This window comes from Flagellimonas flava, assembly GCF_900129665.1.
Lineage (GTDB): Bacteria > Bacteroidota > Bacteroidia > Flavobacteriales > Flavobacteriaceae > Flagellimonas > Flagellimonas flava.
This window is the reverse complement of sequence record NZ_FQWL01000002.1, coordinates 576,148-633,818: the sequence shown is the minus strand read 5'-3', so window position 1 is coordinate 633,818 and position 57,671 is coordinate 576,148. Positions and strand designations below refer to the sequence as shown.

At 42.4% G+C, this 57,671-nt stretch carries 58 protein-coding genes and 1 tRNA gene (2 of these 59 only partly in view); 22 read left to right on the top strand and 37 right to left on the bottom strand.

What is annotated here, in order from left to right; genetic code table 11:
- Both BUC10_RS08740 and BUC10_RS08735 read left to right on the top strand, forming a co-directional pair.
- A protein-coding gene (locus BUC10_RS08740; protein WP_073178459.1) for an amidohydrolase family protein crosses the window boundary here: on the top strand, positions 1-179 show its 3' portion. The gene continues 1,315 nt to the left of window position 1, outside the view; only the last 179 of its 1,494 coding nucleotides appear in the window; its start codon lies beyond the left edge, outside the window; its stop codon occupies positions 177-179.
- 284 nt (positions 180-463) lie between these two features.
- Positions 464-964, top strand: coding sequence for a nuclear transport factor 2 family protein (locus BUC10_RS08735; protein ID WP_073178457.1), 501 nt, complete (start codon positions 464-466; stop codon positions 962-964).
- 34 nt (positions 965-998) lie between these two features.
- On the opposite strand, the gene BUC10_RS08730 is transcribed toward BUC10_RS08735, so the two are convergent.
- The 3 genes from BUC10_RS08730 to BUC10_RS08720 all read right to left on the bottom strand — a co-directional run bounded on the left by BUC10_RS08730 (position 999) and on the right by BUC10_RS08720 (position 4,155).
- Positions 999-1,565: a DinB family protein gene (locus BUC10_RS08730; RefSeq protein ID WP_073178455.1), complete on the bottom strand. Its 567-nt coding sequence runs from the start codon at positions 1,563-1,565 to the stop codon at positions 999-1,001.
- Between the two features lie 151 nt (positions 1,566-1,716).
- On the bottom strand, positions 1,717-3,246 hold the full coding sequence (locus tag BUC10_RS08725) for an alpha/beta hydrolase (protein WP_073178452.1): 1,530 nt from the start codon (positions 3,244-3,246) through the stop codon (positions 1,717-1,719).
- A gap of 306 nt (positions 3,247-3,552) precedes the next feature.
- Entirely contained in the window at positions 3,553-4,155 is a 603-nt protein-coding gene (locus BUC10_RS08720) for a carboxymuconolactone decarboxylase family protein (RefSeq protein ID WP_073178450.1), read from the bottom strand.
- Positions 4,156-4,210: 55 nt separating this feature from the next.
- Between BUC10_RS08720 and BUC10_RS08715 the strand changes: the two genes are divergently transcribed.
- The 4 genes from BUC10_RS08715 (at position 4,211) to BUC10_RS08700 (ending at position 8,099) form a co-directional block, all read left to right on the top strand.
- On the top strand, positions 4,211-4,633 hold the full coding sequence (locus tag BUC10_RS08715) for an OsmC family protein (RefSeq protein WP_073178448.1): 423 nt from the start codon (positions 4,211-4,213) through the stop codon (positions 4,631-4,633).
- A gap of 142 nt (positions 4,634-4,775) precedes the next feature.
- The gene (locus BUC10_RS08710) at positions 4,776-5,066 is read left to right on the top strand and encodes a GIY-YIG nuclease family protein (RefSeq protein ID WP_073178912.1); all 291 of its coding nucleotides are present in this window, start codon (positions 4,776-4,778) and stop codon (positions 5,064-5,066) included.
- Positions 5,067-5,147: 81 nt separating this feature from the next.
- The gene (gene recJ / locus BUC10_RS08705) at positions 5,148-6,836 is read left to right on the top strand and encodes a single-stranded-DNA-specific exonuclease RecJ (RefSeq protein ID WP_073178447.1); all 1,689 of its coding nucleotides are present in this window, start codon (positions 5,148-5,150) and stop codon (positions 6,834-6,836) included.
- Between the two features lie 6 nt (positions 6,837-6,842).
- Complete coding sequence (locus tag BUC10_RS08700; protein WP_073178445.1) at positions 6,843-8,099, top strand: MFS transporter; 1,257 nt, start codon at positions 6,843-6,845, stop codon at positions 8,097-8,099.
- Positions 8,100-8,114: 15 nt separating this feature from the next.
- On the opposite strand, the gene BUC10_RS08695 is transcribed toward BUC10_RS08700, so the two are convergent.
- The 7 genes from BUC10_RS08695 to BUC10_RS08665 form a co-directional block, all read right to left on the bottom strand.
- Positions 8,115-8,462 (bottom strand): cupin domain-containing protein, encoded by a 348-nt coding sequence (locus BUC10_RS08695; RefSeq protein WP_073178442.1) that lies wholly within the window; start codon positions 8,460-8,462, stop codon positions 8,115-8,117.
- A complete protein-coding gene (locus BUC10_RS08690; RefSeq protein ID WP_073178440.1) occupies positions 8,459-9,226 on the bottom strand; it encodes a UDP-2,3-diacylglucosamine diphosphatase in 768 nt (255 codons plus the stop codon). The genes BUC10_RS08695 and BUC10_RS08690 overlap by 4 nt, the downstream gene beginning before the upstream one ends.
- A gap of 33 nt (positions 9,227-9,259) precedes the next feature.
- The gene (locus BUC10_RS08685) at positions 9,260-9,709 is read right to left on the bottom strand and encodes a 6-pyruvoyl trahydropterin synthase family protein (RefSeq protein ID WP_073178438.1); all 450 of its coding nucleotides are present in this window, start codon (positions 9,707-9,709) and stop codon (positions 9,260-9,262) included.
- A gap of 52 nt (positions 9,710-9,761) precedes the next feature.
- Positions 9,762-10,190: a DUF3592 domain-containing protein gene (locus tag BUC10_RS08680; protein WP_073178436.1), complete on the bottom strand. Its 429-nt coding sequence runs from the start codon at positions 10,188-10,190 to the stop codon at positions 9,762-9,764.
- 123 nt (positions 10,191-10,313) lie between these two features.
- Positions 10,314-11,081, bottom strand: coding sequence for an enoyl-CoA hydratase/isomerase family protein (locus BUC10_RS08675; RefSeq protein WP_073178434.1), 768 nt, complete (start codon positions 11,079-11,081; stop codon positions 10,314-10,316).
- A gap of 27 nt (positions 11,082-11,108) precedes the next feature.
- Positions 11,109-12,443 carry an MATE family efflux transporter gene (locus BUC10_RS08670; protein ID WP_073178432.1) on the bottom strand — a complete coding sequence of 445 codons (1,335 nt, stop codon included), beginning with the start codon at positions 12,441-12,443 and terminating at the stop codon, positions 11,109-11,111.
- Between the two features lie 12 nt (positions 12,444-12,455).
- On the bottom strand, positions 12,456-12,956 hold the full coding sequence (locus BUC10_RS08665) for a GNAT family N-acetyltransferase (protein ID WP_073178430.1): 501 nt from the start codon (positions 12,954-12,956) through the stop codon (positions 12,456-12,458).
- 54 nt (positions 12,957-13,010) lie between these two features.
- Between BUC10_RS08665 and BUC10_RS08660 the strand changes: the two genes are divergently transcribed.
- The 4 genes from BUC10_RS08660 to BUC10_RS08645 all read left to right on the top strand — a co-directional run bounded on the left by BUC10_RS08660 (position 13,011) and on the right by BUC10_RS08645 (position 15,540).
- The gene (locus BUC10_RS08660) at positions 13,011-13,808 is read left to right on the top strand and encodes a universal stress protein (RefSeq protein WP_073178428.1); all 798 of its coding nucleotides are present in this window, start codon (positions 13,011-13,013) and stop codon (positions 13,806-13,808) included.
- A 55-nt stretch (positions 13,809-13,863) separates the two neighbouring features.
- Positions 13,864-13,937, top strand: a tRNA-Ala gene (locus BUC10_RS08655).
- 141 nt (positions 13,938-14,078) lie between these two features.
- Positions 14,079-14,762 carry an SDR family NAD(P)-dependent oxidoreductase gene (locus tag BUC10_RS08650; RefSeq protein WP_073178426.1) on the top strand — a complete coding sequence of 228 codons (684 nt, stop codon included), beginning with the start codon at positions 14,079-14,081 and terminating at the stop codon, positions 14,760-14,762.
- A gap of 67 nt (positions 14,763-14,829) precedes the next feature.
- Complete coding sequence (locus tag BUC10_RS08645; RefSeq protein ID WP_073178424.1) at positions 14,830-15,540, top strand: SDR family oxidoreductase; 711 nt, start codon at positions 14,830-14,832, stop codon at positions 15,538-15,540.
- Here BUC10_RS08645 and BUC10_RS08640 read toward each other — a convergent pair whose 3' ends face one another.
- The 4 genes from BUC10_RS08640 to BUC10_RS08625 form a co-directional block, all read right to left on the bottom strand.
- Complete coding sequence (locus tag BUC10_RS08640) at positions 15,541-18,264, bottom strand: PD-(D/E)XK nuclease family protein (protein ID WP_073178421.1); 2,724 nt, start codon at positions 18,262-18,264, stop codon at positions 15,541-15,543.
- A 64-nt stretch (positions 18,265-18,328) separates the two neighbouring features.
- Entirely contained in the window at positions 18,329-19,687 is a 1,359-nt protein-coding gene (locus BUC10_RS08635; RefSeq protein ID WP_073178418.1) for an OmpA family protein, read from the bottom strand.
- A gap of 104 nt (positions 19,688-19,791) precedes the next feature.
- Entirely contained in the window at positions 19,792-20,994 is a 1,203-nt protein-coding gene (gene kbl, locus BUC10_RS08630; protein ID WP_073178416.1) for a glycine C-acetyltransferase, read from the bottom strand.
- A gap of 10 nt (positions 20,995-21,004) precedes the next feature.
- Positions 21,005-24,124, bottom strand: coding sequence for a UvrD-helicase domain-containing protein (locus BUC10_RS08625; RefSeq protein WP_073178413.1), 3,120 nt, complete (start codon positions 24,122-24,124; stop codon positions 21,005-21,007).
- Positions 24,125-24,243: 119 nt separating this feature from the next.
- Here BUC10_RS08625 and BUC10_RS08620 point away from each other — a divergent pair, with 119 nt between their 5' ends.
- Entirely contained in the window at positions 24,244-24,852 is a 609-nt protein-coding gene (locus BUC10_RS08620) for a superoxide dismutase (RefSeq protein WP_073178411.1), read from the top strand.
- A 236-nt stretch (positions 24,853-25,088) separates the two neighbouring features.
- Entirely contained in the window at positions 25,089-25,430 is a 342-nt protein-coding gene (locus tag BUC10_RS08615) for an IPT/TIG domain-containing protein (RefSeq protein WP_073178409.1), read from the top strand.
- 660 nt (positions 25,431-26,090) lie between these two features.
- Here the strand turns inward: BUC10_RS08615 and BUC10_RS08605 are convergent.
- The 4 genes from BUC10_RS08605 to purN form a co-directional block, all read right to left on the bottom strand.
- Positions 26,091-27,989 (bottom strand): amidophosphoribosyltransferase, encoded by a 1,899-nt coding sequence (locus BUC10_RS08605; RefSeq protein ID WP_073178404.1) that lies wholly within the window; start codon positions 27,987-27,989, stop codon positions 26,091-26,093.
- Between the two features lie 46 nt (positions 27,990-28,035).
- Entirely contained in the window at positions 28,036-28,962 is a 927-nt protein-coding gene (locus BUC10_RS08600) for a PfkB family carbohydrate kinase (protein WP_073178402.1), read from the bottom strand.
- A gap of 96 nt (positions 28,963-29,058) precedes the next feature.
- Positions 29,059-29,694: a ribonuclease H1 domain-containing protein gene (locus tag BUC10_RS08595; protein ID WP_073178400.1), complete on the bottom strand. Its 636-nt coding sequence runs from the start codon at positions 29,692-29,694 to the stop codon at positions 29,059-29,061.
- Positions 29,687-30,259, bottom strand: coding sequence for a phosphoribosylglycinamide formyltransferase (gene purN / locus BUC10_RS08590; RefSeq protein WP_073178397.1), 573 nt, complete (start codon positions 30,257-30,259; stop codon positions 29,687-29,689). Before purN ends, BUC10_RS08595 begins: the two co-directional genes overlap by 8 nt.
- Positions 30,260-30,409: 150 nt before the next feature.
- On the opposite strand from purN, the gene BUC10_RS08585 reads away from it, so the two are divergent.
- The 5 genes from BUC10_RS08585 to pyk all read left to right on the top strand — a co-directional run bounded on the left by BUC10_RS08585 (position 30,410) and on the right by pyk (position 34,766).
- Positions 30,410-30,643, top strand: a complete 234-nt coding sequence (locus tag BUC10_RS08585; protein ID WP_010519573.1) for an acyl carrier protein — start codon at positions 30,410-30,412, stop codon at positions 30,641-30,643.
- Positions 30,644-30,744: 101 nt separating this feature from the next.
- Positions 30,745-31,995: a beta-ketoacyl-ACP synthase II gene (fabF, locus tag BUC10_RS08580; protein ID WP_073178395.1), complete on the top strand. Its 1,251-nt coding sequence runs from the start codon at positions 30,745-30,747 to the stop codon at positions 31,993-31,995.
- 12 nt (positions 31,996-32,007) lie between these two features.
- Positions 32,008-32,745: a ribonuclease III gene (gene rnc / locus BUC10_RS08575; protein WP_073178392.1), complete on the top strand. Its 738-nt coding sequence runs from the start codon at positions 32,008-32,010 to the stop codon at positions 32,743-32,745.
- Between the two features lie 111 nt (positions 32,746-32,856).
- Positions 32,857-33,321, top strand: coding sequence for an IPExxxVDY family protein (locus BUC10_RS08570; protein ID WP_073178390.1), 465 nt, complete (start codon positions 32,857-32,859; stop codon positions 33,319-33,321).
- A 2-nt stretch (positions 33,322-33,323) separates the two neighbouring features.
- Positions 33,324-34,766 carry a pyruvate kinase gene (gene pyk / locus BUC10_RS08565; protein WP_073178388.1) on the top strand — a complete coding sequence of 481 codons (1,443 nt, stop codon included), beginning with the start codon at positions 33,324-33,326 and terminating at the stop codon, positions 34,764-34,766.
- Positions 34,767-34,775: 9 nt separating this feature from the next.
- Here pyk and BUC10_RS08560 read toward each other — a convergent pair whose 3' ends face one another.
- A complete protein-coding gene (locus BUC10_RS08560) occupies positions 34,776-35,321 on the bottom strand; it encodes a PAS domain-containing protein (protein ID WP_165614875.1) in 546 nt (181 codons plus the stop codon).
- 149 nt (positions 35,322-35,470) lie between these two features.
- Here BUC10_RS08560 and BUC10_RS08555 point away from each other — a divergent pair, with 149 nt between their 5' ends.
- The 3 genes from BUC10_RS08555 (at position 35,471) to BUC10_RS08545 (ending at position 37,566) form a co-directional block, all read left to right on the top strand.
- Positions 35,471-36,319: a helix-turn-helix domain-containing protein gene (locus tag BUC10_RS08555; protein ID WP_073178386.1), complete on the top strand. Its 849-nt coding sequence runs from the start codon at positions 35,471-35,473 to the stop codon at positions 36,317-36,319.
- A gap of 281 nt (positions 36,320-36,600) precedes the next feature.
- Positions 36,601-37,149, top strand: coding sequence for a carboxymuconolactone decarboxylase family protein (locus BUC10_RS08550; protein ID WP_073178384.1), 549 nt, complete (start codon positions 36,601-36,603; stop codon positions 37,147-37,149).
- A 24-nt stretch (positions 37,150-37,173) separates the two neighbouring features.
- Positions 37,174-37,566: a plastocyanin/azurin family copper-binding protein gene (locus BUC10_RS08545; RefSeq protein WP_073178382.1), complete on the top strand. Its 393-nt coding sequence runs from the start codon at positions 37,174-37,176 to the stop codon at positions 37,564-37,566.
- Between the two features lie 48 nt (positions 37,567-37,614).
- Here the strand turns inward: BUC10_RS08545 and BUC10_RS08540 are convergent, their stop codons facing one another.
- A complete protein-coding gene (locus BUC10_RS08540; protein WP_073178379.1) occupies positions 37,615-38,193 on the bottom strand; it encodes a TetR/AcrR family transcriptional regulator in 579 nt (192 codons plus the stop codon).
- A 37-nt stretch (positions 38,194-38,230) separates the two neighbouring features.
- Positions 38,231-39,331, bottom strand: a complete 1,101-nt coding sequence (dinB, locus tag BUC10_RS08535; protein WP_073178377.1) for a DNA polymerase IV — start codon at positions 39,329-39,331, stop codon at positions 38,231-38,233.
- A gap of 27 nt (positions 39,332-39,358) precedes the next feature.
- Here dinB and BUC10_RS08530 point away from each other — a divergent pair, with 27 nt between their 5' ends.
- Together BUC10_RS08530 and BUC10_RS08525 are read left to right on the top strand one after the other, a co-directional pair.
- A complete protein-coding gene (locus BUC10_RS08530) occupies positions 39,359-39,832 on the top strand; it encodes a CYTH domain-containing protein (RefSeq protein ID WP_073178374.1) in 474 nt (157 codons plus the stop codon).
- Positions 39,833-39,909: 77 nt separating this feature from the next.
- Complete coding sequence (locus BUC10_RS08525) at positions 39,910-40,500, top strand: lysoplasmalogenase (RefSeq protein WP_084732594.1); 591 nt, start codon at positions 39,910-39,912, stop codon at positions 40,498-40,500.
- 3 nt (positions 40,501-40,503) lie between these two features.
- On the opposite strand, the gene BUC10_RS08520 is transcribed toward BUC10_RS08525, so the two are convergent.
- The 16 genes from BUC10_RS08520 to BUC10_RS08445 form a co-directional block, all read right to left on the bottom strand.
- Positions 40,504-41,799: a Zn-dependent hydrolase gene (locus tag BUC10_RS08520; protein ID WP_073178372.1), complete on the bottom strand. Its 1,296-nt coding sequence runs from the start codon at positions 41,797-41,799 to the stop codon at positions 40,504-40,506.
- Between the two features lie 99 nt (positions 41,800-41,898).
- The gene (locus BUC10_RS08515; protein ID WP_222843718.1) at positions 41,899-42,375 is read right to left on the bottom strand and encodes a GyrI-like domain-containing protein; all 477 of its coding nucleotides are present in this window, start codon (positions 42,373-42,375) and stop codon (positions 41,899-41,901) included.
- Entirely contained in the window at positions 42,375-43,394 is a 1,020-nt protein-coding gene (gene pheS, locus BUC10_RS08510; RefSeq protein WP_073178370.1) for a phenylalanine--tRNA ligase subunit alpha, read from the bottom strand. The genes BUC10_RS08515 and pheS overlap by 1 nt, the downstream gene beginning before the upstream one ends.
- On the bottom strand, positions 43,387-44,079 hold the full coding sequence (locus tag BUC10_RS08505; RefSeq protein ID WP_073178368.1) for a hypothetical protein: 693 nt from the start codon (positions 44,077-44,079) through the stop codon (positions 43,387-43,389). Before BUC10_RS08505 ends, pheS begins: the two co-directional genes overlap by 8 nt.
- A gap of 17 nt (positions 44,080-44,096) precedes the next feature.
- Positions 44,097-45,956 carry a SulP family inorganic anion transporter gene (locus tag BUC10_RS08500; protein ID WP_073178366.1) on the bottom strand — a complete coding sequence of 620 codons (1,860 nt, stop codon included), beginning with the start codon at positions 45,954-45,956 and terminating at the stop codon, positions 44,097-44,099.
- A gap of 111 nt (positions 45,957-46,067) precedes the next feature.
- Positions 46,068-46,694, bottom strand: coding sequence for a carbonic anhydrase family protein (locus BUC10_RS08495; RefSeq protein WP_073178364.1), 627 nt, complete (start codon positions 46,692-46,694; stop codon positions 46,068-46,070).
- Between the two features lie 11 nt (positions 46,695-46,705).
- Positions 46,706-48,286, bottom strand: coding sequence for a SulP family inorganic anion transporter (locus tag BUC10_RS08490; protein ID WP_073178362.1), 1,581 nt, complete (start codon positions 48,284-48,286; stop codon positions 46,706-46,708).
- 75 nt (positions 48,287-48,361) lie between these two features.
- Entirely contained in the window at positions 48,362-48,670 is a 309-nt protein-coding gene (locus BUC10_RS08485; protein ID WP_073178360.1) for a hypothetical protein, read from the bottom strand.
- Positions 48,671-48,724: 54 nt separating this feature from the next.
- On the bottom strand, positions 48,725-49,489 hold the full coding sequence (locus BUC10_RS08480) for an SH3 domain-containing protein (RefSeq protein ID WP_073178358.1): 765 nt from the start codon (positions 49,487-49,489) through the stop codon (positions 48,725-48,727).
- Entirely contained in the window at positions 49,486-51,267 is a 1,782-nt protein-coding gene (locus BUC10_RS08475; protein ID WP_084732593.1) for a BatD family protein, read from the bottom strand. The genes BUC10_RS08480 and BUC10_RS08475 overlap by 4 nt, the downstream gene beginning before the upstream one ends.
- Complete coding sequence (locus tag BUC10_RS08470; RefSeq protein WP_313785801.1) at positions 51,267-52,160, bottom strand: tetratricopeptide repeat protein; 894 nt, start codon at positions 52,158-52,160, stop codon at positions 51,267-51,269. The genes BUC10_RS08475 and BUC10_RS08470 overlap by 1 nt, the downstream gene beginning before the upstream one ends.
- Entirely contained in the window at positions 52,141-53,187 is a 1,047-nt protein-coding gene (locus tag BUC10_RS08465; RefSeq protein ID WP_073178354.1) for a VWA domain-containing protein, read from the bottom strand. The genes BUC10_RS08470 and BUC10_RS08465 overlap by 20 nt, the downstream gene beginning before the upstream one ends.
- 3 nt (positions 53,188-53,190) lie before the next feature.
- On the bottom strand, positions 53,191-54,189 hold the full coding sequence (locus BUC10_RS08460; protein WP_073178352.1) for a vWA domain-containing protein: 999 nt from the start codon (positions 54,187-54,189) through the stop codon (positions 53,191-53,193).
- A complete protein-coding gene (locus BUC10_RS08455) occupies positions 54,190-55,851 on the bottom strand; it encodes a BatD family protein (RefSeq protein WP_073178349.1) in 1,662 nt (553 codons plus the stop codon).
- Positions 55,851-56,717: a DUF58 domain-containing protein gene (locus BUC10_RS08450; protein ID WP_073178347.1), complete on the bottom strand. Its 867-nt coding sequence runs from the start codon at positions 56,715-56,717 to the stop codon at positions 55,851-55,853. The genes BUC10_RS08455 and BUC10_RS08450 overlap by 1 nt, the downstream gene beginning before the upstream one ends.
- An 82-nt stretch (positions 56,718-56,799) precedes the next feature.
- Positions 56,800-57,671, bottom strand: partial view of an AAA family ATPase gene (locus BUC10_RS08445; RefSeq protein ID WP_073178344.1) — the 3' portion only. The gene runs 130 nt beyond the window's last position; only the last 872 of its 1,002 coding nucleotides appear in the window; the start codon falls outside the window, past its right edge — the gene reads right to left on this strand; it ends in the stop codon at positions 56,800-56,802.

Sequence of the window (57,671 nt, the reverse complement as noted above, 5' to 3'; positions counted from 1 at the left end):
ACAATGCCAAGGCTTTTCATTTAGATGCTTCTATTGGTTCATTGGCTATCGGAAAAAAAGCAAACATCATTATGATGACTAAAAATCCTTTGAGGGATATTGAAGCATATGATGCCATAGAGAAAGTTATTATTGGAGGTAAGATCATAAAAAGAGAAAATTTACAGGTCAACGAATAACAGACCACAACAATGGCAATATATAACCCGCCCTTCCGATAGGCGGGTTTTCTGTTCTGTTCCCATCCGGAAAATCCGCAATATTCTCCTTTGGTTTGTGAATGTTTACTAAATTGGTTACCAAACCACCCAACTACCAATAGCCGAGACTGATAAGTGTACCTGAAAAATGCACCAGCTTTTTTAGGGGATTGCCCCAATACCTCATTAATCTGTGATAGATGCCGTTCCAAATGACTGAGTAAAACCCTAAACATTACGGTAAACAGAAAACAAAACAATTCATGAAACAGCTACTTTTATTAATTATTGCTTCATTTCTAGTTTCGTGTCAGGATTCGCAAAACACTATTAATGAAATGGAATATAAAAGACTGATGAAAAACGTGGCAGAAGGATGGTCTACACGAAATACGGAAATGGCGTTGAATAGTTTTGATGAAGACGCAATTTATATGGAACCACCAAACAATCAATATTTCCGGGGCCATGAGCAACTAAAAGCTTATTTTGATGAGCTTACAGATGTCCATAAAATGGAGTTCCATAATTTGTGGTTCAATTCCGAAACACAATCGGGCACCGGTGAGTTTACATTTAGCTATGGAAAAGATACGGCTACGGTTGGAGTGGTTGTGGTAGAGCTGGAAAATGGAAAAATTAAATTCTGGAGAGAGTACTTGCAGATGGGGCCGACCAATTTCAAGGCCTTTTTAAGCATAAAAAACAAAGCATGGAAATGGCATATTGGGAATTACCCGGAACCGAAGGATTCAATGCAGTGAATTGTAAAAGGCACCATCTTTTTCAATAGAGCTCTTACTTTAAAATCCCATCAACCTGTACCATATGCCGTTCCATATGGCAGAGCAAAAACTCAAAACATTCGGGTAAATAAAAGTTGACGATTGGGCCAATGGCCGAGATGACCTTTGCTTGGGTCACATCCTTGCTTCTACTTTTTAAAATGGCCTCTTTAAGATGGGCATGGCGGATATAAAAGGTTTCAAAAACAGCGTCTATTTTTTCTTGGGTCAATGGTTGGTCCAACAAAGGTTCAAAACGCTTTAGGGTCTTCATTTTCCATTTTCGCTTTCCGTTTTTGGGTCGTTGTCCGGCAATGACCACTTTTTGCCACCACCTAGCCTTGAACTCCGAACTGCCCGAAGTAACATCTGGCAGCTTAGTAAAGGCTTCATCTAGTCGGGGCATGTAGATGCCGTAGGCTATGTTCAGATGCTGGATTACCTCTACCACGTTCCAGGATTTGGCATTGGGAGTGGTGGTCAGTTGGGCCATATCCAATTCTTCCAACGATTGTACCTTGTTCATAATTTGGTTTAAGCGTTGAATCTGATTTTCGGAAGTGATGCGTAAGCTTGCCATAACTGTTCGTTTTTTGATGGAAACAAAGTTCAGGCAACTTGGTTACTTAAAACTTGATGCAGGTCAAGAAATAGCGCTTTCAGAAATCCGAGATTAGACTTCTGAAATTAGTACTTACTGCTGTCCTGCTTTCCTTTTTCCCAATTTACCGCTAACCCTTGAGCTGTTTTAATCGCTGGATTGCATTTTGGTTTTGGGCATTCAATTCCAAGGATTTTTCAAAATTTTCAATCGCTTTTTCTGTATTCCCGAGAAACAGATATGCCTCGGCCAAACTATCAAAGAGGTTCGCTGAATTTGGGTAAAGTTCAGTCGCCAACAAAAGGACAGGTATTCCCTGTTCAGTGGTTTCAGGATTTATGACCAATTGTAATCCTAGTGTGTTTAGATTGCTTTCCGGAAGTTGAAAAGAAGGATTTTTTTTCTTGACCGAAAGATATAGTTCCATTAGGTTTTTATAATGCTGCTTTGATGCCAGATCATTAAAATCCTGGAAGGAAAATTCATCCCTTGTTGGTTGCTTGGAGGTATAGGAAATTAGACCCTCTTTGATTCCGTTGTCCGAAGGTTGGTTTTCAATAAATGCCAAAGCAGTATCATCATCCTTTAAAAAGGCGTTTAAAAAGTTTAACACATAAACTGAAACCCACTTATATGACACCATGATTTCAGCATCACTTTTGTCCTGCCTTTTATCCCTATCCTGGAAAAGAACCCCCAGCGTGCTAAAATAGGAATGGGTCAGGTTATGAAATCTCAATCGGTACGCCCTACTTTTGGTGATGCTGTCGTACAATTCAAATTTAGTATTGAGCTCAGGGTCAATGTTATCTTCTTTCAGCACTTCGTTAGGAATGATTTTTTGTGCCATATGGATGTAAGGAACACCCACCTTATGGGCAGCGAAAAATGGAGACTTTTTAAGCAGTGCATAATTATACCTTTCTGTGCCGTCTAGACTAGCAACTGCTCTGATGTTCTTGTTTCTTGTTTGGGCAAGAATATTTGCAGGGCCGCCAAGGCTAAATCCCATTACTGCAGTTTTATCGCTATCCGCATTGGGAAATTTGCCAACCTGCTTTATCAAAAATTCCACATCCCTAGCCTGCGTTTCCATTTCCATAGCTCCGTTGTTGGTAAACCAACGATTTTCGGTCCCTCGGCTGGGGCTGGATATTACAATGTAGCCATGGCTTGCCAAATATTCGCAAACAGCAAAGTTTTCTATGGAAGATGCCATTAGGCTTGGGGAATAGACCACTGCGGGGAATTGGCCCTGGGCAAATTCTAGCTTTGGGTAAGCTGTTGTTTCTTCTTTAAGATGTTTCTGGTTTGCCGGAGAATTGGCATAATAGAACCAATTTAGTATGTGCTCATCAGGAAGGTGCTCCCATTCTTCTTCCTCCTTTAAAATTCTTAGATAGTCCAGAACTTTGAGTGGTATGACTTCGTCATCATTTTGATTGGAAGGATACCATAAGCTAATGGGGATTGGTCTTGTTATTTTGGCATTGCTATAATCATAGATTCTACTATAGGTTCTGGTACTGTCGGAAATGGTATAATGGAGAAACCCTACTTTGAATTTTCCATTGGCAAGGTCTATTTGTTCCAAGGAGGTCTGACCAAATAAAAAATCTGCTTGAAGCAGTATTAGAAGAATGATGACTCGAAATACCATGTTGGAAACTTTGTTTCCAAAAAGACATTGATTTATGTGGATTGTTACAGTCCTTACCAATTTTCAGTAGTTACCTAGTAATAAATGTCGATGCAAATCAAGAAATGATGCAGAGTACCCCTATTCCATCCTAACCCAAAACGTCAGTTCGAGTGATTTTGAGGAACGAAAAATCGTATCGAGAACTGATATTGTGCTGAAATTCTTGTTTTCGGTACATCTCGAAACAAGTTCGGTACGCTCAAACTGCCGAATCTCGTCCAAATACCCTAATATCTAAAAGCGAAGCGGTCTTGTATCTAGAATCTAATATCTAGACCCGTCATGTTTCCCCTTCTCCCATCCGGTCTTGGCCAAATATTGCTCGGCACTGTCCACAGCACCATCCTCAATGGAGGTCCCCATGGAATCGTTCCAGCGGTTGAGGTAGCCAAAGAGCGAAATCACCCCCAGCATCTCCACAATTTCACCTTCGTTCCAATGCTCGTACAAGCGCGCTTTAATGTCGGCATCAATGGGATTGGGCACCTGCGAAGCAGCTAAGGAAAAATCCAGGGCAGCCCGTTCCGCTTCCGAAAAAGCCGGGTGGGTTCGGTATTCCCAAATATTGTCCAGTTGTTCCTGTTCCGCACCGTAGCGTTCCGCAGCCCGGATAGCGTGGGCTTGGCAATAGCGGCACCCCGTAGCATTGCTGCTCACCCAGGCAATCATACGTTTTAGGGCCGAAGTTACGCGCCCGTCATTGGCCATAACGGCCTTGTTGAGGTTGATGAACGCCTTGGATATGGCAGGCCTATGCTGCATGGTCAACACGGAATTGGGGCAAAACCCAAGCGTCTCATTAAAGAATTCTGCCAGTTGTTTGGTCTCTGGATCATGGTTGGGGTCAAGGGGCTGTACTAGGGCCATAGGTGTAGTTTTAAATCGTATTTTTGAAAGCTACAAGAAACAAAAATTTAATAGCATGACAAATCATATCACAACCAAATGGCTCGGTGGAATGGCCTTTGAAAGCAATAACCCATCTGGACTAGATCTTAAAATCGACGCGGGACCGGACAGCGGGGGCGAAGGGGCCGGATTGCGACCAAAGGCGCTCATGCTATCTGCCTTGGCCGGATGCTCCGGACTGGACGTGGCCTCATTGATCAAAAAGATGAAGTTGGAGGTGGATGATTTTCAGATTGAGACCATTGCCAACCTCACGGACGAACATCCCAAGTACTATGACAAGGTAATGATCGAGTACCATTTCCATGGTTCCAATTTACATGAAGCGAAGCTTCAAAAGACTATTGACCTATCCGTTGAAAAATACTGCGGGGTGATGGAGATGTTCAGACAGTTTGCCGAATTGGAGATCAAGACGGTTTTTCATCATAAATAAATTCAAGTTCAATAGCAAGGCTCAAGTTCAAGTGCAGGAATTTTCTTAGTTTTAATCACATTTTCAACCTCGAGACTAAATTATGTCACTTCGAGTGTCCCGAACAGGGTTCGGGATGTATCGAGAAGTCAACGAGGTAAAAATGAAAATATTTTACGTGTATATTCTAAAATGCGCCGACCAGACATATTATACCGGCGTCACATCCAATCTCACAAACAGAATCAAACAACATACAGAAGGGAAGTATCAAAATAGTTATACCTTTTTCCGAAGACCTATAATTCTGGTTTATTTTTCTGAATTTACCTGTATCAAAACCGCAATCGAAAAAGAAAAACAAATCAAGAAATGGTCAAAAGCGAAGAAAGAAGCATTGATTCAAGAAAATTATCACCTTCTGCCCAACCTAGCTAAAAAGAAATTTCAATAACTTGTTCTCGATACTTTTCAATCTGGCCTTCTTCCTCAGCCCAGCTCGAAAAACTCGAACTGACACCAATACAATTTTAGTATGCGCTGGACCTTAAAACCTACACCTGCCTCTGAAGACATACGACACCTTGTAAACGAGCTGAAGGTGGAACCTTTGATTGCCCAGCTTTTGGTGCAAAGAGGTATTACCACCTATGACGAGGCCAAAAAGTTTTTCCGCCCAGAATTATCCCATCTGTACGACCCCTTTCTAATGAAGGATATGGATAAGGCGGTGGAACGAATTGAGTTGGCGATACACAACAAGGAAAACATTTTGGTGTATGGGGATTACGATGTGGATGGGACTACTTCGGTGGCCTTGATGGCTTCATATCTCTTGGAAACCTACCCTAATGTTGCTACTTATATCCCGGACCGCTACACTGAAGGATATGGGGTTTCCCTAAAAGGAATCGATTATGCTGAGGACAACGATATCAGCTTGATTATTGCTTTGGATTGTGGGGTGAAAGCGCTGGATCAAATCCAATACGCCAAAGAAAAAGGAATCGATTTTATTGTTTGCGACCACCATAGGCCGGGCACCCAATTACCGAATGCAATTGCAGTGCTGGACCCAAAACGTGATGATTGTTCCTATCCCTATAAAGAATTGTGCGGTTGTGGAGTGGGCTTCAAACTGGTCCAAGCCTTGGCCTCCAAAAAAGGAGTAGAGGTGGAGGAACTGGTTCCCTATTTGGATTTGGTGGCCACCGCCATTGGTGCCGACATTGTTCCGATTAATGGAGAAAACAGGGTCTTGGCCTATTATGGATTGCAAGTGATCAACTCAAATCCGAGGATTGGCTTTAAGGCCATCATCGACCAGATCAAAAAGAAAACCCTCACCATCACCGATGTGGTTTTTATCATCGCGCCACGAATTAATGCCGCTGGTCGAATAAAGCACGGACAACATGCGGTTAATTTGTTGATGGAAGGTGATTTGGATACCGCCCAAACCTTTGCTTCGGAAATAGAGGTCTACAACACAGATAGAAGGAGTTTAGATCAAGAAATCACGGAAGAGGCCTTGGAGCAAATCAAAAACAACAAGGAGGAAGAAGGTTTTACCTCGGTAGTGTACAATGAAAATTGGCATAAAGGGGTCATAGGTATTGTGGCATCCCGACTCACTGAAACCTACTATCGCCCCACCTTGGTGTTTACCAAAAGTGGAGAGAAGTTGGCGGCTTCTGCCCGATCTGTTAAGGGGTTTGATATTTATGATGCTTTGGAACGCTGTTCGGAACATATTGAGCAGTTTGGGGGGCATAAATATGCAGCGGGCCTGACCTTGCTCGAAACACAATATTCAGACTTCAAAAAGAAATTTGAAGCGGTGGTTGGGGCTAGTATCGACACAAAATTGTTAACCCCGGAGGTGAACATAGATGCCCAAATCGGGTTGGACCAAATCAACCAAAAATTAATGCGCATCCTGAAACAGTTTGCACCTTTTGGCCCCGGTAATATGACACCTATTTTTATGGCCGAAAAACTTCAGGACACCGGATATGGAAAGGGCGTTGGAGAGGGGGAAAAGCACCTAAAACTATCGGCAGTGCAGAAAGGGATTGGACCCATTGGTGCCATTGGGTTTAATTTGGGCGATAAAATAGGCCTCATCAAAAACAAAAATAGTTTCGATGCCGTATTTTCGTTGGATGAAAATGAATGGAACGGAACGGTCAACCTTCAGTTGCGGTTACGGGACATTCGCTAGACATTTATGGATCCCTACGCAGCCTTACGTTTCAAAGAATTCAATATTTTTTTAGTGGTCCGCTTTGCCATGGTCTTTGCCTGGTCCATGCAATTCATTGTTATTGAATGGCAGGTATATTCCATGACCAAGGATCCTTGGAATTTGGCCCTGATCGGCCTCATGGAAATCGTTCCAGCGGTACTGATTGCACTTTTTGCAGGGCATATTGTGGACCAAACTGAAAAGCGCAATTTGCTGATTAAATGCATTTTGGGATTTTCCGTAATCAGTCTGGGGCTGTTTTTTATAAGCGACCCGGACCTAATCGCAAAAGTGAGTCAGCAGACCATTTTATATTCCATTTACTTTTTGGTGTTTTTGGGTGGACTGGTGAGGGCGTTTATTGGTCCTACGGTCTTTTCGTTAATTGCGCTTATTGTTCCGAAAAAGATTTATCCCAACGCTGCTACCTGGAGCAGTTCCACTTGGCAGGTGGCTTCTGTTTTAGGTCCCGCCTTGGCCGGATTCAGTATCAGTTGGATTGGGGTGCATTGGTCCATGTGCAGCATCTTTGGCTTTTCTCTGCTAGCGTTGATTTTCTTGCTGCAGATTTCAAGAAAACCCATTCTTAATCCTAAGATTGGGGAACCGGTACTGCAAAGCTTGAAGGACGGACTAAAATTTGTGTTCAATAGTCAGGCTATTTTTGGTGCCTTGACCTTGGATATGATCGCTGTACTTTTTGGGGGAGCTGTTGCGCTATTGCCCATTTATGCCCAGGATATTTTGCATGTGGGTGCGGAAGGTTTTGGGATTTTGAGGGCGGCACCTGCCGTTGGAGCTTCCATTACCATGTTGGGCTCTACCCGCTTTCCACTTCATAAAAATGCGGGTAAAAAGTTACTGTGGGCCGTCTTTGCCTTCGGGGTTTGTATTATTGTTTTTGGTATCTCCAAATTGTTCTGGCTTTCCGTTATTGCCCTCTTTATAAGTGGAGCTGTGGATGGGGTTTCCATGATTATTCGCCAGACCATTTTGCAATTGAAAACCCCAGACAACATGCGCGGGCGTGTGGCATCGGTGAATTCCATTTTCGTTGGGTCTTCCAACGAGCTGGGAGCATTTGAAAGCGGGGTGGCCGCCAAATTGTTGGGAACGGTAACCGCCGTGGTCTTTGGAGGCTGTATGACCTTGTTAACCGTTGGAGCAACCGCGATTATCTCTCCAAGTTTTAGACGATTGGATTTATCCAAAGAGGTGGAAGAGCACGGAAAAGACTAAGTTATTTATCTCAATTTATTTGGATTCAATCTCAATTCGGTCTCCGTTGGTAGTAGGTTGTGAAATGACCAGAAACTCTAAATTCTCTTGTTGATCATTTCGGATTTGGTGCTTTGTTTTGGGCGGAATATGGATTCCTTGACCTGCTGGGACTTGCACCGTTTCATGTTCAAGCGCAAAGGTGGCAATGCCTTTTAAGATTCTGAAAAACTGCTGTGCATGTTCATGGAAGTGCTTTTTTTCAGACGTATTCGGCGGCATCAATTCCTCAATAACACTTAGCTGTTCTGACTTTACCAAGTGCCATCCACTGCATTGTTGCCCCCAGTGATAGTGTTCGCTGTTTTCCTTGGACCGTATCATACCTCATATTTTTCCAAAGTCAATTGCTCACCATCAAAAACAGCATAGGTGAAGTAGGAAATCCAGTCTCCTAGGTTGGTATAGGTGGATTTTTCATTCAACTTGATTTCCATGGGCAAATGGCGATGCCCAAAAATAAAATGGTCAAAGTGTTGGGACTCCAATTTACGTTTGGCGTAAAGCACCAACCATTCCCTATCCTCACCCAAAAATTTGGCATCTGCATCTCCGGAAATGATTTTATTGTTCACGGAAAGGTGTTGCCCCAGCCGAACGCCCAGATCGGGATGTAGCCATTTAAAGAACCATTTGGCCACAGGATTGGTAAAGACCTTTTTCATTCGTTTAAAGCCTTTGTCATACGGTCCCAATCCATCGCCATGACCAATAAAAAAAGTGGTATTGTTGATTTGATATTGCTGAGGTTTATGGAAAACTGGAATATTCAGTTCTTCCTCAAAATAACCATTCATCCAAAGATCATGGTTGCCCACAAAATAGCTGATTTGGATGCCCATATCGGAAAGCTCTGCAAGTTTACCCAGCGTTCTTGTGAATCCTTTTGGGACAACGGTTTTGTACTCAAACCAAAAATCGAAAAGGTCACCCATCAAAAAAATAGCAGCGGCCTCCTCCTTTATGGAATCCAGCCAAGCGACGAACTTCTTCTCCCTAGGCAAACTATCCCTGTTGGTTGGTGCCCCCAGGTGGTTGTCGCTTGCAAAGAATACTTTTTTGCCTGTTGGAACGCTTATGGTCTTCATGAGCTGTAAATATAAGAATAAGCTTGGTTGAACTTAGTTATCCCCAGCGAACCACTCGGCATAGGAAGTTTCGGTTTCCTGCAATTTTAGAGCATACAGTTCAATACCTTTGGGCAATCTGGTCTTAATTTTTTCTGCAAAGTCCAAAACCATATTCTCGCTTGTGGGTTGGTAATCGGCCAAAATTATTTGATGTCCACGTTCTGAAAGCTCTTTTGCGAGTTCTTTATGAGGAGTGTTTTTATTGAAAACAGTGGCATGGTCAAATTTGTCCACAATTTCTTGGTTGACAATCTTTTTGAGGTCCCCAAAATCTATGACCATCCCCAATTTTACATGGTTTGCATCGGTTATTGGAGTTCCAATTACCGTAACCGAAAGCTTATAGCTGTGCCCATGTACATTGCGACACTTACCGTCATAACCGTAAAGGGCATGTCCGGTTTCAAAAGCAAATTGTTTGGTAATTCTAATTTTGCCCATAATCTTTTTGTAAAGGACAAAGATAGCCAACAATTAAAGGAACAAAGGAGTTTTATCTGGACATATAGAGGAGATAACTAGCTCCTATAACCAGTAGCGGAGAAGCAACCATCATAAGGATTACACTGACTCTATAAAGCCCCCAGAAACTTACCGTCTTTACATTGCCGGAATCTTTTCTATCATAAACAATTTTAACCTTATCACCCACCTTATATGCAGGAGGACTTGAGCTGATAGGACTTCTATAGGTTTGTAGGGTATTTGTGCGATCCTTGAATTCGAAAACAGGGGTGTAGGTATTACCATCACTATCCTGATTGGTCAAGAGTTGGGAGACCGTAGCAGTGGCCCGGACACCATCCAAAAGCAATTTTTGCGTTTTTTGGTAGTGCTGAAATGCGATGTAGGCCAAAACAAGACCTAAGAACAAAAATGAACCGTACAGTAACATCCACATGGTATACCTTTTAACGGCCATCTTGGCTAGCGTTTAAATTTTCTTCGGTTTCGTAGCCGGGTCACAATGTACACCACAATGACCAAGAATGCCAAAAACGGGAGTACGATATCGCTGTTCAAGAAATTTAGGATATCCATAGCATCATTTTTTAAATTTTTCCAAAGCCTGTTTAGTGCTGGGAGACAAGGACAATTGACCTGAAGCTTCAGCTCTTTCAGACAAGAGTGTGTCCCAGTGTTCGGTGCCTTCCCAGAGTACGCTTTTCATTTGCGCTAGGGCTTCCCGATTATAAGACGCCAGATTTAGGGTATAAAAATCCAATTCCTTATCCATTTCTGAAATAGATTCAAATACTTTGGCATACAATCCTTTTTCCTTGGCCCAGTAGGCATTTTTCCACTCGGTCGGGGCCAAGGACAGCTCTCCTAACCCGGATTTGCCCACTTTTCGTTCAACTGCAGGAGCGATGACCAAGGGAGCAATCCCAATGGATATCTCTGAAAGTTTGATGGAAGCAGCTTCGGTGGCGAACACATAATCACAGGCAGAGGCCATTCCGACCCCACCACCAACAGCTTTTCCTTGGACACGGCCAATTATGGGCTGGGTGCATTTTCGCATGGCATTGATGACATTTGCAAATCCACTAAAAAAGGCTTTACCCTCTTCCAAATTGGAAATGGACACCAACTCATCAAAGGATGCTCCTGCACAAAAGGCCCGGTCTCCTTCCGATTTCAAAACAATTAGTGAAACCTCTTCATTTGATGAGAGCTGAGCTAGTTCTTTGGACAAACGTTCTAGCAATTCTGATACAAAGGAGTTGCTGGCCGGATGACCAAATTCGACGGTTGCAATCCCGTTTTGAATTTTTGTATATAAACTGCCGTTAATTCTTTCGGTACCCATTGTCAGTTATCAATTATCAGAACTAAATTAAGTTTTTTGGATTAAGGGCTTGAACTTTCTCCTGAATTTCCAGACCAATGCAAGCCCACGTATCAACATCCAGACCACGAAGGCGATCCAAATGGCATAAAAACCCCAACCGATGGCCTTGCCTATATATAGGGTGGGAATAAAACCTAAAAAAGTAGCGGACAACAAAACGTTTCTCAAATATTTCATTTCACCCAAACCCTTGAAAAGTCCATCAAAAACGAACGCCAAAGTATTCATGGGAAGCCCGAGAATAACGATAAAAAAGATGCTGTAAAAGGCACTTAAAACTATAGCATCGTTAGAAAAAATGGTTCCGACCGAGTTGTAGAACACAAATCCAAGAAGCATAAGGATAAAACTGACCACCATTCCATAGGCAATGATTTTTTGAGCCAATTTCCACAGCCCCGTATAATCTTTTGCGCCTAGGAGTTTTCCTCCCATGCTATTGCCAGCGGCACCATATCCATCAATAAAAAAAGCGGCAAAAAGCCAGAGGTTTATGGCTATGGTGTGCGCTCCAATGAACCTATCTCCCAAAGCGGTAGCTTCTCTTACCGCTAAGATCAAGGCTGCATTCAATGCCAATGCGCGAACAAATAGATTGAGACTCATAAAGACCAAACGTTTTAGTTCCTTGTTCAGAGGAAACACCAGTTTTAAACTAATATCTGTCTTTTTAAGAAGGAGGATAAAAACAAGAATAGCCATTACTGCCTGGGAAATGAGACTGGCCCAAGCAGCTCCATCTAAATACATGGCCGGAATGACCCCTTCAATACCGTAAACCAATGCAAAATCCAGGATAATGTTGAGGGCGGCACCCAGTATGGCAATTACCATGGGATAAAATGTATTCTGGAGGCCTCTGAAAATTCCGAAAATAGCGAATGTAAAGAGTGTTAACGGAAATCCCCAGACCCGAATGGAGTAGTAGGAAATACAGTACTGTAAGATTTTGCCCTTGGCCTCAAAAAGACTGAAAATTTCCTCAATGATAAAAATAGTGGAGACCAAGACGACAATGCTCAATAGGATATTGAAAAAGATGGCCTGGGCAGGCAGGTTCTTTACTTCTTCAAGTTTTCCCGCGCCCAGATACTGTGAGATAATGGCTGAAATGGAACTTCGGGTTTGTCCCAACACCCAAATCAACATGGACAAAAAAGACCCAACAATACCTGCGGCGGCCAAGGATTCCAGTCCATCTATAGGGATGTTCCCAACAATGGCCGTATCGGTTATGGAAAGAATGGGCTCTGCAATTCCGGAGATGGTAGCGGGAATTGCCAATTGATTTATGGTCTTAAAGTTGATTTTTGTCGCCAAGATCGGTGCAAGTTACAGCACTAGTTCGTAACAATGAAAGGGATGATCACTTTGTTTGGGATAGAAGATATCCTCGAGTTTTTCATACCCGCGTTGTTCATAGAATTGTTGGTTCCTCCTGTTTTGCGAGAAGGTGTCCAGGCGTACAGAAGCAAATCCCTTTTCTTTTGAAAACCCTTCGGCAAAATCCATGAGGGATTGCGCATGTCCTTGTCCCTGTAAATCAGGTGACACCGAAAGACGGTGAATATAGGTGCTGTTTCCATTTGGGGTGAGCCATTTAACCGGGGCGTACTCCGGATCGGTAAGGGTAGAAATGACAACGGTTCCGATGACCGAACCGTTCGCCTCCTTTACAAAGAGTTCATTTCGTTCTAGGTCGTTCAGGAAAATTTGTTTTGAAGGGTAGTGTTCGTTCCATTGATGGATGCCAAGACTCTCCATTTTAGCCGCGCAGGCCTTTGTTATGTTTAGTATATGCTCAATATCTGATATCTTTGCACGTCGTATCATGGATTGGTTTTCAATTAAATTGTAAATTTAAGCTATAATCATAACCACCAAACAATGAACAATATACTGGTACCCATAGGAACATCCCCGAATTCATCGGACACCTTGCAATATGCCATCGACTTTGCATCCAATTTTGGTGCCCAAGTCTTTGTGATGGATGTCTATACCGTAATTTCAGGTGCCGCTAGTCTGGCCAATGTGGAAGAAAAAGTGGCCCAGAGCAATAAAGATCGCCTGAAGGAGGTAATAGATACGGTAAATACAGGAAGTGTTGAAATTAAGATTGCCACTTACAATGGAGACATTGTTGATGGACTTCAAAGTATCAATAAGGAACTGGGCATTGACTTGATCATTATGGCACCTAGAAGCAATGATATTCAGGAGGAACTGTATTTGGGCAACACCTCTGGCCGTATATTAAAACAAACCAATATTCCTATCCTGTTGATTCCAAAGGGAACTACGTTCAAACCAATAAAGAGTATTATGACCGCCTTTGGTTCGGGAATCTTAAAAAGAAACCGTGTGCTCAATCCGCTTGTGGCCATCAAAGATAAGTTCAGGGCCAAAATCGGTCTTCTACTGGTAAAAAGACCTGGATATTCTGAGGATGATCTTCAGGTAAACACTGCCCTGTTGGATTTGAGCTCCCAACTTACGATTACCGAACAGGCCACTACCTATTTAGGTGTTTTGGAATACTTTCAAAAGGAACACCCAGACATGCTTTGTGTTTTCAGAAAGAAACGAGGATTCTTTAAAAAGCTATGGGAAAAAAACACGGTTCCCAAGTCGGAATTTTTTGTTCCTATTCCAGTTTTGGTCCTAAGCGTTAAAAAAGATTAGGGAAAGGGTATCCAATTTTGAAACTTTACTAAAAAGTCTTTCCTTTGCGCTCTCTGGGGGATTAGCTCAGTTGGCTAGAGCGCTTGCCTGGCAGGCAAGAGGCCACCGGTTCGAATCCGGTATTCTCCACAAAGCACCTTTTAAAAGGTGCTTTTTTTGTTTTCTATATCACCGTCAATTTTGTTTAATAAAAATTATTAATCATTAAACAAAACAAATTATCTTTGAAGAAAACCAGGATGGACCCAACCATCCATAGTTCTTTTTCAAATGAAAACAATAGTCATAATAGGTGGGAGTAAGGGTATTGGTGGCGCTATTTTAGAGAAACTTGCTACCGAGAATAAGGTTGTTAACTTGAGCCGAACGGAACCACAATCAAAAAGTTCAAATGTTACTCATTTTGATTGCGATGTTTTGAAAGACGAATTACCAGATATTGATCAGGTAGATGCTTTGATCTATTGCCCGGGAAGTATCAATCTGAAGCCAGTTCAAAGATTGAGCTTGGATGATTTTCGGGCTGATTTTGAAATCAACGTAATCGGTGCGGTAAAAGCTATCCAAAAATATTTGCCTTTTCTTAAGAAAGGCATGGCGCCCTCAATCCTATTGTTCTCCACTGTTGCTTCCAAACTGGGAATGCCTTACCACGCCAGCATAGCAGCATCCAAGTCGGCCGTAGAAGGACTTGTCAAATCGTTAGGTGCCGAATTGTCTCCAAATATTCGAGTGAATGCGATTGCGCCTACGGTCACCGATACCCAGTTGGCGGAAAAATTGCTTCGGAACGAAAAGATGGTTGAAAACATGAAGGAAAGACATCCTTTGAAAAAATTCTTAAAACCGAATGAGGTCGCAGAAATGGCAACTTTTCTCTTATCCGAGAAAGCGGCTTCCATATCTGGTCAGGTATTTGAGCTGGATTGCGGTATTGTATCCTTCAAAATGTAAAGGATTTGGTGTGATTAAGTCGTAAATTGTTTTCAAGTTGAACGACAAACAAGATTAAATAAAGCATATGGACTTGCAAGGTAAAGTGGCCTATATTACCGGAGGCACAAAAGGAATTGGATTTGGTGTTGCCGAATGTCTTTTGCAACAGGGGATGCGAGTGGCCGTAAGCGGAAGAAGCAAGAAAGGGGTTGACGAAGCTCTTAAGAGGCTTGGGAACCACGACGGAGTGCTTGGAATTGTCTCCGATGTTTCCAAACTTTCAGATGAAAGAGTAGCTGTAAAGTCCATTCTGAATCAATGGGGCCAACTGGATTTGGTACTTGCGAACGCAGGCGTTGGTCATTTTGCTCCAGTATATGAATTGGAGGAAGCCCAATGGGAACAAATGATAAACACGAATTTGAACGGGGTGTTTTATACTTTAAAAGCAACAGTTGATGCGCTCAAAGCTTCGGAGGGCTATTATATGACCCTGGCTAGTTTGGCGGGAACCAATTTTTTTGCCCAGGGAGCGGGCTATAATGCCACCAAATTTGGTGTTGTTGGTTTTACACAAGCAGCAATGTTGGACTTACGAAAATATAACGTGAAGGTTACCACGATTATGCCCGGTTCGGTAGCCACATATTTTAACGGGAATGAACCTTCTGACAAAGATGCTTGGAAGATTCAGGCGGAAGATATTGGTAAATTGGTCATAGATTTGCTACAGATGCATCCGCGAACCTTGCCAAGTAAAATAGAAGTAAGACCTACTCGTCCGGATTTAAAATAATCATACTTTCTTTTCCACAAAAGCCTGGGAAGGGTCGCATATTTCGCGGATAAGTTGAAACAGCTGCTTTTCAAAAGTCTCAAGGGTGTCTTGGTCGATAAGATGGCGGCCTGAAGAAAAAGGTAAAAAGCCATTGGCCATATTCTTAAAAGAATAAATTCCGGCCTTCAAAGTTTGTGGGCCATGAATTTTTGAATAGAGGTAAGCATAAAATAGAAGCTGAAATGCCTTGCTCTGGTCATATTCTGAGATTAAGCTTTCCCAATTTCGGAGTTTTACATCGCCAGGGTTGACCCGTCCGGTTTTATAGTCCACTACCCGGATAGTTCCATCTACCATATCTACACGATCTAGGGTTCCTTTAAGCTTAATAGGGAAGTTGAGGCCAGGTACTTGCAATTCCATGGTGTACTTTTCTTCCAGTGCCAAAAGTTGTACCTCGTGGTTATGGAGCTCATGTAGTTCCAAATCGATGAAATTTTGGATGTACTTTGAAATGACATTATAAACCAAGAGATAATTCCCTTTTTTCAAGTTTACACTCGGTAAATGCTGCATAAACTTATTTTCAACCACCTTGGGAATTTTAAGTTTTAACCCTTTTAGTTGTTCTGTAGTAAGAATTTTGTTGATCAATGGGGTATATAGTTCTTCAAGACTGTCGTGTACCAGGGTACCAAAAGTGTTGGCGGCAATAGTCTCCTCTACCTCCGCTACCTCATCAGTTCTTAGGATGCTCTTCTTATAAAAATCTAGAGGGTTGCGGATGTAATTGGTAAGCGCCGTAGGCGAAAACCCATTGCCAGCATAGTTCCTAATAGCATCCAAAAATGACTCACTCTTGGGAATTTCCATCAGTTTCTCTGGGGCAATTTGAAGCTCCGGAGTGGCGATGTTGTGGGAAACATGGGCAGATATATTACTATCTGTCAGAAGTTGTGAAATCAGTCTACTTTTTTCTCCACCCTCCAGGACATCAGGCTCTGTATTGTAGATAAGGTGAACATTTTTTGCTCTCTGGATGAGCCTGTAGAAATGATAGGTATATATTGCATCTTTCTCTTTATATGTGGGAAGCCCGTAGTCCCTTTTTACATCGAAGGGGAAAAAAGAATTATTGGATTTACCAGAGGGTAGAATTCCCTCATTTACAGAGGTGATGATTACAGTTTCAAAGTCCAAGTTTCTACTTTCCAACATCCCCATAATCTGAAGTCCTGAAAGCGGCTCTCCTATAAAATCCAAAGTTTCCATCGCAGCCAACTGTTTGTAAAACGCCTTCAAGGAGGAAAGGTCTGTAAAAAACGGATTGGCCTTGATTTGCTGGTGCAATTGATTGAATAAGGTGTGGAATCGATAGAGGTATTCCAGTTCCATAGTCCTTTTTTCTTCCTGAAAAATGAACCTGAGTTCCTGAATCAGGAGATGGCAGCTATTTAACCATAGACTGGGTGAAACTTCCTTGTTCGGAAAAAGTATTTTGATGAGCTCGGATGAGTGCGCAAAATTATTTAGAAAGTCGTAATCCAAATACACCCGATTGCGTTGTTGAATGTCATCTGAAACCTGGGCTAGGACATTTTCGGATTCGGCGGATGAAAGGGCCTGGCAAAACGGATTGGAAAAGTACTTTAGTACGTCTTCAAAATACCATCCTCTTTCGGTATGTGCGAGATGTAATTCTAAAAACGACAAAAAGAAGGTATAGATGACGGTTTTGTTCAATGGGAGCCCCATAGTTATATTGACTTCCGGAACCGTTGCAGGGATGGCCTGAAGCACTGGATTGAGCAAGGACTCATCCGCTAGCACAAGGGCAGCATTTTCAATGGCCCCTGTGGAACTTGTCTGGATTTCTTCCAAAAGATGTCCTACGTATTTGGCCTGTGAAACACTTTTAGGGACTCCAACTATAGAAATATTTTTAGGTTCCAAGAAGTTCTGGTGTATGCCCTCCAAACTATGGGTTTGATAATAAGGCCAACTGGTTTTATAACTTCTAAGGAATAACCCGGCATCATGTATGGAATCCTCAAGGAAGTAGGAGTCCATATCCCAATAGATTAAATTTCCATTCCGCCCCAGGAAATGTTGGATAATATTGGCCTCTGCTGTATTGAGCGCATTAAACCCAATGAAAACTATAGGGTTTTGACTTTCCATGGATATCGCACCTACCTTTTCAGAAGCCACGCGGTAGATGAGTCCTTGATAACCTTGATTTTCGCGTAGCAACGTTTTTGTGAACTTGGTATAGAGCAAACTAAGATGGCTCCATAATTCCAGGTAACTTTTCACCAGTTCTGTTTTGTCCTTCTTAAGGGACCAGTGATTGATTTCTTTGATGGCAGATAGATAATTCAAGATATCTTCTGGAGGGATGAGGTATCGGTCAATTTCGTTGAAATCTTGTAGTAAGGTCTGACCCCATTTCAGAAAGGTGTCAAAATCATCATGGGCTTTAATGTCACATTCTCTGTAGGCTTGGTATAATAGGAAAAGGAGATCTATATTGGGAACAGGGGTCAGCCCGGAAAGCTGCACAACAAAATCCTCGATGGAAAGAACCTCGGGACTAAAAACGTTCTTGCCCAAAATCTCGGCAAGGCATTTTTTTAAAAAGGTTCCAGATCTTTTGCTTGGAAGGATAAACATGCATTCTTGAAGGTCCTTGCCTTTGGCCTGGAGGTCTAGAAGTACCTGTTCAAGAAAGTTTCCTTGCATAGATTAAAAATAAAAAAGGCCCCGCATTTGCGGAGCCTTTTCTTAAGAAAACTTTGTTTCTATATTATTTGATCAAGTTGATTTCAACTCTTCTGTTTTGTGCTCTACCTGATCTTGTGTTGTTTGTAGCGATTGGCTTGTCTTCACCATATCCGATAGCATTCAACCTGTCTGATCCAATTCCTTTATCGATTAAGAAATCTCTAACAGAGTTAGCTCTCTTCTCAGAAAGTGACTGGTTCAATTTAGCGCTACCTACGCTGTCAGTGTGACCTTCAACGGTAAATTTAGCGTTAGGATACTCGTTCAAAATTTGGATGATGTCAACCATAACTGATGTAGACTCAGCTTTGATAGAAGCTTTACCAGTATCGAACAAAATAGTTCTTGCGTAGTCGTTCAATTGCTTCTGAACTTCTTCAGTAACTTCTGGACAACCGTTGTTAGCAACAGTACCAGCTACATCAGGACACTGATCGTCTTTGTCAAGAACGCTATCACCATCTCTGTCTGGCCATGGGCATCCGTTATTCTCAGCTGGACCAGCTTCGTTAACACACTGATCATCTTTGTCAGCAACACCATCACCGTCAGCATCAGGACATCCAGCCAAGGCAGCAAGACCTGCTTCGTTTGGACAAGCATCATCTTTATCAGCGATACCATCACCGTCAGCATCAGGACATCCGTTCATTTCTTTAGAACCAGCTTCGTTAGGGCAGCTATCTTTGCTGTCTTCGATACCGTCACCATCAGCATCAGGACATCCGTTGAAAGCTTCCAATCCAGCAACTTCTGGACAAGCATCGTCTTTATCGTAAATACCATCACCATCAGTATCAGTTCCACCAAATTTGATGCTAAGACCTGCTAGGTGTTGGAAATGCTTTACCAAGTAATCTTCGAAAGCGTGCTTATATTGTGTCTGAAGGGTCAAACCTACATTTTCTGTAAACCAGAAGTTAACACCAATACCACCGTTGGCAGTACCAGCACCGATTTCATCAACCCAAGTATAACCACCACCGATTTCAACGAAAGGATCAACAGTAGTATTTTTAAGGAAGTTGTACTTAATGGTACCATCTACAGCATAGTGCGAAAGGTCGTCAACTGAAACGTCACCGTTGTTCTCAATTCTGTTCAAAGAACCTCTAGCACCGATAGAGAAACCATCTCCTATATATTTAGATACAGCCACATAAGAAACGGAAGGCAAGATATTCCAGTGGTCAGATACGTTGAAGTACTCATCAAACAACGTTGTGCTTGAAGCAGGATTGTTCTCATCGTTAGTAGGATAAGTATCAATCGCGTTTATCCCAAAACTGACTTGCCATGGATTATTCTCGTCTTGCGCTTGTATGTTGTTAGCGCCTACAAATACTAGGGCAACAACCAATAATTTGCTAAGATGTTTCATGCTCAAAATTTTAAGTTTAAGTGTTTATCAGCAGCAAATGTAAGTTGTTAAGACTTATTAACAAAATCAAATTTTCTTTTTTTTTGGTGCATTACATGGAAGTTTTAATGCATTTCAACGATTTTCAAAGCTTTTCCCACTTCAATAAAAGCATTTATGGCTTTGTCCAAGTGCTCCTTCTCGTGTGCCGCGGATAGTTGCACCCTAATGCGAGCCTTTCCTTTGGGGACTACCGGGTAGAAGAAACCAATGACATAAATGCCCTTTTCCAGCAGCATATCCGCCATTTGTTGCGAAAGCTTGGCATCATAGAGCATCACCGGCACTATGGCAGAGTCACCATCAATAATATCAAAACCGGCCTCCTTCATACCTTTTTTAAAATACTCCGTATTCTGTTGAAGTTTATCCCGTAAGGAAGTGTCCTTGTCCAACATTTCAAAAACCTTGATGGATGCACCCACTATGGCCGGGGCCAAGGAATTTGAGAACAAGTATGGGCGAGACCGCTGCCGCAACATCTCAATAATCTCCTTTTTTCCGGTGGTATAACCTCCCATGGCTCCGCCTAGAGCTTTTCCAAGGGTGCCGGTAATAATATCAATACGGTCCATAACGCCTTTTTCTTCCAAGGTGCCTCTCCCGGTTTCTCCAATGAACCCAGCAGAATGACACTCATCAATCATCACCAATGCATCATATTTGTCCGCCAAATCACAGATTTGATCCAAAGGAGCTAGGAGTCCGTCCATGGAAAACACCCCATCGGTCACAATAATGCGAAAACGTGAACCGTCGTCATGACTTTGTTTTAGCTGGTTTTCAAGATCGGCCATATCGTTATTGGCATAGCGGTATCGTTTGGCCTTGCACAATCGCACACCGTCTATAATGGAGGCATGGTTCAATGAATCTGATATAATGGCATCCTCGGCTGTCAATAAAGGTTCAAATACACCGCCGTTGGCATCAAAGGCAGCAGCGTATAAAATGGTGTCCTCTGTCCCGTAAAAATCCGCAATCTTCTGCTCCAGGGTTTTGTGGATGTCCTGGGTGCCGCAGATAAACCGGACAGAGGACATACCAAACCCGTGGGTGTCCAAAGTATCCTTGGCCGCCTGAATCACCTCCGGGTGGGAGGAAAGTCCCAAATAATTGTTGGCGCAGAAATTTATGACTTCCTCTCCAGTGGATATTTTAATCACGGCATCCTGAGGGGAGGTAATAATACGCTCCTTTTTAAAGAGCCCAGCCTCTTTAATGCTTTCCAGTTCTTGTGCCAAGTGGGATTTTATCTTTCCGTACATAGTTTTTTATTTAAAGGAAAATAGGTTTTATTTCTTGATCAATATATACAATAATTATATGTCTAATTTGAAAACCCATGGCCTTTAAAACATCGGCATATTGGGTAATTTGTTCTTTGTGCGATGGTGACGGTTTTCCGGTCTTATAATCAATTACCGTAGCTTCCTTGTTTTTTAGGGCAATACGATCTGGCCGCAGCAATTTTCCCTCCGCGGTCAGGATTTCCTTTTCGTTCAAAGCTTCATAATCGTCAGTAAAATATTCCTTCAACTGCGGATGGCGAATAAGCTGCTGAATTTTTTGACTCACCCCTTCCATGGCTTCTGAAGGAAGATGTCCCTGCATGTTCAGTTGCACCAGAGCGGGCTTCACATCTTCGGAGGTATGGATTTGACTTAGGGCCAAGTGGATCAAGTTGCCCAGTTCAATTGCTTCCTGCACTTCGTTGTCCCATAATCGGCTCGATTTGGTGGAAATGGCAAAACCTGAATCTCCTTTTGGCCTTGTTGAAAATGGAATATGGGAGCTATCCGTGGTTTTTTGATCGGAGCCTGAAGAACCACCCGGAAGCGAACCCCATGAAAAAACGCTTTCCAAACCTTCTTGATGTCCTTTTATGGTAAGGTAGTTTTGAAAAAGATCGGAATAGGAATTGCCCTGTTCAAGGGTAGCAGGTCGTTTTTCATGTTCCGAAATGATATAAAGTGCCTTTTCGGCCCGGGTCAGTGCCACATAGAGCACGTTAATGGCGTCCAGTTCCGTTTTTTCAGACTCTTCCCTATATAGTTTGGAAGTTTCCGGATTGTAATGGAGCATTTCCTTTTTGGTATTGATAAGAAATTCTTCCAGCTCCAAGGTTTCTTCCTGGGAGGTTGCCGGGACCCATGTTTTTTTTCGTTTTCGTTTATCATCCACAACTGCGTTGGCAAAGGGAAACAGCACCACGGGAAATTCCAAGCCTTTGGACTTATGCACGGTCATGATTTTTACTGCATTCAGGTGATTTGGCGCTGCTATGGCCAAGCTATCCTGTTTTTGTTTCCAATGGGCTAAAAAGGCATGGATGCCAGGACCATCCTTTTTTTCTGTAAGGAGTACTTCATCCAGCAAAAAAGTAAGATAGGCCTCGGCACCATTGGAAAGGTCAAACTGACTTATGGCCCGCTCCAGGATAATCAAAACCGGCTGGGTGTGCATCTCCTTATAATCAAAGCCGTAAGTTGTAAACAATAGTTCTCCCAATGCATCAAAATGATTCGCTATAAATTCGTGCGGATCCTGGGTCCCTTCCGATAGATAGGCCAAAACCTCATAAACGGCCTCCCCATTTTCCTGATTGGCAATTGTCTGTAGCAGGGCCAAGAGAAATTTAACTTCCGGATTGTTTTTTAATAAAAGGGATTCCGAAGAAACTAAAGGAACCTTATGTTCGGATAAAAAATTGGCCAGCAGCATACCATCGCTATTTTTACGGACCAGCACACAAATATCACCATAGTCATAGGTACTGCGGCACACCTCTTGAATAGTCCGTAAAACCTCTTGACAATAAGCTTCATTTTTATCTTCCACGGTGGTATCCAAAAACGATAACTGCACATATCCGCCTTGGTTTGCATTTGTTTTTTGTTGGCATCCTTCCAAAAAGAGATTGCGGTGCCCAAGATTCTTAAGAAAAGGGGCAATTGTGCTAAAGAAGTCGTTGTTAAACCGGATGATTTCACTGTAGCTTCTCCAATTGGTATCCAGGTTAAAAATTTGGGGTGGGAGTGCAAAAGGTTGAACCTTTTGGGAAAGCAGGTCCGCAAACTGCTCCGCCTTCCCACCTCTCCAACGATAGATGGCCTGCTTTACATCGCCCACCAAAAAAAGAGACCCCTGCTCATTTTTTTCGTTGACGCCTTCAAGTGCATTCCCAATTAAGGGAACCAGATTTTCCCATTGCACCTCGGAAGTATCTTGGAACTCATCAATAAAGTAATGTCGGTACTTTTCACCCATCCGTTCGTAAATAAAGGGTACGGGCTGGTTTTTGATTTCTTTGGACAGGAGTGCATTCATGGCTGAGATAGGGATAACCTCTCGCTCCAGCTCAATGTTTTTGATTTCCTTGGCAATCTCGTTTAGCAAGGTCAACGGGACCAGGTTTCCGTAGATGTTCTTCAGATAATCACGCTGGTATAGTTTTTTTTTGATGGAAACATAGTGTTCCAAAATCGAGGAGGCCAATGCGGTGCTATCCCTTTTGTCCGATGCCTTTAGGATTTTGCCTTCCTGAAGGGATTGCTCCAGCTTATTGGCATACAAAGTTTTGATGTTGAACTCGCCTCCAACTACTTTTTTAAAGTGGTTGGGGAGGGTCTGCCTTGGAAAATCGCTGGGCTCAAATCCTTGGCTGTCCATTTCTTGTAACACCTTTTGCGCCGTTGCCTTGGCCGATGCTTCAACGACCTTCAACTGGGCAATGATGTTTTTTTGTATGGTTTTGAAATCCCCAATGGATTTGGACCTTATTCTTTCCAGGTGTGCCGAATGGTTCTCTTGGAACAATAGCTTACCTATATCCACCAGATCATGGACAATGTTCCAGCTTTTGTCCTCATCTATTTTTTCAAGGGAAAAATCAATGAGAACCTGGGTCAAGCTATTATCCGTACCGGCCCGTTCCAAAAGTCTGCCAACCGCTTCGTTCAGCAAGAGCTCCGTATCCAGTTCCACTTCAAAGTTTTGGGAGAGCTGCAGATCGCGGGCAAAGGTCTTTAGGATTTTATGGTTGAATCGGTCAATAGTGGAGATTTCAAAAAACGAATAGTTGTGCAAAATGCGTTTCAACAACTTTTGCGAGCGCTCCTGCAGAGCCTCCGGACTAAGATCGAGCTCATCGCAAAGTTCGTGGAACAGACTTCCCTGTTCGGTCGGAACGGACGTTTTTCCGAAGGTATGTAGGCTGTCCAATATCCTGGACTTCATTTCATCAACGGCCTTATTGGTAAAGGTAATGGCCAACAACTGCCTAAACTGGGAGGGATATCCATGCAGCAGCAGTCGCTTAAGATATTCCTTGGTGAGGGAATAAGTTTTGCCCGAGCCCGCAGATGCATTATATATTTTAAATTGGGAAACCTCCAAAAAAGTTTTTCCTGCAAATTACGGATTACCAACCTTAACTTAATGGACCGGGCCATGAAATATATGGCATAAAGCCGTATTTTTACAGGAATCATTAATAACTTAAAAACAGTATAATTATGGCTTTTGAATTACCAAAATTACCCTATGCATACGATGCTCTGGAGCCACATATAGATGCCCGGACCATGGAGATCCACCATACCAAGCACCACAATGGCTATACCACCAAACTGAATGGTGCCATTGCAGGAACCGATTTGGAAGGAAAGGGAATAGATGAAATCCTTGCCAATTTGGATATGTCCAACGGTGCTGTTAGAAACAATGGTGGAGGATTTTACAACCACTGCCTTTTCTGGGAGGTGATGTCCCCTAACGGAGGCGGAGCCCCAAGTGGGGATCTGGCTGCGGCCATTGATGAAGCTTTTGGCTCCTTTGATGCGTTCAAGGAACAGTTCAGTGCTGCTGCGGGAACGCGTTTTGGCTCTGGTTGGGCTTGGTTGTGCGTGCACAAGGGCGGCAAGTTGGAAGTGTGCTCCACCCCAAACCAGGATAACCCGTTAATGCCCGGTACAGGTTGTGACGGACATCCTATTTTAGGATTGGATGTTTGGGAACATGCCTATTACCTGAACTACCAAAACCGCAGACCTGATTATGTAGCCGCATTTTTTAATGTGATCAATTGGGATAAGGTGGCGGAAGGATATGCAGCTAACAAATAGCTGATAAAGATTATCACTCTTATAACAAAGGGGCCGCTGAAGCGGCCCTTTTTTTTATGCGTCAGTTGGAGTAGTCCCGAACGTCATTCGGGATACATCGAGAACACATCTCTAGAGAGGGGCCAGGGGTGTGTATGGCCCCAAAACCCCTATCCGTCAATTGAAAAGGGGCATTCATCAATTGAGGATGTTCTTCTCTAGCTTATAAACCTTCTTTTAAGGCTTAAACCATAGAATTGAGAATTAGAAGGAGTTTCAACCTATTATTTACCCTACTTGTTTTCTCTTGTGGCAATGATGATAATTATAAAGGCCCTGATACGAAGCATACCCAAATAAAAAGCATTGAACCGATATGTGGCCCTATTGGTGAAGTTGTTGTCATTGAAGGCAAAGATTTTGGAGATTTCCTTGAGGACAACATAGTAGAGTTTGATGGCCATAATGCCCTGATTAAAACGGCCAGTACATCAAGATTAGTAGTTGTGGTTCCTAGTGGAGCTGACAGCGGTCCGGTGACTGTAAAAGTTGGGAGCAAGACTGCAGAAAGTGATGTTGACTTTGTTGTAAAGCCATAGGAAATCAAATACTGCTAGCAAAATTTTTAGAGCCCGTTGTTTGAGACCCTTTTCCTTTTACAAATAGGTACAATAGAAAAGGGTGAGGAAGCCCTCACCCTTTTCGTCCCAAATCTTACCATAAACTTAACCTACTTATGCTATGGCAAAACTAAATTACTGGTATTGTGAGAAATAACAAAAGTTTTTGAGGAATTTTTTGATTTGGACAGAAAAATTGAAAGGAAATTTTGAGAAGAATATAGGTAATTCCTTGGCAGTCAAACATAAAGAAGGCGGACATTGTCCGCCTTCTTTCCCCAAATCTTACCATGAACTTAACCTACTTATGCTATGGTCCTCCAAATGTACGGCAAGGGGCCACTTTTGAAAAAAGCTTTTAGACGAAACCCCAGTTATTTGGGTGAATGACCAAACCTACGGTTTGTGCGTACTATTGCTGGAGAAAAGGATTACGAAGAAAGTCTGTGGGACTACCGGAAAATAAAAAAGGTGGAATAGCTTCCACCTTTTTTGCCCCAAATCTTACCATGAACTTAACCTACTTATGCTATGGCAATACTAAAGTAGGTTCGTCCTTTCCCCAGTAGCCAAAAACCCGTTAATCTGCACGTTTCATCGATGAAATGCACACATTAACGGGAATTAAGAAATAGGCTTTTAATACGCCCTTTGGTTTTTACCCTCGTAGAAATTGATAAAGGCACGGTTCACCACCCTGTTGCCCCCTGGGGTGGGATAATCCCCAGTAAAATACCAGTCGCCCAAATTCTTTGGACAGGCTTGGTGAAGCCCTTCAATGCTTTGGTAAATAATATCCACTTCGGCCCGTATCCCTACAGGGCTCAAAATCTCTGCGATTTTTTTGGAAATCTGATCTGCGGTAAAAGGAGCATAAAACTCCTTAACGTAATTGACCACCTCGGCATCTGATAGCTCTGTCTGCCGTAAACACTTTTCATAGATTTCCTTGATCTTGTCCGTGGTTCCATGGTCCTCATGAAGTGCTTGTGCTGCTTTAAAGGCCACAAAGTCCTCTAATTTGGCCATGTCTATTCCATAGCAATCCGGATAACGGATTTGTGGAGCAGAGGAAACTACAATTATCTTTTTGGGCGAAAGGCGATCCAAGATTTTAAGGATACTTTTCTTCAAAGTTGTCCCCCGCACAATACTGTCGTCAATGATAACAAGGTTATCTCCTTCTTTTACAGAGCCATAGGAGATATCATAAACGTGGGCCACCAAATCGTCCCTACTGCTGTCCTGGGTAATAAATGTCCTTAGCTTGGCATCTTTGATCGCTACCTTTTCTATTCTGGGGCGAACATCCAGAATACGATGAAGCTCATCCCCTGAGATATTGGGCCCAAGGGCCAAAATCTGTTCCTCTTTGAGTTTGTTGAGGTAGTTTTGGGCCTCTTTTACCATTCCAAAAAAAGAAGTTTCCGCCGTGTTGGGAATATAGGAGAACACGGTATTTACCAAATCGTTGTCGATGGACTTAAGGATTTGTGGAAACACCAGTTTCCCGAGCATTTTTCGCTCTTGATAGATTTCCTTATCACTTCCCCTGGAAAAATAGATACGTTCAAACGAACAGGCTTTTCGTTCCACAGGTTCTTGGATTTCCTGTACACTAACAGAGCCGTTCTTCTTTATGATCAGCGCATGTCCAGGATCTAATTCCTTCACCGAATCATATGCGACATTGAATACGGTTTGAATTGCAGGACGCTCTGAGGCAGCTACCACAATCTCATCATCTTGATAATAGTAGGCAGGACGAATCCCTGCTGGGTCACGGAATAAAAACCCATCACCATGACCCAACAAACCGCCCATAGTATAACCACCGTCCCAGTTTTTTGATGCCTTTCTCAAAATCTTGGCCATGTTCAATCGCTCGGCAATGAGCGGTGAAGCTTCTCGTTTGTTGTAGCCCTCCTTTTTAATTTGTTTGTAAAGCTTGGCAACGGCATCATCCAAAAAGTGACCGATTTTTTCCATTACGGTAACCGTATCTGCCATTTCCTTTGGATGCTGGCCCAGGGTCACGAGGTTCTCGAACAACTCGTTCACATTGGTCATATTAAAATTTCCAGCAACGATAAGGTTACGGTGCATCCAATTGTTCTGTCTTAAAAACGGATGAACACTCTCTATGCTGTTTTTACCAAAAGTCCCATAGCGCACATGACCCATAAGCAGCTCACCTATATAAGGAATGCTCCTTTTTTGAAGCGCCACATCATTTTCCAAACTTGGATTTTGTTCCAGGGCGGTGTTGATGCGGTCATTAATTTGTGCAAAGATGTCCTGGATCGGTTGCTGTTGTGCGGAACGTACCCGGCTCATGTAGCGTTCCCCAGGGCTCATGTCCAATTTAATACTGGCAAAGCCGGCACCATCTTGTCCACGGTTGTGTTGTTTTTCCATCATGAGGTACATCTTGTTTACCCCATAAAATGCCGTACCATATTTTTCTTTATAGTACTCTAGTGGTTTAAGCAAGCGGATCATTGATATTCCACATTCGTGCTTAATTGCATCACTCATAACAAACCAAAAATAAAAATGCCCCGAAACGTTTCAGGGCAGGTATTTATGTTAACTCTATATTGAATTGTGTCAATTCTTTAAATTGTATCAAGCGTTTGTCTACCTCCGCTTTTTGCAATGTTTCCATACGTTGCGTTCCAAACCGCTCCACACAGAACGAAGCCAAGTTAGATCCGTGGATAATGGCATTTTTTAAGCTTTCAAAAGATATGTTCTTGGATTCGGCAAGAAATCCTGCAAATCCTCCTGCAAACGTATCGCCGGCCCCGGTAGGATCAAATACTTCTTCCAAAGGTAAAGCTGGAGCGAAGAAAATATGATCTTCATGGAACAATAATGCACCGTGCTCCCCTTTTTTGATGACCACATACTTAGGTCCCATCTCCTGGATTTTGGCCGCGGCTTTCACCAATGAATATTCACTGGTCAATTGACGGGCCTCCTCATCATTGATGGTAATGACATCGATACGCGCTATGACTTTCATTAGCTCGTCCCAGGTATTGTCCATCCAAAAATTCATGGTATCCGCAATAATGAGCTTTGGTCGCTCTTCCATTTGATCGATTACACCCAGTTGGATATCCGGGTGCAGATTCCCCAGCATGACCACATCGGCGTCTTTAAAATTTTTGGGTACAACGGGATTGAAATCAGCCATGGTGTTCAATTCCGTAATTAAAGTATCCCGGGAATTTAGATCATTATGGTACTTTCCTTTCCAGTAAAAGGTTTTGCCATCCTTGACAATTTCAATTCCGGAAATATCAATATTACGGTCAGAAAAAATATCGAGATATTTTTGGGGAAAATCTCCTCCCACTACTGATACTACAGCAGATTTTACATTGAATTGGGAAGCGGCCAATCCTATGAACGTACCCGCTCCTCCTAAAATTCTATCACTTTTTCCGAAAGGTGTTTCGATATCATCGAAAGCCACACTGCCTACAATCAGCAATTTGCCCATCTACTAAAATTTGCTGCAAATATACGGTTACATATTCCATTTACCAGTATTCCTCCGGCAATTAAAAAATAACCGGAAAAATCTTGCCTGGAGGAGTTATTTTCTCCCATAGTCCGCCGGGATTTCTCCCCATGCTTTGGTTTCCCATTTTACAATAGGGGTATTGTACCTGTTTTTTTTTAACCAAGCTTCGGCCCGCTCTACCAAATCAAAAATTACAGCATTTTTTGTATTCTTTTTGAGCTTTGTGCCACACTTCTTTTTTCGGACCCAGCCTATTGCTATTCGAGAATCGGAGTAGATGATTCGGTCACTTTTTTTCGCTTTTAAAAAAGCCAATCCATGTACCAGGGCCAAAAACTCACCTATATTGTTGGTCCCTTGTTCAAAAGGTCCCTGTTTAAAAAGCACTTTTTTGGTTTTTGTATCAACACCTCTGTATTCTACTTTTCCAGGATTGCCACTGGAAGCGGCATCCACGGAAATAGAACTGTAGTTTGGGTCCCCAATCTTTAGGAGTTCTTCGGGAGAAAGCTCCTTTTTGCCCTTAGAGGAGCCTTTGTAGTCGGAATAGTTTCCGTTAAATGCTTTTTTGGCCTCGTCAAATAGGCTAAAGGATTTATACTGTGCTCCCTTCACTCCGGTTATCTGGGCCTTGCAATCGTCCCAACTTTCATAGATTCCAGGGCGTTTGCCTTTCCAAACCACGTAGAACTTTTTCTTTTTAGCCATTTTGGACAAGAAGTTTTTCAATCACTTTGGGAAAATGCTCATACTCCAATTGATGGACTTTTTGAGCAATGGTCTCTGGAGTATCTTGGGAATCAATTTGGGTTTTGGCCTGAAAGATAATGGCTCCCTCGTCGTAGGCCTCGTTTACAAAATGTATGGTAATGCCGGTTTCGGTCTCACCATTATCCTTAACCGCTTTGTGAACCCTATCCCCATACATGCCCTTTCCGCCGTATTTGGGCAATAGGGCAGGATGAATATTAACGATTTTGTTGGGAAATGCAGTGACTAGGGCCTCTGGTATTTTCCAAAGAAAGCCTGCAAGAACAATAAGATCGGGCGAGAAGGTTTTTAGCACTTCCACAAAATTATCAGAATCGGAAAAGGCGGCCTTGCTAAAAAAATAAGCGGGAACCCCAAGTCGTTTACATCGCTCCAAAACTTTGGCTGTACTTTTGTTGGTAAACACTGCCACAACCTCATTTTGGCCCCGCTCACGGCAATAAGTGATGATGTTTTCAGCATTGGAACCACTTCCAGAAGCAAGGATCAAAAGTCGTTTCATTAAGGAATAAGCTAGGTGCAATTTAAAAGGCTAAAGTACTGCACGCAAGCGTAAGATGTTTAATTTGAGGCACATTTTATCGACAAATGGTGTATTTAATCCAAAGTTTTTTATTTTTGCCCCGATTAAATTTTTAAAACCGATATAATTATGTCAGACATTGCATCAAGAGTAAAGGCTATCATCGTTGATAAACTAGGTGTAGATGAGAATGAAGTTGTACCAGAAGCTAGCTTTACCAACGATTTGGGTGCGGATTCCTTGGACACTGTTGAACTTATCATGGAATTTGAGAAAGAATTTGACATTCAAATCCCTGATGATCAAGCAGAAAACATTGCAACTGTTGGCCAAGCCATTAGCTATATAGAAGAAGCGAAGTAATTTTATGATATATTACTAAAGATTTTAAATTATCCATGTGATGATCATCGCATGGATAATTTTTTTTTAATTTAGGTTCTAAAGGGTAAAACAATAGTTCAATGCAGTTAAAGCGAGTAGTGGTTACCGGAATGGGCGCGCTTACGCCCATAGGTAATAATTTAGAGGCTTATTGGGAAGGACTAAAAAATGGGAAAAGCGGTTGTGCTCCCATTACTTACTTCGATACCGAAAAGTTCAAGACTAAATTTGCCTGTGAATTAAAAGGCTATAATGCCCAGGACTTTTTTGACAGAAAAGAAGCCCGAAAATTAGATCCCTTTGCGCAATATGCCCTTGTCTCATCAGATGAGGCCATTGCCCATTCTGGACTGGACCTTGAAAAAGTGGACAAGTTTAGGGTAGGTGTTGTTTGGGGTGCAGGTATTGGTGGATTGGAGACCTTCCAAAACGAAGTGATCGGATATGCCGGTGGGGATGGAACGCCACGTTTCAATCCGTTCTTCATTCCTAAAATGATTGCAGACATTGCGCCAGGAAATATTTCTATAAAACACGGTTTCATGGGCCCCAACTATACTACGGTATCGGCCTGTGCTTCATCGGCAAACGCCATGATCGATGCCCTTAACTATATCCGATTGGGGCATTGTGATGTTATTGTTACCGGTGGAAGTGAAGCTGCCGTAACCATTGCGGGTATGGGTGGTTTTAACGCCATGCATGCGCTATCCACAAGAAATGATAGCCCAGAAACGGCTTCTAGACCTTTTGACGCCACAAGGGATGGTTTTGTATTGGGTGAAGGTGCCGGCGCGCTTATCCTAGAAGAATACGAGCATGCCAAGGCACGCGGAGCTAAAATATATGCCGAGGTATTGGGTGGAGGACTTTCCAGTGATGCCCACCACATGACGGCACCACATCCGGAAGGAATAGGTGTGGTCAGGGTTATGGAAAATTGCCTTGAGAATGCCGGTTTGAAACCCGAGGATGTTGATGCTATCAACACCCATGGGACTTCTACGCCTCTAGGTGATGTGGCAGAGTTAAAGGCCATTTCCAAGGTGTTCGGAAATCATGCACCCAACATTAACATCAACTCTACCAAGTCCATGACCGGACACTTATTGGGTGCCGCAGGAGCCATTGAGGCTATCGCGTCCATTTTGGCCATGGAACATAATATGGTTCCACCTACAATAAACCATAGCACGGTAGATGAGAATATTGACCCAACCTTGAATTTGACCCTTAACAAGGCGCAAAAAAGGGAGGTCAACGTGGCTATGAGCAATACCTTTGGTTTTGGTGGACACAATGCTTGTGTTTTGTTCAAAAAAATAGGGTAGCTTTGTAGTACAATGAGACTTACTACCAAAATATTCAATTCCCATCCGAAAACGGATGGGGATTTTTTTTTGGGCATCAAGACAATACTTGGGTTTAAGCCCAAGGACATAGATATATATAAGAAGGCCTTTTTACATCGTTCCGTGAACAAAAGGGATGAAGAGGGCAACCCCATGAACTACGAACGTTTGGAATTTTTGGGGGATGCCATGCTCGGCACTATAATTTCCAAACACTTGTACAACGAGGTTCCCGAAGGTGATGAGGGATACCTCACCAAGATGCGTTCTAAGATTGTTAGCAGAAAGCACTTGAATGAACTTGGCAAAGATCTGGAGCTTTTACGATTTGTGGAAAGTCGAATTCCCAAAACCCATTTTGGGGATAACATTCATGGTAATGTCTTTGAAGCTTTGGTTGGCGCCATTTACTTGGATCGTGGCTATCCCTATTGTGAAAAATTCATCAACGAACGGGTCATACGCCCTTACGTAGATATTGAACAACTGGAAGGGAAAGTTATCAGCTACAAAAGCTTGGTCATTGAATGGTGCCAAAAGCAAAAAAAGACCTTCCACTATGATGTCTATGAAGACACCGGAAATGACGAACTAAAGCACTTCGCCGTAAAACTTACCATCAGTGACAGAATCTTGGCAAAAGCCAGGGCGACCTCCAAAAAAAAGGCAGAGGAAAAGGCATCCAGAAGGGCATATTTTGCCCTACAGAGTAGAATCGACAATCAGTAACTTTAAAAAAAGGTAAACTCAAACGTTTTCGTTGTATTTGGGATGCTATTGTCTCTTTTCAACTAGGCTGGCTAAGGTATTAGAAGTATATTTACAGTTCGCGTTGTACCCATGTTGACCACACATAAAATATCTGCGGACTTTTATGATGACAATTTTCAGCTCATTGCTATCCATAGCGGGCTGGAAGATTATGCCATGGGTTATGCCATAAATTCCATTTGCGGACTGCGGCTAAAAAGAAGGGACAAAGACCTAAAATTTGATCAGGATCTTTCTTTTTCCGTATTCGAATGGGAGGACGAATTAAGCGATACGTATTGGACACTTATTTCCAACAAGTGTACTGTAAAAACGGAAATACCTTCTGATGGGCTTTTCCAAAACCGCACCTCTTCCAGAACAGATTATTTGGTAAAGGAGCACAAAGAAGTGGATTACATACTGAAAGTGGATGGGGGCGAAACACCAATACTTAACGGAAAAATAAAGTTCATTAACCAAATACCTAAAGTGGTTACCGCTTATTCGTTGGAAACACAAACTTTGAAATCAAAAAGAAATTTAATCTTTTAACCATGCCAACCGGAAAAAAAACAAAAATTGTAGCAACCCTTGGCCCTGCAACGAGCAAAAAGGAAGTTCTTAAAAAAATGATGGGGGCCGGAGTTGATGTATTTCGAATCAACTTTTCCCACGCCTCCCATGATGATGTTGCCGAACGGATCAGGCTCATCAGGGAACTTAATGAGGAACTTGAGACCAATACCGCTATTTTGGCTGATTTACAAGGTCCAAAATTACGTGTTGGCGTAATGGGAGGGGAAGCCGTTGTTGCTCCCGGTGATGAAATCACTTTTGCTACCGGAGAACCTTTTGAGGGAAGTGCCTCTAGGGTTTATATGAACTATGCCAGTTTCCCTCAGGATGTAAAACCTGGAGAACGAATACTTTTGGATGATGGCAAACTAATATTTGAAGTTAAATCCACAAACGGCAAGGATGAGGTTAAAGCGGTTGTGGTGCAAGGTGGACCCTTAAAATCCAAAAAAGGGGTAAACCTTCCCAATACGGACATTTCGCTTCCGGCATTAACAGAAAAAGACATAAAAGATGCCATTTTTGCCATTGGACAAGAAGTAGATTGGATGGCACTTTCCTTCGTGAGGCACAGTCAGGATCTCATGGATCTTCAAAATCTGATCAACCAACATTCTGAGCATAAAATTCCTATTGTAGCCAAAATTGAAAAACCGGAAGCTGTCGAAAACATTGACAAAATTGTGGCCTACTGTGATGGTCTGATGGTAGCTCGCGGGGATTTGGGGGTTGAAGTTCCAGCTCATGAGGTACCATTGATTCAAAAGAAGTTGGTGCTTCGTGCCAAAAAAGCAAGGATTCCTGTGATCATTGCTACGCAGATGATGGAAACCATGATTACCAGCCTCACGCCTACAAGGGCCGAAGTGAACGACGTGGCCAATTCTGTCATGGATGGCGCGGATGCCGTAATGCTCTCCGGAGAAACCTCGGTTGGAAATTATCCAGTTGAAGTAATCCAGAAAATGTCCAGTATCCTGCTAAGTGTTGAAGGTTCCAATCTCATCAATGTTCCTCAAACACCTCCGCATATCCGTACCAAAAGATATATTACCAAATCGGTGTGTTATCACGCTGCTATAATGGCCAACGAAATTGAGGCAAAAGCTATTTCTACCTTGACCAATAGTGGTTATACAGCTTTTCAGATTTCAGCTTGGCGGCCAAGCGCCCATATTTTGGTGTTTACCTCAAACAAGAGGATATTGACACAGCTAAACCTTTTATGGGGCGTAAAGGCCTTCTTTTACGATAGATATGTTTCCACCGATGAGACCATAGACGACGTGAACCAAATTGCCTGTAAAAAAGGATTTTTGGATGTGGGGGATATGCTCATCAGCTTGGCGGCGATGCCTATTAAAGACAAGGGAATGGTAAATACACTAAGGGTAACAGAAATAGAAACCTGTAGTTTTTAGGTCAAAGATTTAGGCCACTTCTTTTTCGAAAGCAATAAAGTTAACCACCTTTCCTGCCGTATCAAAAACGGGAGAACCCTTAATCCAACATTGGTAGGGAGTCCCGTTTTTTCTATAGTTGGTCAGAATGACCTCAAAGGGTTTATAGTTTTTTATGGCTAGTGATACTTTCTTGGTTGTTTCCTTGCAGGTTCCTTCACCTTGAAACATTTTAGGTTTTTTCCCCAGAACCTCGTTGGGTTGATACCCATTCATTTCTGTCATATTCTGGGTGGCAAAGACAATGTTCAGGTTAGTGTCCGTAACTACAATGACCTGTTCCTTGTCGACAATTTCATCACGAAATTTGGCCGACTTATGCCACTTTCCCTCCTCTGCAAGTGAGCTTAATCCATGAACATCCTGAAGATCTTTGCAAAGCTTGGTAAAATGTTGGGCATAAAAATCCAGGGCACTTAATGGATAACCTTGAAGTTCCATTTTGGCATAGAAATTATGGGCCGCTTCGTCATAAAATCGCATCTTTTCCATACCCAATACTATAAAAAAGAACAAATGTGCTAAAATTTAGAGCTAACATTAACAGTCTTGTTTAAGTAATCATTCAAAAATGACCCCATTACGGTATGTAAGTATCAACAAGCCAGGTGGACTAATTGTGCAAAATGTACCATAAATCATTACTTTTAAAGTGCTGAAAAACAATGAAACACGAATATAAAGATTCGCAATTAGGGGCCGTTTTAGGACTCACGGACAACATCAAAAATGACAATGGGCACTTTTCCACAACTGCCAATACCATTAAATTTCTTTGGAATAGAAACGAGGAATCTTTAAAGCTCGATGTGGATGAAATGGAATTGGAGCTCTTACCCAATCAGATGGTTACCGTAACGTATCTGCAGCACGTTTCATTTGCCAAAACCCATTTGCCACTAGCCGGCATTTTATTTAATAGGGAATTTTATTGTATTTCCGATCACGACAGTGAAGTGTCTTGTAATGGGATTTTATTTTTTGGCACCCAAGACCTTCCACTGATCACCATTCCAGAAGATCAACAGAGAAAGTTTAGTTTGTGGTACGATATTTTTGTGGAAGAATTTTCTACTCCCGACAATATCCAGGGCGATATGCTCCAGATGCTCCTAAAACGATTGATCATCATGAGCACCCGTTTGGCCAAGGAGCAATTGATCGTTAAATCCTTGGAAAATGATCAAATAGATACCATAAGAAGGTTCAATTATCTGGTGGATATGCACTATAAGACCAAGAGAAAGGTAAGCGACTATGCGGACATGCTTTTTAAATCGCCTAAGACCTTATCCAATCTCTTTTCAATTTACAATCAGAAGTCCCCTCAACAAATTATCTTGGAACGACTTACCCTTGAAGCCAAGAGGTTGATTCATTTTACAGATAGACAAAATCAGGAAATTGCATACGACCTTGGTTTCAACGACCCGGCCCATTTTAGCCGATTCTTCAAAAAAATGACCCAAATGACCCCTTCAGAATACCGGGAAAACCTGGTTACGGAAGTCTAAGGGAAATTTTGGCAAGCGGTCGGGAAATCACTCCTAACATCTCCCCTCTTTTTCGTCACATCTTTGCTCTGTAATTAAAAGAAAGGTAAAGATGAATTCAATAGAAAAATCAGTTTTTAATCTCATTGAGATTTTCAGAACTACAAAAAAAGCGAATGTAAAGACACTTGTTTCAGCTTCACATTGTGATCAGAAATACCATCATGATTTCTATTGTGATGCAGAAAAACCATTTGTAAAGAATTTTTAATCCATATAACAACACATAAAATTTATAAACTATGAGCACATTTAATGTACCTAAAAGAGAAGAAGTAAGTAGCGGCAATCAAGCCATTTTTGACAACCTTGAAAAAATGTTGGGTTTTGTTCCCAATCTTTATGCTACCTACGCCTATTCAGAAAATGCATTGGGTAACTACCTAAATTTTTCCAATGCGAAGACTTCTTTGAAAGCTAAAGAAAAGGAAGTAGTAAACTTAGCTGTAAGCGAAGTGAACGGTTGTACCTACTGTTTGTCCGCACACACTGCCATTGGAAAAATGAACGGATTTACAGATGAGCAAATTTTAGAGCTAAGAGCAGGAGGGGCTTCATTTGACAATAAGCTGGATGCACTTGCCAAATTGGCCAAGAATATTACCGAGAATCGTGGTGCCACTAGTCAATCAGTATTGGATAATTTCTTCGCAGCCGGATGGACCAAGGAGAATCTTATCGACACCATTGTTTTGGTTGGGGACAAGACAATTTCCAATTACATCAACAACACCACGGAGATTCCTGTAGACTTTCCGGTGGTGCAACCTTTGGAAGTAGAAACAATTTAAATTAAAACCATAAAATTCATATTCATGAAAAAGACAATTGCAATTTTGGTCATGGCGTTTGTGACCGTATTTTCTGTTCAAGCGCAAGACAAAATGATGAAGGATGCTCCGGTAAGAACACTTTCCTTAGAGCAGACCTCTGGGGAATTTACCCAAAAGCAAATCACAGTTTCAGAAGGAACCTATGTTTTTGATATTGCCAATAACGGCGTCGGACATGATGTTGGCTTTGTACTGGTAAAGAAGGGTAAGGATGTTAGTAAGCCTGAAAACCATATTCAGACTGCCTATGTTACATCACCTGTTAAAACAGGTGCGTCACAAACTTCTAAGCCTACAAAATTGACCAAGGGCGAGTATGTGTACTTCTGTCCACTGAACCCCACATCAACAGATAATGTGCTTATTGTTAAGTAAGCAGATTGCCAGTGTTTAAAATTGAGCCCTCCGAACAGGAGGGCTTTTTTATTTTAATTCGGATTTTTCGAATAATGAAACGGCCATGTTTTTGGCCATGTAAATGGGCCAGTCGTTTTTGAACAAATGGCTTTCCGTAATGGCACTTTCATAAAGCAGGTAGATACCCCCGGAGATTTTCTCAGTTTCGGCCCTGGAAATATTAATGATATTATCCCCAACAACTTCGCCTAGAAATAAGAGCAACTCCTTCTTTTGTTTTTGTATAGCTGTGAGCAACTTCTTTTGTTTGGATGAGATCTCCCCTAGGGTCTTAAGTGCCCAGCATCCATAAAAATCTTCATCCCTATACATATCCCTTAGGTAATCGAAAATGGCCAAAAGCTGATTTTTACCCTGCTTTCTTTTTGAAACATAGCCTTTTAAGGTATCCAATAAATGGTCATGGCGATGTTTTAAATACGCTATGCAAATGTCCTCTTTGGATTTGAAATGACTGTAAAGAGTGGCTTTGGCAATATTACATGTCTCAACAATTTCATTGATTCCCGTGGAGTTGTAACCATTGGTATAGAACAGATTGCCGGCTGTGGTAATAATATGTTGATGTAAATCAGGGCGTTGCACGGTTGCAAATTAAACAAGAAATATACGGTCGACAATACTATAAATCAAATTTTAATTGAACCGAAACGGATTCCTTTTTTTGGATTTCTTTTTTTTCTTCTGTGTTGAGGTTGGCCAAGGATATGCCCAAAAGGCGAACCGAGTTTTGGAGCGTGGCCTGATACAACAACTCTTTGGCCGTTTCTAGGATTAGGTCTTTGGATGCTACAAAGTAGGGTAAAGTTTTACTTCGGGTCTGTAGCGTAAAGTCGCTGTACTTTATTTTAAGTGTAATGGTCTTTCCGGCAATTTTTGATTTGGTCAAGCGTTTTTCCAACTCTTCCGCGATGTTCTCCAGCCTTTCCAGCATAAAGATTTCACTGCTCAGATTTTCGCTAAAAGTTCTTTCGGCTCCAACCGACTTGGGAATCCTGTGCGGTTTAACTTCACTGTTGTGGATTCCCCGAACCACATGATAGTAGTATGCCCCGCTTTTCCCAAATTGCCCATCCAAAAACTCTAAGGATTTTTTTTTGAGATCATTTCCGGTGAAAATGCCCAGTTTATACATTTTCTCGGCCGTTACCTTACCTACACCGTAAAACTTTCGGATGTCAAGTTCCTCCAAGAAAGAAATTACCTCTTCGGGATTTACCGTTTTTTGGCCATTGGGCTTGTTGTAGTCACTCGCCACTTTGGCTATAAATTTATTAATGGAGATCCCAGCGGATGCGGTCAGTCCGGTTTTTTCCAAAATTTTTTGACGGATATCTTTGGCAATCAGTGTTGCTGAAGGGTTTCCTTTTTTATTTTGGGTAACATCCAAGTATGCCTCGTCCAAGGAAAGCGGTTCCACAAGATCTGTATATGCAAAGAAGATTTTACGTACCTGTTTGGAGATTTCTATGTAACGGTCGTAACGGGGTTTCACGAAAATAAGGTCGGGGCATAACCGCCTTGCCTTAAACCCGGGCATGGCGGACCGCACCCCAAAAGTTCTTGCCTCATAACTGGCCGCGGATACTACACCTCTCTTGGAACCCCCTCCAACAGCAATAGGTTTCCCTTTAAGCTCAGGATTGTCATGTTGTTCCACGGAAGCGTAGAAGGCATCCATGTCCACATGAATTATTTTTCGCAAAGGGAAATCGAAATCCATACCCAAATTTAGGGTATATTTAGCTGGATGGAACACTTGGAAATTGAACGCAAGTTCTTGATTAAATCGGATGACTATAGAAATAAAGCTTCTTCGCAAACTCGAATTGTCCAAGGGTTTTTGAATACCGCTCCAGAGCGCACAGTTCGGGTAAGAATCAGGGGAGATGAAGCATTTTTGACGGTTAAGGGAAAGAGTAATAAGTCGGGGACCGCACGATTTGAATGGGAAACCAAAATCGAAGTACAGGAGGCTATAAACCTTATAGATCTTTGCGAGGAGGGTATCCTGGAAAAGATTAGGTTTGAGGTCACTTTTGAAAACCACCTTTTCGAAGTGGATGAATTTCTGGGGGAGAACAAGGGACTCGTTCTTGCTGAAGTGGAGTTGCAACATGAGGATGAGATTTTCGGAAAACCTGACTGGTTGGGGCAGGAAGTAACTGGGGATGTTCGGTATTATAATTCGCAACTCAGTAAAAATCCATTTCAAAATTGGTGACGGGAAACGTAAAGGTTAGATCGGGGATTAATTTGCTGATTTTTTGTTCCGCATGCTTTGCTATTTTCACAGACTATATGGGCAGGGAATTGCTTTATAGCATTTTTAAACCGTTGACTACCATTTTAGTGATTTCCATTTTGTTTTTTGGAAAAAATTCAGGCTTGATTAGGTTCAAGAATATTATGGTTGCTGCTTTGATCTTCTGTTTGTTGGGAGATATGCTATTGCTTCAGGACAAATTCTTCGTATTTGGCTTGGGCTCATTCTTGATTGCCCATTTACTCTTGGCTTACGGATTCGGGGTGTTGGAGAGCTTTCAATTTCAGTGGATCTCCGGCATACTTTTTCTTGGATTGGGATTGTCCATATTCTTTTGGTTGAAACCTGATTTGGGGAATCTGGAAATACCCGTAGCGGTTTACATTTTGGCCATCTGTTTTATGGCTTGGCAAGGCTTTGGACTGTGGCTTAAAAAAAGGATACTGACATATGCGCTTATTGCTATTGCTGTTTTCTTGTTTATGTTTTCGGATACGATGATTGCTGTCAATAAGTTTAAATCCCCATTCCCACTTTCTGGTGTTGTAGTATTGGGCACCTATTGGATGAGCATTACTTTGATTGCCAATGCAGCATTTCTAATACTGAAGGGGCAAGATACATAAGGATCAATCCAGCTTTTCGTCCAGGGCCAAAATAGTCTGCAATAACACATTTGCGCCATTGGCCATATCTTCTGCGGAGGTAAATTCTTTTGGCGAATGGCTTATACCACCTTTGCTTGGTACAAAAATCATCCCTGTAGGGGCAATGGTCGCCATATCTTGGGCATCGTGTCCTGCGCCACTTGGCATGTATTTATGGGAAAGGCCCAATTTGGAAGTGGCCAGCTCAATTTCTTTTTGGATTTCTGGAGCGGTAAGAGCCGGGTCTGCGGTCGTATCCAGCGGAATGAACTCAATAGTTACCTGGGAAGTTTTTGCAATTTCTTCGGCCTTGTCCGTAATAGCGTGATAGACCTTTTGAATTACCTCAGCAGATAAATCGCGAATCTCCAAACTTGCAACAACCCTTCCCGGAATAACGTTGGGAGCGCCAGGTTCCGCTTTTATCCTTCCAACTGTTCCCACTTGGGCGCCTTCAAAACTATTGGTGATTTCGTTTACGGCGATTACGAATTGGGCCGCCGCTAGAAGAGCGTCCTGTCTGGAATTCATAGGAGTAGTCCCTGCATGGTTGGCAAATCCGGTGAACACCACATCCCACCATTTTAAACCAACAATGCCCTCAACAATTCCAATAGCTGTTTTTTCTTTTTCCAAAATACCACCTTGCTCAATATGGAGCTCCAAAAAGGCTGCCATGCTGTTTTCTTCACGGACAACTTCTGCAATTCGGGTGGTATCCCCACCTAATCGCATGATGCCCTCGCCCATGGAAAACCCTGTTGAATTGACCACCTTAAAGGCACCTTTGCCCAAATGCCCGGACATAGCCCTGCTTCCCATGACACCACCTTCTTCGTTGGAAAAGATGATGACCTCCAAGGGGTGTTTGGTCTTTATCTTGTGCTCATTTAAGATTTCAATAATCTCTAGGGCCGCCATAGACCCCACACAACCATCATAGTTGCCGCCATTGGGCACTCGGTCTATGTGTGAACCAAAGGAAATGGGTCTGGCATTCTTGTTTTCTCCTTTACGGAGGCCGATAATATTCCCTGCAAAATCAATGGATACTTCCAATCCTTGCTCTTGCAATATTTGTATGACCCAATTTCTTGCTTCAACATCCGCATTACTGAATGCTACCCTTTCCGTTTCTCCATTGGATTGTAGTCCAAACTTGGCCAAATCAAAAATTCGCTGCTCAAGACGATTTTGGTTAACCTTTAGATGAGAATTTTGAGCAATCAGGGGGAGTGCGCAAAAGATAAAGAGGATATAAAAAAAACGAAAAGGCATAGTCTTGTCTTAAAATGTTTGAGTGGGTAAAAAGGACCCATGCAATTGGAAGTTAACCCAAAGACAATATACAAAGGATCTTAGAAAAGAAGATTTCGTTTATTGAATGGGAATCCAAATATCCTCTTCAGAATTGGGATCATTATTTTTATATCTGGAACCTAATACCTCAAAATGTGGTCTGTCATCCAATTGGAATCCTGAACTGGGGAGCCATTCTGTAAAAATGTACTGAAAGATGGATTTATCCGCACTGGAACCCCTGTAGTGAAAAACCGCGTAGCGCCCACCTTTTAGATCGAAACTTTGCATCCCTTCCGGAATGATACCATAGCGATCAACTTCGACCAAAGCCCATTTGGTAAATAGTGCTTGCGGATCAAAAGTTGAAAAATAATTGGGGCCGTAAGATTGTAGGGAAATAAAATCACCGGTAACCCGACCCTCAATCTCATCTAATCTTGGTCGGAATTTACTCCAAAGCTCAAATGTCCTATCATTGACCAAGCTCATCTCAAGGCGTATGCCCACGAGCTTTTTTTCTTGAAGTAACTTGATTTCCGGTGAAATGGTCACTACAGGGCACTCTTAAACTGCTCCAAGAAGCGAATGTCGTTTTCGCTTAGCATACGGATATCTCCAATCTCATACAGCTGGAGAGCAATTCGGTCAATGCCCAGTCCAAAGGCGAAACCAGAATATACTTCGGGGTCAATGCCGCAATTTTTCAGGACGTTTGGATCTACCATACCACAACCCATGATTTCCAGCCAACCCGTGCCCTTGGTCATACGGTAATCGGTCTCAGTTTCCAATCCCCAATATACATCCACTTCCGCACTTGGTTCTGTAAAAGGGAAATAGGATGGACGCAATCGGATTTTGGATTTTCCGAACATTTCCGAGGTGAAATATTGCAAGGTTTGTTTTAGGTCGGCAAATGATACATCCTTGTCCACATAAAGCCCTTCCACTTGATGAAAGAAACAATGGGATCGTGCTGAAATGGCCTCATTACGGTATACCCTTCCCGGTGAAATGGTACGTATGGGAGGTTGGTTGTTCTCCATATAGCGTACCTGCACAGAGGAGGTGTGTGTTCGTAACAGAATATCGGGATCCGTTTGAATGAAAAAAGTATCCTGCATATCCCTTGCCGGATGGTATTCCGGAAGGTTCAAAGCCGTAAAATTGTGCCAGTCGTCCTCTATTTCCGGACCTTCGGAAACATTGAACCCTATTCGGGAAAAAATATCTATAATCCTATTTTTAACAATGGAAATGGGATGTCTGGCCCCCAGTTCGATAGGCTCACCTGGTCGGGTTAAATCCCCAAACTTTCCAGCAGCATCATTCTGGTTTTCAAGAGCGGTCTTAAGACCGTTGACCTTTTCGGTGGCTGTGGTCTTAAGCTGATTGATAACCTGTCCAAACTCTTTCTTTTGTTCGTTGGGAACATTTTTGAATTCCGCGAAAAATGAATTCAAAAGCCCTTTTTTTCCCAAGTACTTAATACGGAAAGCTTCTATTTCATCTTTGGAGTTGGAAGTAAATTTCTCTACTTCAGCCAAATGTTCCTTAATGGTTTCAATCATGGTTGCCGGCTGTATTAGCCGACAAATTTAGCAAATTGTCCTTGAATATATAGGCAATCAGGAAATGGACTGCCAGTCCACCGAAAAAATGCCATAACCAATGAGTGCCAATTGGGAAAAAAGTCTGTGTCAAATCTATCGACCTAAAGAAAACTGCAATACCAAAAATGAAGAAAGCAAGACATACAAGACTCATGTTCTTTCCACGAGTCCGCACCAAATACCAAACAATGGGAATCAATATGGTGCCTGCGGTAATGATATAACCCAAGGAGATACGAAGACCTAGGGGGATCGGCAAGATCCGGAGGAGGTAGGAAGCTCCAAAAATCAAAATGATCAACAGTAGTCGTTGCCACCAAATGGTCGCTAGTTTAAAAATAAAATAAACCACTAAGGCCAAGCACAACAGCATAATGGGCATCCAGTCGAGACGTAACCAAAATTCATGGCTTCGGGTTGCATGGTATATAGTTCCGCCAATGTAGCTTACGGCTATTACGGGTAGCACCCACGCCAAGAATAGATGCGCCTTGGTATTTTTATACACTTTATACCCCCAATAAATCAAAAGAACCAAAAATATTAGATTGCTATAGGTGTTGAATGGTTCTACGGGAAAACGTCCATCAATGGTTTCAAGATAAATGGGCCCTGAATCATTGGGAAACCTAAGAATTGCCATTTTGATACAAAGTAGTTTTATTCAGAATGGATATCCTCCACATTTTCAGTGACCCATTCCAAACACGAGTTGAATTCCTCAAAAATACTTTCCCTAGGGATTAGATCTGGAATAATATCGATACGCTCCATCATATATTTGGGTTGATCCAGCAGACCTACCAAGAGCACTATAATTCTCTTTTTCTTCAAATCTTGAAGAACATCTTCCATAGCGTAAAGACCGGATTGATCCATATACTGCATTAGATCCATACGGATAATCACACAGGACGCGGTATCCGGAATCTGTTCTGCCAATTGCTGGAAATCGCTGGTTGAACCAAAAAACAATGGGCCTTTTATATGTTTGATGAAGACTTCTTCGGTCAGTTTCTTGGGAAAATTTTTCTCATCGGCCCAAGGCTCTTCCTTTAAAGGCTTAACATCGGAGCGTTTGGCCGTAAGATCACCGATTTTCTTCATGAACATGAGAGAGGCTATTACTAAACCTATACCTACCGCATAAACCAAATTCCATACCGAGGATAAAACAAGCACCACCAACATGATAATCACCTCTGAACTAAGCTTAAGAGGTCCCAATTTGATGTCCTTGGGCAAGTACGGAATTGCTTTAAGACCCCTATAGTCCATAACCCCTATACCCACAGTTACCAAGATACCTGCCAAAACAGCCGCTGGGATTTGGGATGCCACAGGACCTAGTGCCAATAAAATTACCAAGAGCAGAATACCGGCTATCATTCCGGAAAGGCGTGTTTTACCTCCAGAGTTAATGTTGACAACGGTCCGGATGGTAGCACCAGCCCCGGGAATACCCCCAAAGACTGCAGCAATACTATTTCCAATTCCCTGCCCCACCAATTCCTTGTTCGGTTTGTGCTTGGTCTGGGTCATATTATCCGCTACTACAGATGTCAATAGGGAATCAATAGCTCCTAACAAGGACAAGGTGAGTGCGGTAAAAATATAGGGCGTAATGGAGGCGAAACTAAACTTGGTAAAGATTTCCAGATTTGGAAGAGGCAATCCACTTGGAATTTCTTCAATTGGTCTGTAGTCCATATTAAAACCGAAGGCAATTCCAGAAACGACAATTAAGGCAACGAGCGTGCTTGGTACCGCTGTGGTAATTCGTTTAAAGCCATAAATGATTATAATGGTGGCAAGGGCAAGACCCAACTCCAACCAATTGATATGTTTAAGAGCCCTTGGAAGTACTTTAATGGTGCCAACAACACCAGAGGCATCGCTAGCCGCCAAGGTTTTGGCCTCTTTCTGCATGTCTTCTACAGTAATCTTTCCAGCTCTTCTGATGGTTTCCTCGAAATCTTCCAGTACCAAAATACCTTCACCAGCCTCTTCCTTTAAAATATTTTCCAGGATTTCCTCTTCGGCCGGTGCCATGAACTGATTCACATATTCTTGGTCCTCTTTGGGATAATAACCCACTGCCGGAAGGATTTGGGTGACCAATATGATAACTCCGATGGCGGTCATGAATCCAGAAACTACTGGATAGGGGATGTATTTAATGTATCTACCCAGCCCAATTAGACCCAATACAATTTGCATTAATCCGGCCAATAGGAAAACGGCCAAAATAATGGGCAGTGCTTTGTTGACATCCCCATCGTGAACGGCTAAAATACCGGCTATAATTACCATGCTCACCGCCGTCATAGGAGCAGTTGGTCCGGATATTTGGGTATTGGTGCCGCCAAAAAGGGCAGCAAAAAAGCTAATAAAGATTGCACCATAAAGTCCAGCACTTGGACCAAGACCGGAACTTACACCAAACGCCAAGGCCAATGGTAAGGCAACTATCCCTGCTGTAATTCCACCAAAAAGATCACCTCTGAAATGCTTAAACATATATGCCAGCTGGTTATTGAAAGTATTGCTGTCAAGATAGTGATTTTAGAAAACTAAAAAAGGCCAATGAAATGTTAAACAATGGCCTTTTTTTATTGGGTGTTGAGCGGATTACATATAGTGAATTTTTCCAGTAGAAATGTCATACATACCACCCACAATCAGAATTTCTCCATTACCCTCCATTTCCTTAAGGACCGGACTTTGGGTTCTAATGTTGTCAATGGTCATTTGAACATTCTTTTCGGCAACTGAGTTTACAAAATCCAAGTTTTTGGATGTACGCTCAGCCGCATCAGCAGGTTCAGATACTGCATGGACGGCAGGTCTAATTTTACTTAGCAGCTCTGTTAGGTTTCCCATTTTGGCGTCATCGCAGGCACCCTTTACCGCACCACAACTGGTATGCCCAAGCACAACAATAATTTTGGTACCGGCCAGCTTGCAAGCAAACTCCATACTTCCCAAGATATCCGCATTTACAATATTTCCTGCAACCCTTGCACTGAAAATATCGCCTACACCCTGATCATAGATCAATTCCGCAGAAACCCGGGAATCTATACAGCTTAATATGGTAGCGAACGGATATTGGCCTGTAGCGGTTTGTTCTACTTGACCCAAAAGGTCCCTGTCCGCCTGTTGTTTTTCCACAAAACGTTTATTGCCTTCTTTCAATAAATCCCAGGCAGCATTTGGCGTAAGTGCCGCTTGGGTATCTTTTGTTTGAGTAATCATAGTCTAATGTTTTAAGCAGTTTTTGGTCTAAGTTTAAAGAATTGGATATAACTATCCGGATTTTCTACTTCACCTCTTTCCGAAATAAGTTTGATATGAATATTTCGATTATGTGCTTTTTCAGAGAAATCCTCTAGGATTTCTACAATGTCATTGTCCAAAAATCGGGTTTTCCTAACATCCAATTCAAGATATGAATTTTCAGGTAGACTATCCAATTCCTTGAGGATGGCCCCCTTGTTAAAGAAGGTAACCTCCTCAGCAAGGGTCATTTTAATTTTATGGACTCCATTACTCTTGTCCTCGATATGCAGGAAATGGGAGTTTTGGTAACTCTTGATTAATATAACCACAATTCCAACACCCAGTCCCATACCAATTCCTATCAAGAGGTCGGTGAACACAATACCGAGAACGGTAACAACGAATGGAACAAATTGCTTCCATCCTAAATGATACATTTTCTTGAAAAGGGCGGGCTTTGCAAGTTTATAACCTACAATCAAAAGTATGGAAGCCAACACAGATAACGGAATCAGGTTTAGCAACTTTGGAATAAGGATGATTGAAATCAGCAGAAAAAAGCCATGGATAATAGCCGAGGCCTTAGTTCTGCCACCAGACTGAATATTGGCAGAACTACGAACAATAACCTGGGTAACGGGTAGTCCACCTACAAGTCCCGAAATGGTATTCCCTACGCCCTGGGCAAAAAGCTCCTTATTGGTGGGGGTGGTTCTTTTGTACGGATCCAGCTTATCAGTAGCCTCTACGCACAGTAGTGTTTCCAAACTGGCTACCAAGGCAATAGTAAATGCGGTAATCCAGATTTCAGGATTGCCGATTACCCCAAAGTTGGGAAAGCTCAAAAGTGTTCCTAGGGTGTCTATGCTTTCTGGAATTGGAACAGTTACCAGTAGTTTGTCTGAAATGGCCAAGGTCTCATGGTCTTTTGTGAAGACATAATATAGGATTCCGAGTACAACTGCTACCAATGGACCTTGTATCAGCTGAAATATTTTGGATTTTTTGGTCAGTACCCTATCCCATAAAATCAGTATTGCCAATCCGATGACTGCAATTAGTGTGGCACCCGGGCTTATAAAGTTTAAGGCATTGAAAATTTCGCTGAAAGTGTTTTCGCCATCCAGCTGGAAAAAAGCAAAATCTCCCTCTGGGTTTTCACTATAACCAAAAAAATGTGGGATTTGTTTCAAAATAATTATGATACCAATACCGGTAAGCATACCCTTTATCACAGAAGAAGGGAAATAATAGGCTATTACCCCAGCCTTAAGGATACTAAACAGAATTTGAATAAGCCCTCCCAGTACCACTGCTACCAAGAAATTCTCGAACCCACCCAAGGTTCCGATGGCGGTAAGAACAATAGCCGCCAGACCTGCAGCAGGACCACTGACACCAATTTGAGACCCACTAAGGGCTCCCACAATAATTCCTCCAATAATTCCGGCGATTAATCCAGAAAACAAAGGCGCTCCACTAGCAAGCGCAATTCCCAAACAAAGTGGCAGGGCAACAAAAAATACCACAACACTTGCGGGCAAGTCGTTTTTAATATACTTGAACATGATAATAAATTAGATGGTCCCCAACTTAGTTTTTAGGCTGAAGACGGTTAGAAATAAATTTAAAATAAGGTCGGTTCAAATGAACTTCTGAGGAGGGGGTAGTACTATTTCCGCTTGGAAATCTGAGTTCAAAAACAGATACTCAATAGTTTCAGATTCCTGGGATTGGATAAAGAAACTGCCGTTTACGGCATATTGATTTAAGAATAAATCTTTTTCGTTGAATTTTTTTTCGGACTCTTTTTCTTTGCTTTTCTCTTCTTCGTTAGTATCCAGGAGTACGGCAACGGTGCAGTCTTTGTCAACTAAGGGCACAATGGAAGGGGCTAATATGGAAAATATCAGCAATAAGCAAACCAAAGGATGCGCGAAAGTCTTTAGCATTGGGCCGTTTTAGCAAAAATAGGGGGATACCCCCTTTTTTCTGTTAAATATAATTTAAAAATCTTTTAAAAGTCGAAGGTTTTCTTTTGGCAACCATCCTGTTTGACCATCGGATAATCGTATTTTTTTCCAATCGTTGAGCTCCTCAAGCACGTTTACTTTGGTGCCTTCGTGAAGGGTAAAAACAACCTCACTATTCGAATTGGGTTCCGAACTGATCTTAATTTCCTTGCTGAAAATAATAGCGGGATTATCATTGGTGAATTGCTGAAACTGAAGATAGGCCATAAGAATGCTCAATACGCCTAAGATAAGTGCAAACACACTGGTAATAAAGGCAATTCGCTTTTGGGTCGCAAACCGCAAGAAAAAATAAGTCAAATAGGTAAAAACAAACAAGAGCATCAAACCAACGGCCAAGTAGGCCCATTGATCAAAGGACAAAAAGTTGACCACAGTATCGTAAAGCTGACCCAATTCTGTCTTTGGCATCTCCTCAACCGCATCCAATCTCATATTTTGGGCGTAGCCCAAATTATTCAAAATCTCCGCATCATTGGGTTTTAGCAATAACGCCTTTTCGTAGTATAGAATACTCGGCCCAATGGCATTCTGTTTGTAATAGCAATTGCCAAGATTGAAGTACAGTTCGGCCGAATGTTCCCCATTTCCAAGGATTTTTTCGTAATTCTCTATGGCCTTGGAATATTCACCTTTATTGTAGTGCTCTGTGGCTTGGCTAAAAAGTGCACTGTTTTGGGCCATCCCGGTAAGGGAAGACAACAGGAAGAGTACTATCAATGATTTTTTAAGACTCATAACTGTTTATCCAATTTAGAAATGACCTCACTTGCCTTTTCGTAATCGTGCTGCATCTGCACATCTGAAAAGGGACTGTATCGTGCCATTTCACAGTTCTTTAAAAGACTTATGAATCCTTCCACATCCGAAACATCCACGTTTTTTTCGCTCAGTATGGTCGTAATTTTTTCCTTGCTGAACTCTGAGGTTTCTATCTTCAATTTGGCTTTAAGATAGTTGTGCAAGCCTTTTTCCAAAGCCACATAAAAGGCTTCCTTTTGACCAAGTTCCTTTTTCGCGGTCGAGAGATACTTTCGGGCCAATTTATTAGCTTGTTTAATTCGGTTGCCAACCACATCGCTTGCTATGGCCTCTCGTTTTTTGAAAGAGAAGACGGCGATGGGAATCAATAACAAGGGAGCGAATAGTAGGAGATAAAATTTATTCGACCCAAAAAAGTAGTTGGTCCCTATTTTGGTGAGATTGGGATTCAATTTTATAAAATGAAATTGCTTCCCTGTAGGAACCACAAATTGTTTGTTCGTAGACGAGGTCACCGCATTGTCCGAGGCACCAAGGGGACCTTCCAACACTTCTATATTGATTTCCTCCGAAGAAAGGGTAACGTATTTGGCCGTTTTGGGATTAAAATAGCTGAAGGAAATACTGGGAATTGGATATTTGCCGCGATAGGAAGGCACAATGGTATAATTGTTGGCCACCTTACCCTCCATTCCGGTACTGATTGTTCGGACTTTTTCGTCATATTCCGGCTCATAGACCTCGAGTGAACTTGGCAGTTCTGGTTCAGGTAATTGGAAAAGCTTCAAGTTCCCTTTTCCGGCAACTTCCACCTTGGCTTGAAGGGATTCCGAGGCATTGAGCTGTTTTTTGCTTGTGCTCACAGAGAATTCGAAATCCCCGACGGCACCACCAAAATCAGCCGGTCTTTCCGCTTCTGGCAATGGTTTTACGTTTAGCGTTCGTCTACCTGCCGAAACTGTTTTGCTGGCCTGGGTATAGATTCGTCCTCCAAAAAAATCCCTCCGATTGGTAGGTACATCCACAAAGATTTCAAGGGAAAGCGGTTCAATTTCCAACTTCCCGGCTTTCTGTGGATAAAGTACCACTCTTTTTAGCACTACGTAGCGATAGGGTTGCCCTTGATAGGTGCCATTTTGTGCAGTATGTTTGGTTACGGGAATGTCCTGACTCCAAAAGTTATTGTATTTGGGGTTGTCTAAAGGGCGATAGTTGGTGACACTTATGTTTGGACTTACATAGAGTTTGTAGACCACGGTTACAGCTTCATTCAAATACGGATTTCCTTTAGATACTTCTGCCACCAAATGGAGGCTTTCATCTGCCACGTCGTCCACGGTTTTCTGGTCATTTGGTTTGTCCACTGCCGCAGTGACCTCCACCGTCTTCGGCAAGGTTTTATATGTCTCACCACTAATTTCTATTGTGGCCTGTTTGATATTAAACCTCCCTCTAGCCGTGGGAACCAGAATGTAGGAGTAGGTCTTGGAAAAACTGCGTTTCCCATTGATCCACGAAGAACTGATGGACTGGGAGGGCCCCATGACCACCTTAAAACCTTCAAAGGGCGGAGGATTGAAATTGTCCCCATCCTTATTCATTGTAAATTCTACCCTTAGCCGTTCGTTTATACCCAGTTTCTGTTTGCTGAGTTTCATTTCAAACGAGACCTCATTCTCTTGGGCATACAGAGAACTTCCCGATGTTAAGGGGAAGCACAAAACAGCCATAAAAAAGACGCAAATGCCTTTCATTACCAATCTTTCTCGTTTCTAATTTTTTTACCCTTGACCTTTCTGGCCTCCATTTTTTCCTGCACCTTCTTTTCCTCATTTTGCATGGCCTCTAGCAGATTCTGTATCTGTTGTTTTGAAAGTTGGTTGGGTCTAGGCTGTTGTTTTTGTTCCTCGGGTTGATCTCCTTCATTGGGCTTCTTCTCCTGTTCTTTCTTTTTATCTCCATCTCCCTCAGAATTCTCCTCAGGTTTGTTTTCTCCGTTTTCACCTTCATCCCCTTCATCTTTGTTTTCATCTTCATCCTGTTCTCCTTCATTATCCTTGTTATTGTCCCCCTCGTTGTTCTGATCCTGATTTTGATCTTTCTGCTCGTCCTTATCCTGCTGATCTTTGTTATCCTGGTTTTGGTCGTTATTCTGATTGTCCTGCTCATTTTCCAGCATTTTCTTGGCCAATGCGAGATTGTAACGGGTCTCTTCGTCATTGGGATTATTTCTAAGGGACTCTTTGTAAGCTTCAACGGCTTTTTGGTATTCCTTCTTTTTCATGAACACATTGCCCATGTTGTGAAAGGCTTTGTGCTTGCTGGGTTTTTCCTTTGTCTTTTCTCCTGCTTGCTTGAAACGACCAAAGGCTTCCCCGTAACTCTCCCGGTTGTAATAAGCTGTTCCCAGATTAAAGGGTGCCACAGTGTTATCTGAACTCTTTGAAATGGCCCTTCTATACTCGGATTCTGCCGTGGTAAAATCGTTCGATGTAAGCTCCTTGTTTGCCTCCCAGGTGAGGTTGGTGGAGGCTTGCAATGCCTTTTCGGCCTCTTTGACCGCTTCATCCTCCTGAGCGTTTATATGAAGGCCGGCCATCAGTAATAGGCCGAATAGCAATCTTCTCTTAAGCATCATCATGTTCATTAAAAAGATTTAATTTTTTCAACCATTTTGTTTTTCTGTCCAAAAGGAAAATGTCCAAAAATAAAAATAAAAGACCTATACCCAAGAACCACTGGAACTGGTCCTTATATTCTGCAAATTGTTTGGCCTCAAATTCTTTTTTGTCCATTTGGTTCAATTGTTCCTTGATGTATTCCACCGCGTTTTCGGTATTGGATCCATCAATATATTCACCGTTCCCTTCGCTCGCTATTTCAGAAAGGACCATTTCGTTCAGTTTGGTGATGACCACCTCTCCTTTGTTGTCCTTTTTTAGGCCTTGCACCACTCCATTTCGTTTGATGGGAATTGGAGCTCCTTTGGGTTTGCCAACGCCAATGGTGAAAATTCGGATGCCATTTTGGATGGCATTATCCACAGCATCAATGGTAGAACGCTCGGAATGATCTTCCCCATCCGAAACAATAAAGAGAATCCTATTCGTTTGCTCGGAGTCGTTATAGTAGGTGCTGGCCAAATCAATCGCGGCATTAATGGCCGTTCCTTGTGACGATAGCATATCGGTGTTCATACTCTGAAGAAACATTTTTGCGGCACCGTAGTCGGTAGTGATAGGTAATTGGGGATAGGCCTGTCCGGCATAAGCAATAATACCAATTCGGTCACTGGCCAATTGATTTATGATTTCTGATACCAGGCGTTTTGCCTTTTCCAGGCGATTTGGCGCAATGTCCTCAGCGAGCATACTTTTGGAAACATCCACGGCGAAGACAATATCAACGCCTTCTCGTTTAACGGTTTCCAACTTGGTTCCAATTTTTGGGTTCACCAACCCCAAGATTAAAAAGGCAAGCCCCAGCAATAGAAAAATAAGTTTCAACGCTGATTTGAAATTGGACCGATTGGGTGCCAATCTGCGGAGCAACTTGGAATCGGCAAATTGGTTCTGGGTTCTTTTTTTCCAAACCTGGAGCAAAAGGAAAGCCACTACCATCACCGGAAGTATGGCCAATAAATAGAAATATGCTTTTTCTTCAAGCTGAATCATGCGTTAAATAAAACTTTTAAATATGGAACTGCGCAAGGCCCATTCCAACAACAACAAAATACCTGCCAAGAAAATCAATGACCGGTATTTTTCATCATACTTATAATATTTGAATTCTTCTATTTCCGTTTTTTCAAGTTTGTTGATCTCATCATAGATTTCTTCCAGTTTTTCATTGTCCGTGGCCCTGAAATACTTACCGCCGGTTACCTTGGCGATCTCCTGGAGCAATTCCTCATCTATTTCTACCTGTCTCATACCATATCTAAAAGAACCATCCCTGTTATAGGCCACTGGTGAAAGCGCATTTCCGTTGGTTCCCAATCCAATGGTATAGGTCTTTATTCCAAATTCAATGGCAAGATCAGCGGCTGTGTTAGGTTCGATGAAACCTGAATTGTTAACACCATCGGTCAGCAGGATGATAACCTTGCTGATGGCCTTGCTCTCTTTCAGCCGATTTACCGAAGTGGCCAATCCCATGCCAATGGCAGTTCCATCTTCGAGTTCACCATAGGTAATCTCCCGAAGGGCTCTTAGGACAATGGATTTATCGCTAGTTATGGGGGTCTTGGTATAACTCTCCCCCGCATAGCCAACAAGTCCAATGCGGTCGTTCGGACGTTGTTTTATGAAATCCCCTGCAACTTCTTTTAAGGCCGAAAGTCTATTGGGCTTTAAATCTCTGGCCAACATGCTCGATGAAACATCAATGGCCATGACAATATCTATTCCCTTTGTTGTCTTGGTCCTTGTTGAAATATCCTCCACCTGCGGTCTGGCCAAAGCGGTTATTATGGAAGCGAGGGCAAGCAGTCGCAAAGCAAAAAGCAAGGGACGCAATTTTGAAGCAAGACTGCTTACTGTAAATCCTTTAACACTGGAAATCTTAAGTGCCGCCACTTCATCTTTGTGCTTGAAAAAATACCATAGCAAAGCCAGTGGAAGCAAAAGGAGCAACCAGAAGAACTGTGGGTTTGCAAATTCGATACTATCAAACATCTATACTTGTGTTTTTACGTCCAACGTGGTTAGAATTCGGGCTACAATCTGTTCAGCATATTCGTCACCATCTTCCCAGGTGATGATAACCTGTTGCATAAAACCCTTGCCACCAAAAGACAGGATATTGTATTTCGCCTTTTTGGATTTACTGCTTCCCGGACTTTTAAAGTTTCCAGTGCCATAGGTCTTCAGTCCCGTAACACCGGATTTAGTCTGGAATTCCTCCTGTTTGGTGATGATGTTTTTTAGCCCGTACTGCTCAAAAGCTCCTAAAGTGGAACCAATAGCCGCTTCAAAATTAGGTTCGGCAGCCTCTTTATAAGTGACCGAACTTGTGGCTACGGAAAAGATGCCCACATAGCTGCCATAGGAGAAGGTCTGTAGCTCTTTAATAAGTTCTTTGGCTTCTTCGGGCAGGTCCATTTCCTGTCGGATCAAGACATCTGGTGTCTGTATTTCTATGGGCGGGTACCCGTAGGCACTGGTCACCCATTCGCCTTCCAAAAGTTCCTTTGTAGGATAGCCAAAAACGGTATCCTTGACCTGCTTAAAACCAAAATAAGCCACGGAAAGTGCTGCACTAAAGAAGATAAGTCCGGCAAAAATAGCAGCTGCCCAATAAATTCGTTTACGCTGTTTTTTCTTGGCAAGCTCCTCCAGGTATTCCTCGGTTTGAAGTAGATCCTCTTCCGTGGGTTCAGGCAGGGCATCATGGGTTTTTACCACAATCTGCTCTACTAATTTTCTATCCTGTTCCGCGACGGAAGTTGAAGGTTTCGATTTGGCAAATTTGACTAAATCTGCCGTTTGGAGAATGTTTTGAAACTGGACCAATGTCTCGTTGTCCAAGTTTAAGTCGCCGGCATCCCGAAGCAATTCCAATTTGGTGATCAATTGGCTTGTGGTGCTTTCCAGAGCAGAAACGTTCACATCTTCCTCCAAATAGGAACGAACGATTCCTGTTAACTCGGAATAATATTTTTTGTACTCATCCTGAATCAGGTATCTGGAGTTTTCCAGCTTTTTAAGCTCTAACAGAGCCCTGTCATAGGGTGGCAGCAAGGCTACTTTTTCTTCCTCTGTGAGGGGTTTTTTCCGTAAAAAGAACCAATACACCAAGCCTCCAATAATCAGGAGCGCCAAAAGTACCCAAAGTAAGGTCCTCCATATTTTGGCATAACTCTTTTCCACCTCAATAAGAGGTTTTATGTCGAACATTTTTTGCTTGGTAGTGTCCACGACCACATCGGCGACCTTTATTTGGAAGGAATCGGTATAAAATGGTTGTTCGTTAATTGCTATGCGTTGTGGGGGAATGGTATAGGAACCGCTGTCAAATTGGGTAAGTGCATAAATTTGTTTCAGAATCACCTTATTGCTTTCCTTGATAGTGTCCTGCATTATGGCCTCCACAGTTTCCAAGGGCGAAAAGGTTTGGCCTTCCGGAAAGTGAACCACGTTCAGTGAATCGGTTTCCACCGTAATGGTATACTGGATCTGTTCTCCAATTTTGATTCCCGTGGTGTCTATGTTGGCAATTACTTTGGAATCCGATTGGGCATAACCGTCAAAGCAAAATAGCAATAGTGCCAACAGCACCAACTTTGCCGGTAACCCGTGGAACTTGCCCTTAGATTGTATGTTATTTGCCTTCAACATCATCCTCTTCGTTTAAAATAACCCAACAACTTTTTCACGTAGCTTTCATCAACACGACAATTGATTACGCCACAACCAGATTTTGTAAAGGAATTCTGGAAATAATCCACCCTTTCCTTGTGAAATTCTGCATAGGCATTACGAACTCTTTTGGATCGGGTATTTACCAATTGCAGGGTGCCGGTTTCTGCATCTTCCATTTGCACCATCCCTAGATTAGGAATGGATTCCTCCCGCTCGTCATAGATTCTTATCCCGGTTACGTCATGCTTGTTGCCTATAATGCGCAGGGTATTGTCGTAATCATTGGCTATAAAATCCGAAAGAACGAACACAATGGCTTTTTTCTTCATGACATTGGTCAAGAACTTCAAAGCTTCGGCGATATTGGTCCGACTACTTTTGGGTTTAAACTCCAATAGCTCGCGAATGATTCGCAATACATGGCTTTTTCCCTTTTTAGGAGGGATGAACAATTCCATTTCATCCGAAAACAGAATGAGCCCGACCTTATCGTTGTTTTGAAGCGCCGAAAAGGCCAAGGTTGCGGAAATCTCAGTGATTACTTCCTTCTTGAACTGCTGTGATGTTCCAAAAAGCTCCGATCCACTCACATCAACCATAAGCATCATGGTCAACTCCCGTTCCTCTTCAAAAACCTTTACATAGGGTTCGTTATAACGGGCCGTTACGTTCCAATCAATGGTTCGCACATCATCACCAAATTGATACTGCCGCACCTCACTAAAGGTCATACCTCTTCCCTTAAAGGTAGAGTGGTATTCCCCACCAAAGATGTGGTCGGAAAGACGTCTAGTCTTTATCTCAATTTTGCGTACTTTCTTAAGTAGTTCTTTCGTGTCCATCTGCTAGCAAACTGCGTATTGGCTGCCCGTATTTGATGATGGTAGGTTGTTTTTTTGAAGGTTGCCCGTAGGGGGATGCCTGCTAAGGCACTTCAACCTCGTTCACAATCTTGTTAATGATTTCTTCGGAAGTGATGTTCTCAGCTTCAGCTTCGTAAGTTATTCCAATTCGATGTCTTAAGACGTCATGTACAACGGCCCTCACATCCTCTGGAATAACGTACCCTCTCCGTTTTATAAATGCATAGCATTTGGAGGCACTTGCCAAATTGATGCTACCCCTTGGGGAAGCACCAAAACTGATCAGGGGTTTTAAATTTTCAAGATTGTATTTTTCTGGATAACGTGTGGCAAAGACCAAATCCAGAATATATTTTTCTATTTTTTCATCCATATAAACCTCTCGGGCAGCCTGTTGGGCGCTCAAGATTTGTTTTAGGGTCACCACAGGTTTAACAGCCTCTGTTGTTCCCTTAAGGTTTTGGCGGATGATTAGTTGTTCTTCGTTGAGCTTGGGATAATCGATTACCGTTTTTAGCATAAAACGGTCAACCTGCGCTTCTGGAAGGGGGTAGGTTCCTTCTTGCTCCACCGGGTTTTGGGTGGCCATAACCAAAAAGGGTGCATCGAGCTTAAAGGTCTCATCTCCGATAGTAACCTGCTTTTCCTGCATGGCCTCCAATAAGGCGGACTGTACTTTGGCGGGAGCCCTGTTGATTTCATCTGCCAAAACAAAGTTGGCAAAAATAGGCCCCTTCTTAATGGAGAAATCGTTCTCCTTAATATTGTAGATCAAAGTTCCCACAACATCCGCGGGTAAAAGATCCGGGGTAAACTGAATTCTACTAAAACTGCCTTTTACCGCTTTGGATAGGGTGTTAATGGCCAAAGTCTTTGCCAATCCCGGAACACCCTCCAATAAAATATGCCCCTGGCCCAAAAGGCCAATGAGCA

Bases quoted from the DNA above. Each gene is read 5' to 3' on its own strand.
- BUC10_RS08735 (WP_073178457.1), top strand. From the start codon at position 464: ATGAAACAGCTACTTTTATTAATTATTGCTTCATTTCTAGTTTCGTGT.
- BUC10_RS08730 (WP_073178455.1), bottom strand. From the start codon at position 1,565: ATGGCAAGCTTACGCATCACTTCCGAAAATCAGATTCAACGCTTAAAC.
- BUC10_RS08725 (WP_073178452.1), bottom strand. From the start codon at position 3,246: ATGGTATTTCGAGTCATCATTCTTCTAATACTGCTTCAAGCAGATTTT.
- BUC10_RS08720 (WP_073178450.1), bottom strand. From the start codon at position 4,155: ATGGCCCTAGTACAGCCCCTTGACCCCAACCATGATCCAGAGACCAAA.
- BUC10_RS08715 (WP_073178448.1), top strand. From the start codon at position 4,211: ATGACAAATCATATCACAACCAAATGGCTCGGTGGAATGGCCTTTGAA.
- BUC10_RS08710 (WP_073178912.1), top strand. From the start codon at position 4,776: ATGAAAATATTTTACGTGTATATTCTAAAATGCGCCGACCAGACATAT.
- recJ (WP_073178447.1), top strand. From the start codon at position 5,148: ATGCGCTGGACCTTAAAACCTACACCTGCCTCTGAAGACATACGACAC.
- BUC10_RS08700 (WP_073178445.1), top strand. From the start codon at position 6,843: ATGGATCCCTACGCAGCCTTACGTTTCAAAGAATTCAATATTTTTTTA.
- BUC10_RS08695 (WP_073178442.1), bottom strand. From the start codon at position 8,462: ATGATACGGTCCAAGGAAAACAGCGAACACTATCACTGGGGGCAACAA.
- BUC10_RS08690 (WP_073178440.1), bottom strand. From the start codon at position 9,226: ATGAAGACCATAAGCGTTCCAACAGGCAAAAAAGTATTCTTTGCAAGC.
- BUC10_RS08685 (WP_073178438.1), bottom strand. From the start codon at position 9,709: ATGGGCAAAATTAGAATTACCAAACAATTTGCTTTTGAAACCGGACAT.
- BUC10_RS08680 (WP_073178436.1), bottom strand. From the start codon at position 10,190: ATGGCCGTTAAAAGGTATACCATGTGGATGTTACTGTACGGTTCATTT.
- BUC10_RS08675 (WP_073178434.1), bottom strand. From the start codon at position 11,081: ATGGGTACCGAAAGAATTAACGGCAGTTTATATACAAAAATTCAAAAC.
- BUC10_RS08665 (WP_073178430.1), bottom strand. From the start codon at position 12,956: ATGATACGACGTGCAAAGATATCAGATATTGAGCATATACTAAACATA.
- BUC10_RS08660 (WP_073178428.1), top strand. From the start codon at position 13,011: ATGAACAATATACTGGTACCCATAGGAACATCCCCGAATTCATCGGAC.
- BUC10_RS08650 (WP_073178426.1), top strand. From the start codon at position 14,079: ATGAAAACAATAGTCATAATAGGTGGGAGTAAGGGTATTGGTGGCGCT.
- BUC10_RS08645 (WP_073178424.1), top strand. From the start codon at position 14,830: ATGGACTTGCAAGGTAAAGTGGCCTATATTACCGGAGGCACAAAAGGA.
- BUC10_RS08640 (WP_073178421.1), bottom strand. From the start codon at position 18,264: ATGCAAGGAAACTTTCTTGAACAGGTACTTCTAGACCTCCAGGCCAAA.
- BUC10_RS08635 (WP_073178418.1), bottom strand. From the start codon at position 19,687: ATGAAACATCTTAGCAAATTATTGGTTGTTGCCCTAGTATTTGTAGGC.
- kbl (WP_073178416.1), bottom strand. From the start codon at position 20,994: ATGTACGGAAAGATAAAATCCCACTTGGCACAAGAACTGGAAAGCATT.
- BUC10_RS08620 (WP_073178411.1), top strand. From the start codon at position 24,244: ATGGCTTTTGAATTACCAAAATTACCCTATGCATACGATGCTCTGGAG.
- BUC10_RS08605 (WP_073178404.1), bottom strand. From the start codon at position 27,989: ATGAGTGATGCAATTAAGCACGAATGTGGAATATCAATGATCCGCTTG.
- BUC10_RS08600 (WP_073178402.1), bottom strand. From the start codon at position 28,962: ATGGGCAAATTGCTGATTGTAGGCAGTGTGGCTTTCGATGATATCGAA.
- BUC10_RS08595 (WP_073178400.1), bottom strand. From the start codon at position 29,694: ATGGCTAAAAAGAAAAAGTTCTACGTGGTTTGGAAAGGCAAACGCCCT.
- purN (WP_073178397.1), bottom strand. From the start codon at position 30,259: ATGAAACGACTTTTGATCCTTGCTTCTGGAAGTGGTTCCAATGCTGAA.
- BUC10_RS08585 (WP_010519573.1), top strand. From the start codon at position 30,410: ATGTCAGACATTGCATCAAGAGTAAAGGCTATCATCGTTGATAAACTA.
- fabF (WP_073178395.1), top strand. From the start codon at position 30,745: ATGCAGTTAAAGCGAGTAGTGGTTACCGGAATGGGCGCGCTTACGCCC.
- rnc (WP_073178392.1), top strand. From the start codon at position 32,008: ATGAGACTTACTACCAAAATATTCAATTCCCATCCGAAAACGGATGGG.
- BUC10_RS08570 (WP_073178390.1), top strand. From the start codon at position 32,857: ATGTTGACCACACATAAAATATCTGCGGACTTTTATGATGACAATTTT.
- pyk (WP_073178388.1), top strand. From the start codon at position 33,324: ATGCCAACCGGAAAAAAAACAAAAATTGTAGCAACCCTTGGCCCTGCA.
- BUC10_RS08555 (WP_073178386.1), top strand. From the start codon at position 35,471: ATGAAACACGAATATAAAGATTCGCAATTAGGGGCCGTTTTAGGACTC.
- BUC10_RS08550 (WP_073178384.1), top strand. From the start codon at position 36,601: ATGAGCACATTTAATGTACCTAAAAGAGAAGAAGTAAGTAGCGGCAAT.
- BUC10_RS08545 (WP_073178382.1), top strand. From the start codon at position 37,174: ATGAAAAAGACAATTGCAATTTTGGTCATGGCGTTTGTGACCGTATTT.
- dinB (WP_073178377.1), bottom strand. From the start codon at position 39,331: ATGGATTTCGATTTCCCTTTGCGAAAAATAATTCATGTGGACATGGAT.
- BUC10_RS08530 (WP_073178374.1), top strand. From the start codon at position 39,359: ATGGAACACTTGGAAATTGAACGCAAGTTCTTGATTAAATCGGATGAC.
- BUC10_RS08525 (WP_084732594.1), top strand. From the start codon at position 39,910: ATGGGCAGGGAATTGCTTTATAGCATTTTTAAACCGTTGACTACCATT.
- BUC10_RS08520 (WP_073178372.1), bottom strand. From the start codon at position 41,799: ATGCCTTTTCGTTTTTTTTATATCCTCTTTATCTTTTGCGCACTCCCC.
- pheS (WP_073178370.1), bottom strand. From the start codon at position 43,394: ATGATTGAAACCATTAAGGAACATTTGGCTGAAGTAGAGAAATTTACT.
- BUC10_RS08505 (WP_073178368.1), bottom strand. From the start codon at position 44,079: ATGGCAATTCTTAGGTTTCCCAATGATTCAGGGCCCATTTATCTTGAA.
- BUC10_RS08500 (WP_073178366.1), bottom strand. From the start codon at position 45,956: ATGTTTAAGCATTTCAGAGGTGATCTTTTTGGTGGAATTACAGCAGGG.
- BUC10_RS08495 (WP_073178364.1), bottom strand. From the start codon at position 46,694: ATGATTACTCAAACAAAAGATACCCAAGCGGCACTTACGCCAAATGCT.
- BUC10_RS08490 (WP_073178362.1), bottom strand. From the start codon at position 48,286: ATGTTCAAGTATATTAAAAACGACTTGCCCGCAAGTGTTGTGGTATTT.
- BUC10_RS08485 (WP_073178360.1), bottom strand. From the start codon at position 48,670: ATGCTAAAGACTTTCGCGCATCCTTTGGTTTGCTTATTGCTGATATTT.
- BUC10_RS08480 (WP_073178358.1), bottom strand. From the start codon at position 49,489: ATGAGTCTTAAAAAATCATTGATAGTACTCTTCCTGTTGTCTTCCCTT.
- BUC10_RS08475 (WP_084732593.1), bottom strand. From the start codon at position 51,267: ATGAAAGGCATTTGCGTCTTTTTTATGGCTGTTTTGTGCTTCCCCTTA.
- BUC10_RS08470 (WP_313785801.1), bottom strand. From the start codon at position 52,160: ATGAACATGATGATGCTTAAGAGAAGATTGCTATTCGGCCTATTACTG.
- BUC10_RS08465 (WP_073178354.1), bottom strand. From the start codon at position 53,187: ATGATTCAGCTTGAAGAAAAAGCATATTTCTATTTATTGGCCATACTT.
- BUC10_RS08460 (WP_073178352.1), bottom strand. From the start codon at position 54,189: ATGTTTGATAGTATCGAATTTGCAAACCCACAGTTCTTCTGGTTGCTC.
- BUC10_RS08455 (WP_073178349.1), bottom strand. From the start codon at position 55,851: ATGTTGAAGGCAAATAACATACAATCTAAGGGCAAGTTCCACGGGTTA.
- BUC10_RS08450 (WP_073178347.1), bottom strand. From the start codon at position 56,717: ATGGACACGAAAGAACTACTTAAGAAAGTACGCAAAATTGAGATAAAG.